Here is a 57,671-nt window from a genome sequence, read left to right as displayed (position 1 = left end):
ACGATCAATAGCATAGCCATGATTTTGACTAGTGATGTCTACTTTACCTGTTCTTAAATCCTTAACAGGATGATTAGCACCACGATGACCGAACTTCATTTTGAAAGAAGTGGCACCTTGTGATAAAGCAAAAAGTTGATGTCCTAAGCATATTCCGAAGAATGGTATTTTACCTAAGATACCTTTGATCATTTCGATAGCAACTTCAACTTCATCTGGGTCTCCAGGACCGTTAGATAACATCACTCCATCTGGTGACATGCCTAAAATTTCTTCTGCTGTTGTATTGTATGGTACAACTGTTACATTACAACCACGTGTATTTAGTTCACGAACAATGTTTTGTTTCTTACCAAAGTCGAGTAAAACCACACTTAAATCTGAACCTGTTGATACGTATGGTGTTTTAGTAGAGACTGTTTGAACTTCATCTCTTGGTAATTCAGCAGTTTTTAAATGTTCTACAAGCGCTTGAATGTCATCTTTATTATCTGTAAATCCAGCTCTCAATACACCGTGTTGGCGAATCTTACGTGTGATACTTCTTGTATCCACGCCAGAAATACCTGGAATATGATATTGAACAAGTACTTCGTGTAATGTTTTTTGGTGTCTAAAGTTACTAGGATGTGTGCTTGCCTCTTTCACTACTACACCATTCAATGTCGGTGTCAATGATTCAAAGTCATCACGGTTAATACCATAATTCCCAATTAATGGGTAAGTAAATGTAATGATTTGACCTGTATATGAGGGGTCAGAAATAGTTTCCTGATACCCCGTCATTGCAGTATTAAATACGATTTCGCCTATTGAAAGATCATCTGAACCTAAGCGATATCCTTCATAATAAGAGCCATCTTCCAGTACAAGATAACGTTTTTCAAGCATCTATTTTTCCTCCTCAAATACTACTTCGCCTTTAACCATTGTTAAAATCGGGTTACCATAAACTTTTTCACCGATAAATGGTGTATTGTCCGCTTTAGATAAGAAGTCTTCACTTCTGATTTCTTTATCATTATTTAAATCTATAATTGTTAAATCAGCATAACTATCTTTATGCAATTTACCATAGTTTAAATTAAAGATTGTTGCAGGTTTAATAGTGAAATAATCCACTAACTGTTGAAGTGACCAATTACCTCTTCTTACAAAGTGAGTGTATAATAATGGGAAAGCTGTCTCACTACCCACGATACCAAACGGTGCTTGAGTCATTGGTTGATCTTTTTCTTCTTTTGCATGTGGCGCATGGTCAGTTGCGATACAATCAATCGTTCCATCTAATAAACCTTCTAATAATGCTTCTCTATCTTCTTTACTTCTTAATGGTGGGTTCATTTTATAGTTTGCATCATCGCCTGGTACATCATTTTCAGTTAAAAGTAAGTGATGTGGAGTTACTTCTGCAGTGACGTGAATGCCAGCTTTCTTAGCATCTCTAATCACACGTACACTTTCTTTAGTAGAAACGTGACATACATGATAATGACATCCTGTAGCTTCAGCTAATAAGACATCTCTAGCGATCTGCACTGATTCAGCAATGTTTGGTATACCTGGAATACCAAGTTCTTCACTACGTTTACCTTTATGCATTGCGCCACCATAAATCAAGCTATTATCTTCGCAATGTGCTACGATTGGTTTTTTAACGCGTGCTGCTTGTTTCATAGCCGCATACATCATACTAGCTTGTTGAACACCTACACCGTCATCTGTAAATGCGAATACCCCTTCTAGTGCTAACTCTTTGAAATCAACAAGTTCTTTTCCAGCTTGTCTTTTAGTAATAGATGCATAAGGTAACACACGTACTTTAGCTGTTTCTGAAATTCTTTGCCTTAATTCTCTAACATGTTCAACTGAATCTGGAACTGGTCTTGTATTAGGCATTGGGCATACAGTAGTGAATCCCCCTCTTGCAGCTGCTTTTGTACCAGTTTCAATTGTTTCTTTATGTTCCCCACCTGGCTCACGTAAATGCACGTGAACGTCAACAAATCCTGGTGCGATTAAATTTCCTTTAGCATCGATAACTTCAATATTAGGAGATGAAGAATTGATTTTACTACTAATTGTTTTAATACGTTTACCATCAATTAAAATCTCAGTATCTTTTAAAATTCCGTTTCTTAAGATTTTTCCATTTTTGATTAATTTCATTTTAAAATAACCCCTTCCTATTTTAAAAGCGCGCTTATAACTGCCATTCTTAAATACATCCCATTTTCCATTTGTTTGAAAATACGTGATTTGGGTGCTTCTACTAAATCACTTTTAATTTCGACTCCTCGATTGACTGGAGCAGGATGCATGACAATGGCTTCATCTTTTAATTTATCATATCTTGACTGAGTTAACCCATATTGTTGATGATATTCCTCTGCCGCAAAATTAGCTTCACCAGCAATGCCGTGTCTTTCGTGTTGAACTCTTAACAACATCACAATATCGACTTGATCAATCACATCATCTATATTAACGTATGGCGCCTCTAATGTCTCATCTACCCATTCTTCAGGACTAGAGAACATGACATTTGCACCTAATGCTCTTAAACTATGATAATTACTTCTGGCTACTCGAGAGTTTTTAATGTCACCGCAAATTAACACATTCAACCCATCAAATGACCCGTACTCTTCGTAAATAGTCATTATATCTAGCAAACTTTGCGTAGGATGTTGACCACTTCCATCTCCTGCGTTTGCTATAGGTATATTAATGTTTTCTAATTCCTCGTAATAAGCATTTTGAGAGTGACGAATGACTAATAAATTAACTCCAATACTTTCTAATGTTTTACAAGTATCATATAACGACTCGCCTTTTTTAACTGAAGAGGTACTCGTTTCAAAACTCACTTGTTTTAATCCTAATTTGAGTTCAGCTACTTCAAAACTACACTTTGTTCTTGTTGAATTTTCAAAGAATAAGTTCGTTACATACGTATCATTAAACTGCGGTAAAGCTCTTTCACCTGATTTATACTGGCTTGCAGTTGTAACTAAATCATATATTTCATCCGTTGATAGATGTTCCATAGATAATAAATTTTTCATATAGCGACCTCCTAATGGATTAAATTTTAATTTTCTTCTTTTTTATCTTTTGGCAAAATTAAATTTAAAATAATTCCAGAAAGTGCGGATAATGCCATACCTTCAATTTGTAAATTAATTCCAATACCTTTTAAATTGATAAGTAAATTACCAATACCTACTACAAGTATTACTGATGCAATGACTAAGTTACGGTTACTTGAAAAATCTACATTGCTTTCAACTATCATACGCAATCCACTAGCAGCAATAATACCAAATAATAGTATCGAAACACCGCCCATGACAGGAGTAGGTATCGATGAAATTAACGCAGTAAATTTACCTATGAAAGCTAGAATGATAGCGATAACTGCTGCTCCACCAATGACGTAAATACTATATATTTTAGTAATCGCTAGTACGCCTATATTTTCACCATAGGTTGTACTTGGAGGCCCACCGATAATACTCGCAAACATTGTAGATACCCCATCTCCAATAATTGATTTATCCAATCCTGGATCTTTAAAGAAATTACGGCCTACTATTTTATTGATAACCATTTGATGACCGATGTGTTCACTTACTGTGACGAATACAACGGGTATCATGACTAATACCAATCCTAAATGGAATGATGGTGTGTAATCTTTGAATGGTAAATATATATGTGGAAAATCTAACCATTTGGCGTGGGCAATAGGTCCAAATTTTACTAAGCCCATGAAAATAGAAACAATATAACCAACTACAATACCAATTAATACAGGTATCAGTGATAAAAATCCTTTAAAGAAACCTTGTACTACGATTGTGACTATGAGTGTAATTAGAGCTACAAGTAAATAACTTAAGTTATAACCTTTCATATCTGAAGAATTCTCATACATGGCCATATTAACGGCTGTAGGTGCCAAACTTAATCCGATAACCATAATAACTGGTCCTACTACAACTGGTGGTAGTAAATGCATTAGCCAACCAGTTCCACTTAATCTAATAAGTAAACCTATAATGACGTACATCAACCCACTCATAAACAGAGCCACTAACATGTCTCCTAAGCTATGGGTACTTAGACCAGTAATAATCGGTGTGATAAAGGCGAAACTTGAACCTAAATAAGCAGGTATTTTAGCCTTTGTGATTAATATGTAAATAAGTGTTCCAATACCTGAAGCAAGTAATGCTGCTGATATTGGTAAATGTGTTAAAAATGGTACAAGGACGGTTGAGCCAAACATTGCAAATAAATGTTGCAAACTTAAGAATGCCCATTGTGCTGGTTTAGGTTTGTCTCTAACATCAAGCACTGGCTTCACAGTGCGCTCAAACATTTGTTCATTTTCCATGTCATTCATTTCCTTTCATAAAAAAAATCTCTTTACATCAGCGAATGCAAAGAGACTAATTGAAATGTAGTCGAATAAGGTTTTACACCTCAAAGATTACATTTCTAACGAAGTATTACATTAAGCAATAGTAAAGGTATGATAAATCTTAAAGATTTACATCATCGCTTTATCATTCGTCTATGGCTTAATTTGTTTACTCCACCTTTTTCAGTCTCTCGTACTGCTTTAAAAGGGATATTATTTTATTATGACTGCGTTCTGATGATCAATTTCATTTAAATAAACTGAAACGGATTCATCACGCGCAGTTGGTATGTTTTTTCCAACAAAGTCTGCTCGGATAGGAAGTTCACGATGGCCTCTATCAACAAGTGTTGCAAGTCCAATTTTAACAGGTCGTGAGTGTAGCAATATAGCGTCTAATGAAGCTCTTACTGTACGACCAGTATATAAAACATCGTCAACGATAATCACCACTTTATCAGTAATGTCAACATCGATATCAAATGCTTTGATGTCTGATTGCTGGGTGACATTATCAATATCATCACGGAAATGTGTAATATCAATTGTGCCGGTTGGTACATTGCACTGCTCAATAGAATGAATCTTTTCTTGTATACGATTCGCTAAAAATGCACCTCGTGTCTTAATTCCTAAAAGCACTAAATTGTCAGTGCCTTTGTTATATTCCAAAATCTCATGTGCAATTCGAGTGATTGTACGCTGTATCGCGGCTTCATCTAAAATGATTCGTTCAGACATCGTTTCACCTCTTATAATAGAAAAACCTCATATCTTTAATAAAGACATGAGGTTAAGGCACACTTCAAGAAAATTAATTATACTCAGGTAATTAACTTTCAGGTATATATTTACAGTATTTCATTTTTGAGAACGCGCATACATTCTTAAGCGAAATACAATGATATGCATGATTATTCCTATTATTCATGTCTTCGAAGCCTCTCTGGACTCGCAATTAAAGACGAAGTTTTTTATATTTAAACTGTTATTAGTCTAAAACTTTTTAATAAATAAGTCAATGATTTCTTTAAACTAAAAGTTAACAAAATCGCTCGTAATGTTTAACTTTGTAATGTGTTTTTTTAAGCATCTCTACGTCGAATATCTTCTAATAAATCTTTAAAATCATTAGGCAAATTAGTACTTCTTTCAATATACTCATGTGTTACTGGATGTTCAAAACCAATCACACCCGCATGCAATGCTTGACCACCAATATCTAATGTTCTCTTAGGTCCATATTTAGGGTCACCCACAAGCGGGTAGCCAATATATTTCATATGCACACGAATTTGGTGAGTTCGTCCAGTTTCCAATTCACATTCTATCAAAGTATAGTCTTTAAAATGCTCTATTACATTGAAATGCGTTACAGCTTCTTTACCATCATCAACTACAGCCATTGCTTGACGGTCATTTTTATTACGACCAATTGGAGCATCTACCGTACCATAATCATGCGGAATATTACCGTGAACTAACGCAGTGTATTTACGTTTAACACTTTTAGCCATTAGTTGTTCGACAAGACCTCGATGAGCGATGTCATTTTTAGCAACCATTAATAAACCAGAAGTATCTTTATCAATACGGTGAACAATACCAGGACGTATTTCACCGTTAATACCAGATAAATTTTTGATTTGATACATTAAGCCGTTCACAAGTGTGCCCGTGTAATGACCTGGAGATGGATGTACTACCATACCTTTAGGTTTATAAACAATCGCCACATCATCATCCTCATAATAGATATCTAAATCTAAATCTTCTGGTTGAATGTCTGCTTCTACAACTTCCTTTTCAGTGACAATGATATGATCATTTAATTTAACTTTATAATTTGATTTAATCACTTTATCATTAACTTTAACTAAATCTTCTTTAATCCAATCTTGAAGTTGGCTACGAGACCAAGCATCATTCGACTCAGATAGAAATTTATCTATTCTTTGACCAACTTGTGTTTCATCTGTGATCTTAAATTCATGTGTTTCCAAAAGTATACCTCCTTAGTTCTTTTTAGTTGTATCCTTTAATAATGCGATAATTACGAAGATAACACCTATAGTTAAACTTGAATCTGCAATATTAAAGATTGGGAAATCATAACCAAAGATGTTTGTATCTATAAAATCGACAACTTCACCATTAAATACACGATCAATAAAGTTACCTAACGCACCAGCAAAGAGTAAGGTAATTGCAACTTGCATAAATAAATTATATTTAGCTTCTTTAATATAAAACAGCACGAGAACTACTAAAATAACTAATGTGATAATATAGAAAAATCCCATTTTACCACTTAAAATTCCCCAAGCAGCTCCATTATTTCTATGTGAAGTAATATTAAGAAAATGAGGAATTACTTCGTAGGAATCGCCAATTTTCATGGATGAAGCAATTATCCACTTTGAAATTTGGTCAAAAATTATAATTAAAAATGCTAAAAGAAGTGAGATTCCAATATAATATTTCTTTTTCATTCATGTGCCTCCATTCAGTTCAACGTCACTTTTGACAACACTTAACATTATATCCTACTCCAAGACATAAAAAAAGATTGCTGAGTATAAATCTAATTATTAGAAATGTTGAGCAATAATATCATACAAAAAGTTGAGACTTAATCGTGTCTCAACTTAATTTTAGTAAATATTTAGCTTACTCAATTATTCATCTTTTATTCGATTAAACCTGAAGTACAAGCCATCTGGTCCTTTTAAATTTAAATGCGTAGATTCAGGATAGTGAAAATCTATTAACGCTAAACCATATGTGTTTTCATTATCAACACGCTTGGTCCCTGATAACCACTGATTCATTGCTAAATGATTGTAATAATGATTTGAGGACAAAAATAATGAGAAATCGTCTATATAAGCTGACTCTTCTAAACCGAAATAATTAAGATAATATGATTTAATTTCTGAGATTCTAATAGTTTTAAGATGCAAATGACCTAATTTCGCTTCATTAGGTACACCTTGCCATTTTTCATTAGAAACTTCTTTTAACAATCGAGGTACGTTAATTGGTCTAATATCCAATTTCACTCTATTATCTTCATCGTATTTCCACATTTCAAAGTCATAATCGACGTAAAATTTAAGCGCATTACCTTCAGGATCTTCAACAAAGAGTGATGTTCCAACACTTTGTTCTCCTCCATTAACCGGTATCTCAAAATCACTTAATTGTACTAATAAATCAGCTAGAGAGGATAGTTCTGGCAACTTAATTCCTATATGAAATAAGCCAGCTTCAGACATGAGTGGCTCTCTACCATTTTGAATTTCATTAAAAGTTATATATTGATTGTTTGCTCCAACCTTATATTGAACAGCCTTCATAGATTCATTAACAAAATTAAATCCTAAAACTTCTTCATAAAAGGCTCTTATAACTTCTATATCACGTACATTTATTATTATTCCATTAACGAAATGTGCATCTTTACTATGAAACATCATTCTACCCTCTCAACAATGACTTGTACTCTGAATGGTTGTCTATATATAAGATTTCATTACTATAATTTTAACATTATGACTAAATATATTTAAGAATTCAAATTTCTAATTTATGATGTGAATTTAAAGAGATTTTTAAATATATCAACATTTTCTCATTTAAGTCTTATAAATCTTACTTTAATTTTTCTAATCAATTTGTTTCTTAAAGTATAAAAGACCTAAGAAGACTTCTTTATAATAAAATCTCCTCAGGTCTATGATTAATGGTTACCAATCATTTAGAAATTAAACTAATGTTTTCACTACTTCTTGGCAACGTGGACATAGATGATCAAGTTCTCCAACAGAACCTAATTCATCGCTATAGTTCCAACATCTTTCACACTTTTCGCCTTCTGCGTGTTCGATGCGAATATCACCATATTTATATGTTTCACCATTTTCAACTGAATCAACAACTTCAACTTGAGAAACGATGAATAATTGTTGTAAATCATTAAATTCTTGTAAGAATTCAGCAGCTTTAAATGATTCATTATTGCCAATAACCACTTTAGCTTCTAATGATTTACCAATGACTTTTTCATTACGAGCTTGTTCTAAAGCACGGTTTACGTCGTCGCGTAGATCCATAAGAGTATTCCATTTATCTAATAATTCTCTATCTACTTCAACAACTTCTGGCATATCTGCTAAATGAATACTTTCCTCTTTAACGTGAGGTGTATGTGACCATACTTCTTCTGCAGTATGCACTAGGATTGGTGCTAATAATTTTGTCATATCTACTAAGATTTGATAAAGCACTGTTTGCATGCTGCGACGTTTATGAGAGTCTTTCTCCTCAATGTAAAGAATATCTTTACCATAGTCTAAATAGAAGTTACTTAATTCTACATTGATAAAGTTTTGAACTTCTTGATAGATGTTAAGGTAATCAAAATTCTCATAGTTGTTGATAGTACTAGCTGTGAATTCACGTAAACGATTAAGTAAATAACGATCTACGTCGAGTAATTCATTTTCAGGGATACGATCTGTCTCAGGGTTATAATCATTAATATTACCTAACATGAATCTGAGTGTATTTCTTATTTTACGATAAACATCAGAAGTTTGTTTTAAAATTTCATCTGAAATACGGACGTCTGCTAAATAATCAGTACTACTTACCCATAGACGTGCGATATCTGCACCTTTTTGCTTAACAACTTGGTCCGGAACGATGACGTTACCAAGCGATTTACTCATTTTTTTACCTTCACCATCCATAACGAAACCGTGTGAAAGTAGGAATTTATAAGGTGCTTGTCCACGAGTTGCTACAGCAGTAGTTATTGAAGAGTTAAACCAACCACGATACTGGTCACTTCCTTCAAAGTAAAGATCTGCAGGGAAACTTAACTCTGGTCTTGTTTCTAATACACCACGGTGAGATGAACCTGAATCGAACCATACATCCATGATGTCTGTTTCTTTAGTAAATTCACCATTAGGACTTCCAGGATGTGTAAATCCTTCTGGTAATAAATCTTTCGCTTCACGTTCAAACCACACATTTGATCCATGTTCTGCGAATAAATCAGCGATATGATTAACTGTTTCTTTCGTCATGATGATGTCACCATTTTCAGCATAAAATACTGGTAATGGAACACCCCATACACGTTGACGAGAAATAACCCATTCGCCACGATCACGAATCATATTGTAGATACGTGTTTTACCCCAATCTACTTTAAAGTTAGTCTCTTCAATCGCATCTAAGATATCTTGTCTTACTTTGTTAATTGAAGCAAACCATTGAGGTGTCGCTCTAAAGATAACTGGTTTTTTTGTACGCCAATCATGTGGGTAGCTATGTGTAATAAAGTCTAATTTAAGAAGTGCGTCCTTTTCAGTTAATAAGTCAGTGACAGCTTTATTTGCTTTGTCATAGAACATACCTTCAAATTGGCCGCCCTCTTCAGTAAATACACCCTTGTCATTTAGAGGACTGATGACAGGTAAGTCATATTTTTGTCCAACGATGTAGTCATCTTCCCCGTGTCCAGGAGCAGTATGAACACATCCAGTACCTGCATCTGTTGTGACGTGATCTCCATTAATCACTAGTGACGTACGATCTAAGAATGGATGTTGCGCTTCAACATATTCTAACTCTTTACCTGTAAATTCTTTTTCAAGTTGAATTGTATCTTTATCCCAACCTAAAGCATCAGCTACAGTCTCAGATAAGGCTTGAGCAACAATAAATTTCTGTCCTTCTACATTGTATTGGCCATACTTAAGTTCTGGATGAACAGTGATAGCTACGTTTGAAGGAATTGTCCAAGGTGTTGTAGTCCAGATAATAAACTTAGCATCTGAATCAACAACTCCTTTATCGTCTTTAACGTTAAATGCTACATAAATAGAGGCAGAACGTTTATCATGATATTCAATTTCCGCTTCAGCTAATGAAGATTCACTTGAAGGTGACCAATAAACTGGTTTCTTACCTTTATAAATTAAACCTTTGTCTGCCATTTCACCAAATAAACGAATTTGTGCTGCTTCATATTCAGGGGTAAGTGTAATATAAGGATTATCAAAGTCACCGCGAACACCTAGACGTTTGAAATCCTTCTTCTGAATATCTACTTGCTTAAGTGCAAATTCTTTACACTTTTCTCTAAATTCAGCAATTGACATTTTTTTACGGTCTACGCCTTTTTTAGTTAAAGCCTGTTCAATTGGTAAACCATGCGTATCCCAGCCTGGAACATATGGTGCATAGAATCCTTGCATTGTTTTATAACGGACGATAAAATCCTTAATAATTTTATTAAGTGCATGTCCCATATGTAAACTACCATTTGCATATGGTGGGCCATCATGCAAGATATAAGATTGATTACCTTTATTTTTTTCTAATGCTTTTTTATATTGATCTTCTGCATCCCATTTTTCTTGAATTTGAGGCTCTTTATTAGGTAAACCGCCTCTCATAGGAAAGTCAGTTTTGGGCATTAATAAAGTATCTTTGAAATTCATTCTGTTCACTCCTTCTAATGATAAAAAGAACTCTAAGTTCAATTAAAAGGGACGGCTAAACCGCGGTACCACCCTATTTAACTCAACTTAGAGTTCTCTCATAAACATATTAAAATAAAAGCCAGTGATATAAGAAACAAACGATATGTTAGGCTCTCACCATTCCTAACTCGCTGGAATATGTTTAGTGTTTCTTACGCGTCTGTCTTTTTATATCATATCAATAAATTGTCATTAAGAAAATGTATTTTTAACATAAATACATTTACAAATTTAAAATTCTTCAATTGCGTCTCCATCTATTAATCATTTATCAATAGAATGCTTATAAATTACTATGAGTTGTAGAAGTCTCTGATTGATTATTAGACGTACGTGAAGATTCAGAAGTAGAAGTTGTTCCACTATTATTCTCTGCTTGAGATTGGCTTTCCTTCATAGCGCGTTCTTCTGGTGTAAGATCATTATCATTTAAGTGATGAATATCTTCTAAAGTCACTTGTTCAGCATCTAAATCATAATTTAATAAGTAATCCCAATCTTCACTTTTAAGTAAATCTAATTGAGCTTCTACCAGCATACGGAAACGAGATCTAAACACTTTAGATTGACGTTTCATATCTTCAGTTTGGAAGGATAAACGACGTGCTTTTTCAATCGCATCATTTACAATTTTATCAGCTTGAACTTGAGCTTTAGCAAGTGTAGCTTCGGCATCTTTATTAGCAGCTAATTTTGTTTCTTCTCCAACTTTTTGAGCTTGAATTAAAGCATCACTTACAGACTGATGCACGTCTTGATAAGATTTGATATTAGTGTCTCTATCTTCAACTACTTTTTCAAGTTGCTTTTTATCTTCTTTAAGTCGTTCAATCTCAGTGCTTAATTGATCTAAATAATTAGCAACCTCAGTGGGTTCTAAACCATTCTTCACTCGACTAAACTCTTTATTTTTAATCTCACTTGGTGTGAAAGGCATGATATATCCTCCTTAATTCATCACTATTTAAATAATGTCTGATAGGTAATGTGTAGTTTATCTTTTTTAGTTCTTCCTCCAATTTGAGTGATTTGAGCTCTGCCAAATCCTTGGATAGAAAGTAAGTCATTTTGTTCTAATTGAAAGTCAGGTGTATCAATTATAGTATGATTCACTTTGACTCTTTTCTTTTCTATTAATTGCTTTGCTATATTACGAGATTTATGGATCATATCTTTTAATACAACATCCAATCTCATTGCACTAACAGTCGTGCTGTGAATTTTCCAATTCTCTTTTGATTGTATCATATCTTTTATAGGAATAGAATTAAGTTTAACTGTGGCACCTTTAATCCTATTTAATTCAAACATAATATAAGATTCCAAACGCTCTGTCAAAACAAACTGTATATCATCCGCGACTATAATATCTCCCAATTGTTCTCTCTCAATACCTAAAGACATTAAGGTGCCTAACACATGTTGATGTTGAATTGAAACGAATTTCTCAGGATAATCGATTCGTAAGAGTGACAGTTCAAAATCTTCCACTTGTGCTTCATAATATGTTGGAGCTATGATAGCACGTTTTCTCTCAGCGTAGGGACCCCCATAAAAGTTGACTTTTAACATTTCATAACTCCCCACGATGACTTCTAAGATGTATTGGCCTCTCGGATCTAAAAAAGCAGTGAGCACAGGCGCATAGTGATTTTCAGCTTGATTACACTTATCTATTAATTGATCTATCAATTCTTGCTCTTCTCTTCTAAAATGTTGATATATATCGATGTGAGACACTCCTAACATTTTATTTTAACAACATTCAATTAAGGTAACTTCAATTTCACATGACAAAAACGAGGTCAAAGTTTAATAAATACTTTGCCTCGCTTAAAATACTCATATAAAATTCAAACTAGTTCATTTTTATGATAAATGTGTAAGTATGATGTTAAAAATTGAAACTAAACCTCTTTGAAATAATACTAATACTATAATAGCTGCTATAGAAGAAATATCTATGATGCCAATGGGAGGAATGATTTTCCTAAATGGTTCTAAAAAAGGTTCATAAATTTTACCAAGAAATTCCCCCACTTTAGATTCTCTAATGCTTGGAACCCAAGACGTGAAGAAATAAATAATCATTCCTATATAATAAATTTGAACCAAAAATAATATAAATCGGAATATAGTACTAAGTAGACCGATATCCATAATTAGACTCCTTATTCGTAATGTTGCTCCATGTTTTCGATATGATCAGTTATGCTTCCAGCAACTTCTACGTTATCAGGTGTACATAAGAATATATCAGTTCCTACACGCTGAATATCTCCACCAATCGCATATACTGTTCCACTTAAGAAGTCAATAATACGTTTAGCAGAAACTTTATCAATGCGTTGTAAGTTTACTAAAGTAGCACGTCTATTTTTCAATTCATCCGCAATATCTTGTGTATCAGAAAACACACGTGGTTCAAATAAGCACATTTTAGAGCTTTCTTGTGTCGCATAATTTTGAGATGATTGGTTCATAGTTACAACATTACGAGAATTACTCTTTGAATTATTATTCATACGATAATTCCTTTCTTCAGAAGTTGCACCTTTTCTTGTTGTGCTCTTTTGAGGCACAGATTTGATTGCATTTTGTTTGTTTACATTGTTTTGTGATTGCGTTGATGGTACATTGTTTTCATTTCGTGATTCAACATCACGTTCTTGTGCACGCTCACGTGTCTGAGATGTTTCACGTTCTTCTGGTGCTTCAACTTCTTCTTCATCTTCTACTACAAAAAATCCATTAAATAAATCCTTTAAAGCCAAGGGGCTCACTCCTCTTCTCCTACAAGTTTAGTCCCAATTCTGACAAAGGTTGCACCTTCTTCAACTGCTATCTGATAGTCATTACTCATTCCCATAGATAATTCTGTGCAAGGTGCATGTTCTAAATTGAATTGTTGAATTTCTTCTTTTTTATGTCTTAAATCATTGAAAATTGATTTTATGTACACACTATTATCAGTTAGAGGTGCCATTGTCATTAAACCAATTACTTTGATGTTTTCATAAGCTTTCAGTTCTTTTAAAAATTCATTAACTTCGTCTAATGCTATACCATGTTTAGATTCTTCCCCAGAAACATTAACTTGTAAAAAACAAGATACAACATGGTCTGCTCTCTTATTAATCTCCTTAGCTAAACTCAGGCGATCTAAAGCGTGAAAATAGTCAACTTCGTTAATTACTTCTTTAACTTTTCTAGATTGCAAAGAACCAATAAAGTGAAATACAACATCATCAGGTAATGCTGCTTTTTTCTCTTTGAAGCCTTCTAATCTATTTTCGCCAAAGTGCCTAATACCTGCTTCATAAGCTTCTTTAGCTCGCTCTATTGTAACATACTTTGTCACTGCAATCACGTGAGGGTGTGCTGAATTAGAACTTTTTTCTAAATGTTCACTTATTTCTTGTTCAATTTGTTTTAAATTTTGTTTTACACTCACTAACGTTCCTCCTCACTTTACTTGCGTCCTATAAATGCTAACATACGTCCAGTCTGACCTTTTTCAATTCTATAAGAGAAAAATAAGTCTAAATTTTCAGAAGTAGCATACTCAGTAATATAGATATTATCTGATGGGACGCCTACTTCTTCAAGTAATAAAGCATTGGCTTTTTTTAAATCAATACCATGTTTGTCTGCTGCACGCGAGTCAATATATTTAGATGAGTCAATTGTTAATGTTTCAAATTTACCTTTGATATCATCATTGATTTCATAGGAATTAGATGTTGCTGGTCCAATAACCACTTGTAAATCATTTAAATCAAAGTCAATTTTTCTAACCATTTCTTTTACGATCTCACCATAAGTACCACGCCATCCAGCATGGGCAAGGCCCACATAACCATGCTTCTCACTATAAAAGTAAACAGGAACACAATCAGCATAACACATGGTTAATAATATATTGGAATCATAAGTAAAAATGCCATCTAACCCATATAAGTCATCAGTTAATTCTTCAATGTTCATACCTCGATGTTCTTTAGTAATTTCTGTGACTTTATTTCCATGTGTCTGAATTGGGAAAACCCAATTATTTCTATTGAAGCCTATTTCATTTGCAAGAATTTCCTGATGTTGAGTAATATTAGCTTGATTATCATCCACGTATCTAGCCATGTTAAAAGCGTGTTTTGGATAATGACTCAGTCCATTCTCTCTAGTTGTGAAACCAAGCTTAATACTATGAGTAGGTTTTACATCATAATCTAAATAATATTCTTTCTTTATAAACTTTTCAGTCATTATGTTTCACCACCATTTGAGAATGTTTAAAAGTAATTATTATAATTCATGACAATTAAGTATATTATAAAACTATTATATATCATACTTTCTACCATTTAAACTACAAGTTACAAGAATAAATAATTTAAATATATACTTAATATTGGTGTCATGAAAATTAATAAGTAATATTATGTAATTCATAAACTGTAATTTAAAAAGCCATCAGTACAAACTCTGATGGCTTTTTATCTAAATTATCATATATAATTAGCGTCTTGTTCTTCTAGAACGTCTTTCTTCTCTATTTCTAATAAAGCTAGGAATGTCGTCATCTTTTGTAGAGTGACTTCTTTCGCTTACGCCTTCTGAAGATTGAGAGCTAGTTGAAGTGTTTGTAGCAAATGAGTCTTCTTTAGGAGTAGCATGACTTTGGTTAGAAGAATTACTATTAACACTTGAACCGAAACCAGTACTTGTAGCTTTACGACCTTGAGATGACGGTTTATCTTCGAAACCTGTAGCAATCACTGTAACAACAATTTCGTCTTGAAGTTCAGGATTAATTACTGTACCGAAGATCATGTTTACATCTTCATCAGCCGCATCTTGAACAATATCAGCAGCTTCTTGAGCTTCAAATAGTGAGAGTGATTCTCCACCAGTAATGTTCATAAGTACGCCTTGAGCACCAACAATTGAAGTTTCTAATAATGGTGATGAAATAGCTTTTTTAGCAGCTTCAACTGCTCTATTTTCACCAGAAGATACACCGATACCCATTAATGCTGAACCTTGGTTAGACATAATAGTTTTAACGTCGGCAAAGTCTAAGTTTACCTCACCTGATACAGCGATTAAATCTGAGATACCTTGTACACCTTGACGTAACACATTATCTGCTTCCTTGAATGCTTCCATCATAGGCGTAGATTTGTCTACGATATCTAATAAACGATCATTAGGAATAACAATTAATGTATCAACTGCAGCTTTCATTGCTTCAACGCCAGCGGCAGCTTGAGTTTGACGTTTACGTCCCTCAAAACCGAATGGGCGAGTTACAACGCCTACTGTTAAAGCGCCCATTTCTTTAGCGATTTTAGCAACTACTGGAGCAGCTCCTGTACCAGTACCGCCACCCATACCAGCAGTAACGAATACCATATCTGCACCTTGGATAGCATCTTCGATTTGTTCACGAGATTCTTCAGCAGCTTTTTTACCAATTTCAGGATTTGCACCTGCACCAAGACCTCGCGTTAACTTTTCACCAATTTGGATTTTTGATTCCGCTTTAGATAAGTTAAGCGCTTGTCCATCTGTATTGATAGCGATAAACTCAACGTTATTCATGCCGTGGTCAATCATACGATTAACAGCGTTGTTACCGCCGCCACCTACACCGATGACTTTCAATGTAGCTAAATGATTAAATCCTTGTTCAAATTCTAACATTTAAATTTCCTCCTAGTCTTAATGGCCAATAATCATTCAAATAGAGATTTCATTAGTTTTTTAAATTTACCTTCTTCTTTGTCCTTACCTTCTGATTGATGATAATCATCTTCGTGATGTTCTCTGCGGTCTTCATATGTTTCCTCACGAGGTGATTCAGGTTCTTCCTCATGATTCTCTTTTTTGTTTGATTTACGTTTAAACCAATCAAAACCGCTCGATTTAGATTCGTTATCTTTATCTTCAGATTCGATAACTTCCTCTTCAAATCCTTCATTATCTTGATAACTAATTGTAACATAATCTAATAACTCGTCAAAAGCGATACTACTAGAAATTGTCGAAATAGCAGAAGAGAACTCAGGTTTTCTAATACCCATTTGAGATGGAGTATGAATTCTTACTTTCTCACTTACCATGTCTTGTAGTAATTCTTTTACACCAAGTAAGTTAGCAGAACCACCTGTTACAATAAATCCGCCATTCACTTTAGTAAGTCCAAGTTCTTGTAACACATCAAACACTTCAAAGAATATATCCTCTACACGTTGTTCGATAAAATCGCTTAAATCTTTTTGAGTATATTGAACATGTTCTTCACTATCAATTTGATCTACTGAGAATACATCTTGCTCTGAAGCTGAATCATAGAAAGCATGTCCATATTGATGCTTAATCTTCTCAGCAGTATCATATGTAGTATTTAAGCCTTGCGCAATATCATCTGTAATATCACGACCAGCCATTTCAATTGAATCAGCGTCTACTAACTCGCCACGCTCATAAAAAGCAATTTGAGTTAAATCTTCGCCAATATCAATGACACAAGCGCCTAATTCTTTTTCTGTAGCGGTTAAAATTGAACCATAATTGTATGCATCAGAGTAAACATCTAATACATCTACGCCACATGCTTCAACACATTTAATCATATTAATTAAAATAGATTTCTGTATAGCTATAACGCCTGCATCAACTTTCAATGAATGTCTAGCAATTAATTCTTTAGGGTCAGAAACTTCATTGTCTTTATCAACTACGAATCGAATAGGAAAGACATTAATCACTTCTGTTTCTGTTACATCATTCTTATCACGAATTCCGTCTAAAACTGATTCAATGTGTGTTCCATTAATTTCAGTATCTTCATAAAATTCAATTTCATTTGATTCATCGTATACTTCGGTACCAATGATAGGTAACTTTAAGAATACTTCTTTTATATCTACACCAGAGGCAATTGAAGCCTTCTTAATTGTATCTTTGATTGCTTGTCTCGCAATATCAAAATCATCAATAAGACCATTCTTGATACCGCTAGTATAGGTTTGTCCTGTACCTATCACATTTATTCCATTGTGAAATTTTTCGCCTACTATCGTTTTTACACTTGATGAACCTATATCTATACTTACATAGTAATGTTCCTCCATAGATAGGCACCTCCTGACAAATTACTATTAAAATACACTATGTTTAGTTTACAATACGTTGAATAGCTTGTGAACTATAAACACATAGTATTAACGAAATTTTTTAATTATTATCTTTTGATTGATTATTAATTTTATTTAAAACACTTTGAAGTTCTTCTTTAGCTTCACTTTCTTGTTGTGTAGATTTTGTTACATTCTGGTCGGATTCAGACTCAGCACCTGTTGCTCCACTATAAGGTATGAATGAAGCACCCACTGATAAATCAATATACCCATCAGTCTTGAGATTACCTGAATCATCTCTACTTAAAGATTGTGACATCTGCGGGTAATACTTCATTTTATCGGCTATTGTAGTAATATCTCCGACAACTTGCATGTCATCTTTAGTGAAGATTTCAATTCTATTTTGTTTGTTCTTCTCTGGAGCATAACTAACTTCAGCAATTAAACTTCTTACTTCAGGTGACATTTCAGATAAAGCTTGAATGATTCGTGTTTTTTTATTTCCTTTAAAACCATCGATAATTGGTCCGTCATGTGAAACATCATCACTGTAATCTTTTAATTCTTTGCCATCTTCTATAATTGGAACGTAACTGTCTTTACTTTTTTCTAAACCAACAACTTGGTACTCAGTTACTTTTACATTTATAGTGTTAGGCAATTGTTTATGAATTTCAACATCCTTGATCAAGGGATTCTTCTTCAAATTTTTAATTGCTTTCCTCTTACTAAATGTGTACATTCTTGAATGAGATGTAACATTTAACTCTTTATTGATTTTACTTTTACTAACATTATTATTACCTTTAATATTCACATTAGAAATCTTGCTTAAAGGGGTGAACATATAAAGTAAGAATATAACAATCAATAATACTAATACAGTAATAATGATATACTGTATTCTTTTTTGTCTTTTTCGGCGTAACGCTCTTTTTTCTTCTAATGTTAAAGGTTTCTGTTGTTCATTTTTATCTTTTTCTGAGTTGTGATCACTATTATTATTAATAAAAGGCATCTTATTTATAAAACCTTTTTTATAACTTTTCCTTTCATGAACGTCTTTATTCGCCTTACCACTCTCATCTTTACTAGATTCAGAAGCATCACTTTTACTATCTGATTGAGAATGTTCTTCTATATCTTCGATGTCTTCATTTGTATTGTCTTCATTAATCTCTGTTTGAGAGTCTTTATGATGTTGTATTGCTTCATCACCGTGGTTTAGACTATCTTTATCATGTTCATTTTCGGATTGAATCTTTTTATCTTCATTAGTACTTTCCATCTCTGGAGAATCATTATCGGGAACATCATTTTCTTGTGTTTCCTCATTCGAATATTCATCGTTATTAACTCTGTCACCGAAACGTTTTCTTTTTCTATTACGAAAATCTTTATTTCTTCTAAAAAGACTCACATCATCTTTATCATTATTGTCTTTCTTAGATGTAGTAAAATCTTCAATGCGCGAAACTTTATCATTTTTGTTTTTATTATTTTCATCCATGAGCATTCACACTCCTTAATAAGATGGCAAGTGTGCTCGGAATCTCTCGATAAATTTCTCACCACGTTCTTCAAATGTTTTATATTGATCCCAACTTGCACAAGCTGGTGAAAGTAACACCACATCATTAGGTTCGATAATGTCTTGAATTTTATCAACTGCATCTTCAACGTTCGTTGCTTTAATTACATATTTACCTTGGCTATTACCTAGTTTAGCAAATTTTTCTTGTGTTTCTCCAAAAACAATCATTACACGGACATTATTCATATACGGTATAAGTTCATCAAAGTCGTTACCTCTATCTAAACCGCCACATAACCAAATAATAGGTTGTGTGAATGAATTTAAAGCGAATTGTGTAGCTAAAGTATTAGTTGCTTTGGAATCATTATAGTATTTATTCGTACGGTGAGTACCAATGTATTGCAGTCTATGATCAATTCCTGAGAAAGTTGTCAGACTATCTACGATGGCTTTAACTGGTACGCCTGCCAAAATAGCAGCTAATACTGCAGCCAAAATGTTTTCTAAGTTGTGTTCGCCTGGTAAAACTAAATCTTTAACATTTATGATACGAACGCCATTAAATACGATAAATCCGTCTTTAATATATATTCCATTAACTTCTTGTTGTGTTGAAAAATAAAGTGTTTTTGATTTTAAATTCTCTGTTTCAATTAAATGTCTTTGATGATAGTTACAAATGAGATAATCATCTTCAGTTTGATTTTTATAAATTTGTTTTTTCGCATTTTGATAATTTTCTAAAGACTCATGATAATCTAGATGTGCTGAATATATGTTTGTAATGATTGCTATGTGAGGTTTGTATTCATCAATACCTAATAATTGGAAAGATGAAAGTTCTGTAATCAAATATTCATCAGCTTTAACTTCTTGAGCTACTTTAGAAGCAACATAACCTATGTTTCCTGATAGACGACCTGTTAAGACACTTTTTTTAAACATATCCCCTATTAGAGATGTCACAGTCGTCTTACCATTTGTGCCAGTCACACCTATAATAGGTGCCTCAGAAATAAGGTAACTTAATTCGACCTCGGTTAAGATTTTTAAACCTCTGCGAACTGCCTCATCAATAATTGAAACAGTATAAGGGATACCCGGATTTTTGACGATAATAGGATTATTATCAAGTAGCGAAAGAGGATGTTCACCACTTATTACCTCTATCCCCATTGATTCAAGATCTTTTGCATGTGCGTCTTGGGAAAGGTCCTTTCCATCATTCACTTTGACGTTTGCACCCAATTTAGCTAATAATTTTGCTGCTTCATAACCACTTTTAGCTAAGCCAACTACTAGAACATTTTTATTTTCTAATCCTGTGTAATTCAGCATTCTAATGCACTCCAATCCATAAGCCTATTAATCCTGAAATTAAACCTACTGTCCAGAATACAGTTACTACTTTCCATTCTCCCCATCCACTTAATTCAAAATGATGGTGAATAGGACTCATTTTAAATATACGTTTCTTAGTTAATTTATAAGACGCTACTTGCATCATAACTGATAATGTTTCAATAACGAAAACTAATCCTACAAAGAAAAGCGACAATTCCTGATTTAACATAATTGAGATTGTAGCGAATATTCCTCCTAATGCAAGACTACCTGTGTCACCCATAAATACTTTTGCTGGGTTTAGGTTATAAGGTAAAAAGCCTATTAATGCAAACACCATAATGACACAGAACGTACCGATTGCTGGGGAATCTAATATAAAGCTCATTATTGCATATATAGCAAATCCAATGATAGATAACCCTGTAGCTAAGCCATCCAGTCCATCAGTTAAGTTTACCGCATTTGAGAAACCAACCTGCCAAAAGATTATGAATATTACATACGCGAAGGAGAGTGGTAAATCAAAATGAGTAAACGGAATATGTAAATTTGTAGTGAAATTAACTAAATGAAAAACATCACCTAGCACAAAGAATATAACTGCAATTAAAATTTGAGCTAAGAATTTTTGTTTACTCGTTAAACCTTGGTTGTTTTTCTTAACTACTATAATATAATCATCAATAAATCCAATTAGTCCAAATCCAATAGTGACTAATAATAATAAAATAATAGGATTTGATTTATCGACAAATATGATTGCAATAATAGATGTAATAATAATACTTATTAAAAACGTGAGTCCACCCATAGTTGGTGTTCCCGTTTTTTTCATGTGGCTTTGAGGCCCTTCTTCTCTAATGCTTTGGCCAAATTTCATTCTTTTTAACGTAGGAATGAGCACTGGTACTAATATAAATGTTATGAGTAGTGCGATGATCGCATATATAAATAACATATGAATCTCCTTTTCTTCACTTTCTAATATATTCGTTTAATTGTAAATAACCTTTAATAGTTTATCAGTTTTCGGTTTATTTTCATATAAATCTTTAAACATAAACAAATGAGGTTGGGACCATCTCTTAGTTAATCCCTAAAATGATCATCCCAACCTCTGTTGTCTGCTTAGTTCAATCAGCTGTCATCGCTGGAACTTGAATTATTTTTTGAATTGCTATTGGAGTCTTTTTTAGAGTCAGAACTTGAACTATCCTTTGATTCTGATTTAGAAGATGAGCTTGAATCTTGTTTAGAGTTTTTATCTTTAGACTTACTTTCATCTTTCGAATTTTTACTAGCTTCTGTTGCATTTGAATCATCTTCACTATCATCAGTTTTATCAGCAGATAGTGTCACTTCTACTTTATCTTTGTTTTTCAACGCTTGGCCTTTAGTAATACTTTGGTTAGTTACAAAACCATTACCTTTAGTGGAAACTTTAATATGTGTTAAGTCTTCAAATGCGAGTACATCTTCTTTTGTCCAACCTGTCATATCCGGCATAGTGATATCACCATCTGTAAGTAACATTACTTTACTATGAGGTAAAATCTTAGTCCCTGCTTTGACAGATTGAGATTTAATTTGCTTACCACTACCTATAGTAACTGGTTTGAGCGACTGAGCATTCATACTATCTTCTGCTTTTTGTGTTTCTTGACCTTCAACGTTAGGTACCTTACTGTAATCAGCTTTAGATGCAGAATCACTTGATTTACCTACATTGAGATACTTGAGTGTGTTTTCCATAATAGGTTTAAATGCTTTACTTACACCCATCTCGTAAGCTTCTTCATCATTTTTCTGAGCTAAACTCATACCCGCGTAAACGATGACTTTAGGATTTTTCTTCGGCGCGTCACCTATAAAGCTTACAAAGTAAGGATTTTCACCTTTAACATATCCGCCACCATTTGAATCTGCTACTTGAGCGGTACCAGTTTTACCTTCGATGTCGTAACCTTTAACGCGATAATTCATCGCATGACTTTGTTTACTATTAACAACTTTGTCTAACTCTTTTTCAACTTTATCAGCAGTATCTTTTGAAATTGGTTTTCCTGCGTACTCTTTTTTACCACTATAGAAGTTTTTCTTAGTGACAGGATTATCAATACTATTTACAAACCAAGGTTTTAACATATTACCTTTATTGAAAAATGCTGATTGTGCTTGAATCATCTGTACAGGTGTAACAGTCGTAGATTGTCCAAACGCAGATGTTTTTTGTTGTAACTCATTAGCCCAAGCTACGTGGCCTGATGCTTCTCCATCAAACATTCCATCTGTTTTCTTACCAAAGCCAAAACGTTCATACCATGACTTCATCTTATCTGCACCAACTAAATCTTGTAAATGCATCATTAATGTGTTAGATGAATAGGTGAAGCCTAGAGTCATAGGTATATTGCCCCAACCTTCTTTATTCCAATCTGAGATCTCAGAACCCATAATGTCTCTGTGTCCAGATTTATATTTTTCATTAGGTTTAAATTTACCTTCTTGGATAGCAGCAGCTAATCCATAAGACTTAAACGTAGAACCTGGTTCATACGTATTTTGGTATAAATCGTTAGCCCATTTTTTACCAAAATCCTTACCTGTTTCAGGGTTAAAGGTAGGTCGTTGACTATAAGCGAGTATTTCACCTGTTTTAGCGTCCATTACAACTGCAAATAAATCTTTAGGCGCATATTTCTCTACCATGCCATCTAAAGCTTCTTCAACAAAGACTTGAATATTAGAATCAAGCGTTAAATGAACATCGTCTCCTCGTTTAGGAGTTTGTTCTTTTTTAGTATTAGGAGCAATATAACCCCAAATATCTTGGATATATTTAAGCGTACCTTGCGTTCCATTTAAGTAGCTATTAAAGATTTTTTCAACACCTAAAGCACCATTAAGTTGTCCTGTGTCAGGGTCTTTTTGAGCCATACCAATTAAATGAGAGGCAAAGTTTCCATTAGGATAGAAACGTTCGGTCTCAGGATATAATGAAACCCCAGGTAAATTCATTTTTTCAATTTTTTCTTTATCTTGATAAGTTAAGTTGGTTCCTTTTTGACCAAACTCAACTTGGAAAGCTTTCTTTTGATTGAGTCGTTTTTCAATATCAGAAGCTTTCATATCTATAACTTTAGATAATTGTTTAGCTGTTTTCTTCTTATCTACTACGTGACGTGGCTTTTTACTATTTTGACTTGCCTTTTTATCGACAACTGCAACAACTTTATACCTTTCAACATCTTCTGCAAGAACCTTCCCATTGCGATCATAAATTTTACCACGCTCTGGTTGCTCAGAATTTTTTACTAAGTATTTTTCATTTGCCTTCATCACAAGATTCTGACCATTTGAATGACCAGTTACCATAATATATGAGAACCTTAAAACCAATATAAAAAAGAGCAGTCCGAATAAACCAACTAGAAGGACTGCCCCTATTTTATTTTTTTTAATTTTAATTTTTCGCTTCGCCATTACTACGCACTACCTTTACATTATCGTTCTGTAGGCTCATACCTTGTTTTTTAGCCTTATCGTAAATGCGTTCATATGAAGAATTTTTCTTGATTTCAGATTTTAATGCGCTGTTTTCACTAGATTGTTTTTCTATTTTTTGATCTAAATCTGCAATTTTCCCCCGCGTATCATACGCATCCATTTTTAAAGATAGCATATAAATACTAATCATGGCAATTACTGTAATAAGCGTTATGTATAAAACTTTTTCAAATCTAGTTAATTGGACGACTACTTTTCTTTTAACAGTCTGTTTTTCTGGACGAGATTGCGGTTGTCTTTGTGGAATACTGGTTTGAGTTGCTTCATCATAAGGTTGATAAATTTTTTCTACAGCCATTTCAATTACTCCTTATTTTAAAATTTCTGCAACACGTAGTTTTGCACTACGCGCACGATTGTTTTCGTCTAAATCTTCTTCAGTAGCAGTTATCGGTTTGCGATTTACACGTTTTAATTTCGGCGAGTAACCTTCAGGAATAATTGGTATCCCTCTCGGAACTTCTGGTCCTTTCTCATATTCTTGGAAAATTTGCTTACATAAGCGGTCCTCCAAAGAATGGAACGTGATGACCGAAATCCTTCCATTAACATTTACACTCTCAATTGCTTGTTCAATTGAATCTTCAAACGCGGATAATTCATCGTTTACAGCTATTCGAATTGCTTGAAAAACTCTTTTAGCAGGATGTCCCCCTTTACGTCTCGCCTTGGCAGGTATACCTTCTTTGATGATGTCAACGAGTTGTAAAGTCGTTTCTATTGGATGTTGTTCTCGATTAGCTTCTATTCTTCTTGCAATTTGTTTTGAAAACTTTTCTTCACCGTAACGATAAAAAATCTTTACCAATGCTTCATAAGACCATTCATTCACTACCTCATAAGCAGATAATGATTGAGTTTGATCCATCCGCATGTCTAATTTCGCATCATGATGATAACTAAATCCTCTTTCAGGGACATCCAATTGCGGACTCGAAACACCGAGGTCGTAATAGATGCCGTCTACTTTTTCAATGTTTAAATCTTTTAAAATATTCGTTAATTCTCGAAAGTTGTTATGAACAAAAGTGACTTTATGTAAGTGTTCTTTCAAAACAACTTTTGCATTTTCTAAGGCTGTTAAATCTTGATCAATCGCAATAAGTCTACCTTCATCATTTAATTGATTAAGTAAATAAAGGGCGTGACCTGCACCACCAAGCGTACAGTCAACATACACACCATCTTCTTTAATATTTAAATAATCAATGGTTTCGTTTAACATGACGCTGACGTGATGAAACACTTGAATACCTCCATTTAAAAATCAAAATCTATCAAATCTTCAGCAATATCTTCGAAACTATCTTCTGATTCTTCATAGAAGTCATTCCAAGTTTCTCTGTCCCAAATCTCAATACGATTAGACACACCTATTACTGTACATTCTTTGGTTAAATTAGCGTATTTCCTCAAATTCTGAGGTATGTTAATACGCCCTTGCTTATCTAATTCTACTTCTACAGCACCAGAGAAGAACATACGCATAAATTTACGTGCGTCTTTTTTAGTCATAGGTAAGGTTTTCATCTTCTCTTCAATTTGTTGCCATTCTTCAAGTGTGTAACCAAATAAGCATTTATCAAGGCCTCTAGTGATAATAAAACGTTCATTTAAGTCATAACGAAACTTGGACGGTACTATCATACGTCCTTTTGTATCTAATTGATGATCGTATTCTCCCATGAACATTTTTTATCACCTCACCTTATTTATAATTTACCACATCTCCCCACTATCCTCCACTAATTAAGCAAAATTAGTTCAATTTATTTGCTCAAACACAAAAAAACCCGTTTTATCAAAAAGATAAAACGGGTTCAAACGCCTTTATATCAAGGTTTTATAATTATATGATCAAAAGTGTAATGAAGTGGTGGGTAGGTGGAGGGATGGAACACATTTTTCCCAAAATCATTCATTATTTGTAATGGATTCCAAATTCTTTCTTGTAATCCACCCATTGGATGGAGCACTTCATTAATTTCTCTAAATTGGCGCATACTAATATCATTCTCTCTTTCTACATTTAATAAGTAGCGTTTTAACAAGTAATGATATTGTTCTTGGTGAATTTCATTATTCTTCTCTATCAATAATTCATTATCATGATTTCCTGCAACTTGAGATTTCAATCTTTCAGTTAGTTGTTGCTGTTTTACTTTCATTTGCTCTACTTCATCTATCAATTCTTGAGAGGCTTTTTCACGTACAAATTTCTGTCTATCTTGTTCTACTCCATATGAAATGATAGTTTCAGTTTTCAGATTATATTGTTTCAATAATTTTTTAGTTCTATCATACATATAGCTTATTCTAAGTCTAGGTAAAACAATGGGCATTTCAACATTAAGTAAATTAAACACTTCTTTTAATTCTGCCCAGTACTTTATTTCGCTTGGTCCACCAATAAATGCAACAGTATTAAATAACCACTCTTCCATAACTGGACGAGTAACAACATTATTTGATATTCTCTCGGGCTCGTTTTCAATAATGTTAAATAAATCTTCTTTTGAATATGACTTCTCCGATTTACTAGTAATAAATCTGCCATCTTTATATTTTAATAACTGTCTCATATTTTCATCATGAATAAATAAATGAGTATTAGTGTCTGTCTGAATCATTGGATTTAATCCTTGTGCTTCAATTTTGGATTGTGTATCTCGAAAAGCTTGATCCAATTTTTCACTTTTATCTAGTATATCTTTGAAAATAGGCTTTTCCATTTTCCTTAACTCTGTGAATTGAGCATCTAGGAGTAATACCCCATATTCTTTGAAAATTTCATGTAGAAGTCCTTTGAAGATATCAGTCCAATTTTCGTAGCGTAAGATGATGCTACGACATAACTGATACACTTCATTGCTATGGGAAGTCTCTGTTAATTCTTTAAAAAATTGATTAAGCGACTCCAACAAAGCTTCTTTATCAGGAGTAAAACGAGTAACACTAGTTTCAGGTGGAGTCATCGTATGATATTTAATCTTATCGAGCGTTGCCTTCTTATGATTAAATACAAAAGTATGATTAACTTCATCAAAATCATGGTCTTCTCCAGCAATCCAAAAAACGGGAATAATTTTTTCATTATATTGATTTGTCAGTTGATTACTTAGAGTAATAATTGAAAAAATTTTATGAAAAGTGTAGAGAGGTCCTCCAAACAATCCCGCTTGCTGTCCTCCAATTACTACTTTAGCTCCCTCAGCTAAATCTTTAATATTCATAATTTGTGATTCTGACAAATCTAAATCACTCATATAAGATTTTATAACAGAAGAAAGTTGCTCTTCTCTACCATTATTTGGAGTATTAAGTCTTTTAGAGAAACTATCGCTTAAACTTGCATCATATTCATAAAACCTCGCAATTTGAGAATCGCCATTTTTTATTTTAGAGATAAACTGATCATCTTCATTTAACTTTATTACATTGCACTTCATGTTTTAACTCCTTCAGTATCACTATTACTCATATAGTATAAAGACTATACTCATTTATGACAATTTTACGGCTTAAATTTATTTATATATTCATTTTAAAACTGGAATTTTCTATAATTTTAAATAAATGAAAGTTAACATTAAAATAAGGTATAATAGAGAAAAGAAATTAAAGGGGAGAGAAAATATGAGCGAGGTAAAACATCTAGAGATAAATTATAAAACTGATGAGCTCTTTGAAGATTTTAGAGAGTTCGGCAATAAAGATCTCTATATGGTTGAAGAATTAAAAGGTCAAATGATAGATGCAAGTTCAGATTCACCTTTTTATGGCATTTTTGTAGGAGATAAATTAGCGGCAAGAATGGCTTTACTCGACAAAGGCGAAGTTGAAGAAACTTATTTCCCAGATTGTGATGATTACATTTTATTATGGAAATTAGAAGTTCTTGAAAAATATCAAGGTCGTGGCTATGCTAAAAAGCTTATAGATTTTGCTAAAGAAAATAATAAACCTATCAAAGCCATTGCTAGAAAAAACTCAAAAGACTATTTCTTAAAACATGGTTTTGAGGATGTCGAAGCTAAAAACCCTGAAGGTCACGATGTATTAATTTGGAAACCTTAACATAATATAAAAAGCCATTAAATGTATGCTAAATACATTTAATGGCTTTTTTCTATTCAACAATATTAATTAGTTCTGACAAATTACTAATCTCGTAATGAGGTTGTATATTAGAGTTATTTTCTTTTTCACGGTAATTAAACCAACATGTTTGAATATTAGCATTGAGGCCACCCATAACATCAGAGGTCAACGAATCTCCAACTATAATTGTTTCCTCTCTATTAATGTTTCCAATCTCATTAAAGATGTAATCAAAGAATTCTCGCATAGGTTTCTGGTAACCAGTCTGCTCTGAAATAAATATTCCATTAAATATATCATTAAAATTTGTCTGAGCAATACGACGCTGTTGCGTGATTGTCACACCATTCGTAACAATATATAATGAATGTTTATCTTTCAGCTGGTTAATAGTTTCAATCGTTTGATCGAAAAATTTAAGCGGCGCTTTAGCTAATTCATCTCTAAATATCTCATCCGCTTCTTTACCATCTACTTCTATGTAATAATCATTGAAATAATTAATAAATCGATGAGATAAAACTTGTTCTTTCGTCAATTCATTTTGTTGAAAAGCTTCCCAGTGTGCTTGATTGACCTTTCTAAAATGTTGGAAATCTTGTTTAGTCGGAAAATGACCGTAATGTTTTGCCATATTATAAAATGCCTTTTCCTCTGCATCGTAAAAATCAACTATTGTATCATCGAAATCTAATAAGATATGTTTATATGTCACAATTTATCCCCGTTTCAAATTTTAATGAACAAACTTCTTATTCTTTTTAATAATAACAAATAATCTGCAAATAAAAAAAGACCAGAGCGCTTGCCCTGGTCCATCTAATCATATATTAGAATCCGAATACTTTACCTAATAAACCGATTCCGTTTTCTGCGATACCCACGATGCTTGTACCTAATTTTGCCCAGTCATGGTCTTGTCCTGCTTTTACTGTGTTTGCGATTGCTTCTGCTAATTTTTGCATTATAATCTCTCCTTTTAGTAGTTTATTAAAAAATGAGTAAGTTGATTAAATTAGAATCCGAATACTTTACCTAATAAGCTGATTCCATTTTCAGCGATACCTACGATGCTTGTACCTAATTTTGCCCAATCTTGGTCTTGTCCTGCTTTTACTGCGTTTGCGATTGCTTCTGCTAATTTAGTCATTATAGTCTCTCCTTTAGTTTATTTTATTTATAATTAAGTTCTTATTTATCGAAAATTAACCACCGAATACTTTAGTTAATGCACTTACACCGTTTTCTACGATATCAACGATGCTTGTACCTAATTTTGTCCAATCATGGTCTTGTCCTGCTTTTACTGTGTTTGCGATTGCTTCTGCTAATTTTTGCATTATAATCTCTCCTTTATTATTAAAACGATATTAATAATCTGAATTATGCACCAATAAATTTAGAAATAACTTTTACACCATTGTCAACGATGTCAACAATGCTAGTTCCTAATTTTGTCCAATCTTGGTTGATTCCAGCATCGACTGTGTTTCTAATTGCGTCGAATAATTTTTCCATTACAAACACTCCTTCAGTAAAATGTGATAATGCGTGAGTTAATTAATTTAAAACGATGAATGAACTTGTGTTGTTTGTTTATCTATCGTTTTGTTACTTATACTATAAAGCGGATTTAGCACAATTTGTTTATATTTTCTTAAGTCGGTATTTAAAGGTCTAAACTGTGAAATGAAAACGTTTACACAACAGTTTGGAATTCCTTAGTGTATTGTTTACAATTCAATTGTTAAAAATTCCTTGCATCTTTACAATAAATTAACATTCTAGTATAAAAAGCACTACTATAGTGAAAAATATAAACATTTTTTATAAGAGAACTATTGCTAAAACTCCCCCATTTAGATATAATAATTCTTGTGTTAAAAAATGTCCTGGTAGCTCAGCTGGATAGAGCAATGGCCTTCTAAGCCATCGGTCGGGGGTTCGAATCCCTCCCAGGACGCTAATAATATACTTTCAAGACGATGAGGGATACTAAAAATGTAGTATCCCTCATTTTTCGTTAATAAAGATCCTTAACGTAAATCGGATAATTTAATTAGATTGATTACAAAAGATGCGTAGTTTAATTTCGCTATCTTTTAATTACTTAAATATCGCTCTTCTAAAAAGAAAATGCATAACAATCATTAAATCCGTTAAAATTTTCCATTATTTGTGCCTAACTGTATTTAAACAATGCTAAAGTGTCGTAATCTAAAAAAATACCTACCCATTTACGGGCAGGTATCATTTTATAATGCTTATCTGTTTAAATATTTATCATAACTGTATCTATTATTTTATTTTCTCTATTTCTAAAATTTAGTTCAGCCTGTGAGCCGGTATCATTAATAATAAGTTCAGCAAATGTTTCTTCTATATTACTGCGTGATTGTGAGATGCTACCTGGATTAATAACATGTACTCCAGCAATATACTCATATTTAGCAACATGAGTATGTCCATAAAATGCAAATTGGCAAGATAGAGATTTTGCTTTTTCAGCAAGTTTCATACGCGTACGATTGACATCGTAAAAATGTCCATGTGTGTAAAAAGCTTTCATACCCTCTTCTTCAATTATCTCTTCTTCAGGAAATTCAGGATAAAAATCACAATTGCCTTTAACACGATGATATAGACTTAATTCCGTATCATTATATTGAAACTCCGAATCACCTAGATGTAGAAAGGCATCAGCATTTTGATGCTTTTCAAACACGTGATACAAAATCCCTGATTCATTATGATTATCACTAATAATAATCCACTTACTCATTTTGACCACCTTCTAGATACGCTTTCAACAGTTGAATCGCATTTCCTCTGTGACTTATCTCACTTTTCTCTTCGTCAGTAAGTTCTGCCATTGTTCTCTTTTTATCAGGCACAAAGAAGATTGGATCATAACCAAATCCATGAGTCCCTTGTCTTGCATGAGTAATTTCACCAGAAACTGTGCCTTTAAATGTTTTAGTTTCTTCACCTGGTGCACTCATACTAATCACACAAACAAATTGTGCTCGTCGATCAGATTCATTCTCTAAATTAGCCAATAGCTTATCAATATTAGCATCATCACTTTTATCTAGTCCTGCATATCTTGCTGAATAGACACCTGGTTCACCTTTAAGTGCGAACACTTCAAGTCCACTATCATCAGCAATCACACGCTTATTTAACACCTTGGCTGCAGCTTCTGATTTTAATTTAGCATTCTCTTCAAATGTAGTACCTGTTTCCTCAACATCGAAATTTGGTAAAAGTTCAGAAATACCTATGACATTATCTTCTTTGAAAATAACTTTAAAGTCATTAATTTTACCTTTGTTATTCGATGCAATGACAATATCTGACATAACTATACTTACTCCCTTCTCTTACTCACCTACTGTAATTTGTTCAACTTGTACATTCATTTTAAGCCATTCGGCAATAATATTTTTGATATGTGTGGTATCACCAGTCGCAAAGAATCGATGTTTTGGATGTTCTGTATAACTCGCATGTTCATTACTAAACGTTAATAACGCACTTACTTCACGTGCAGTTTCTAATCCTGAAGAAATTACAGTTTTTTCACCATCAAAATAATCATAAATAGGTTTGTATAATAGAGGATAATGCGTACAACCTAAAATTACAGTATCAGCATCACTGTTTCTCCATTGTTTTAATGTCTGATGAATAACAATACTTGTGATAGTTGGGTCATTATATCTCATTTGTTCAACTAACGGTACAAAACCTGGACATGCCACACCATAAACATTGACGTTAGGATTAATCTTTTTAATATGAGTACGATAAGCTTCTGATTTAATTGTACCTTCAGTTCCTAATACTAAAACATTTTGATTTTTAGTCGTCATAATCGCAGTTCGTGCACCTGGTTCAATAACTCCAATAACAGGAATAGGCAACAATGTTTGTAAATGCTCTAATGCAACAGCTGTTGCTGTATTACAAGCAATGACTAACATTTTTATATCAAATTCCATTAATTTTTGAGCAATTTCTGTAGTAAACTGTTTAACTTCATCCCCAGGTCTAGGTCCATAAGGGCATCGTCCAATATCACCAAGATAATATATCGTCTCATTTGGTAATTGTCTCATGATTTCTTTGGCTACCGTTAAACCTCCCACACCTGAGTCGATAACACCTATAGGTTTATTCATATATCTTCATCCTTATTTTTTCAGTTAACCTTTATTTTATCACAATGGACTTATACTGTTTATTATTACGAATCTAGTTTTACTTTCTATTTTGAAAATGATTTCTAAGAAGCATACTAATTTAAAAAGACACTCATATTGATGGGAAATTTTTTTTAAACAAAAAACGACTAAGACTTTAACGTCTTAGTCGTAATATAATCGATATTAATCTACTTTATGGTCAGAACCGAAGAATGATTTAAACATATGGAATGATGTTTCTCTGTTTAAAGCTGCGATAGAAGTTGTCAATGGAATACCTTTAGGACAAGCATTCACACAGTTTTGAGAGTTACCACATTCTTGTAAACCACCAGTGCTCATTAAAGCATCTAAACGTTCATCTTTAGTCATTGAACCAGTTGGATGTAAGTCGAATAAACGCACTTGAGAAATCGCTTGAGCCCCAACGAATTTGTTATTAGGCGTTACATTTGGACATACTTCCAAGCAAACACCACATGTCATACATTTAGATAATTCGTAAGCTGTTTGACGTTTTTTCTCTGGCATACGTGGTCCAGGACCTAAATCGTACGTACCATCAATTGGAATCCAAGCTTTCATTCGTTTTAAGTTGTCGAACATTCTTGAACGGTCAACTTGTAAGTCACGAATAACTGGGAACGTACTCATAGGTTCTAAACGGATAGGTTGTTCTAATTGGTCAACGATTGCTGAACAAGATTGTCTTGCGCGACCATTGATAACCATTGAACAAGCTCCGCATACTTCTTCAAGACAGTTCATATCCCAAGTGACTGGAGTCGTCTTCTCACCTTTAGCATTAACAGGGTTACGTCTAATCTCCATTAAACATGCGATAACATTTAAATTCTCTTTGTAAGGAATTTCAAAAGTTTCCTCATATGGTTTAGATTCGTTATTGTCCTGTCTTTTAATGATTAATTTAACTGTTTTTTGATTAGATTGTTGATTCTGTTCTTTTGTTTGTTGATTACCTTGAGTTTCTGGAGTTTCTTTTACTGATTGTTCAGCCATTATTTTTTACCTCCCTTAGACTTACTAGTGTAATCACGTTTACGTGGTGGAATTAAACTTACATCAACTGGCTCGTAAGTAAATTCTGGTTTTTCAGTTCTACCTCTATAATGAGCCATTGTAGTTTTTAACCATTCATCATCATTACGATCTGGGAATTCAGGTTTGTAGTGTGCACCACGAGATTCATTACGGTTGTAAGCCCCAATAGTAATAACACGTGCTAATACTAGCATATTCCATAATTGACGAGTGAAGAATACGGCTTGGTTACTCCAAGTTTGTGTATCTTCCATATCGATATCTTCATAACGTTTCATCAATTCTTGGATTTTCTTATCTGTTTCTAATAATTTATCATTTTCACGTACAACTGTTACGTTAGCTGTCATAATTTCACCTAACTCACGGTGAAGTTTATAAGCATTTTCAGTACCACGCATATTTAACAGCTTGTCAAAACGTTCTTGTTCTTCTTTAACGCGTTTTTCATAAATACTGTCGTCTAACTCTGAATAAGAAGTTTCGATGTTTTGAACATATTTAACTGCGTTAGGACCTGCAACAGTACCACCATAAATTGCAGATAATAAAGAATTAGCTCCTAAACGGTTACCGCCATGTTGAGAGAAATCACACTCACCAGCAGCGAATAGACCTTTGATATTTGTCATTTGATCATAGTCTACATATAGTCCACCCATTGAGTAGTGTACAGCTGGGAAGATTTTCATTGGTACTTTACGAGGATCATCACCTGTGAATTTTTCATAGATCTCAATGATACCACCTAATTTAACGTCTAATTCATGTGGATCTTTATGAGATAAATCGAGATATACCATGTTCTCGCCGTTGATACCTAATTTTTGGTTAATACATACATCAAAAATTTCACGCGTTGCGATATCACGTGGTACTAAGTTACCATAATCTGGGTATTTCTCTTCTAAGAAGTACCAAGGTTTACCATCTTTATATGTCCAAATACGTCCACCTTCCCCACGAGCTGATTCACTCATAAGACGTAATTTGTCATCTCCAGGAATAGCTGTTGGATGGATTTGAATAAACTCACCATTAGCATAAATTGCACCTTCTTGATAAACAATTGATGCTGCAGATCCTGTATTAATCATTGAGTTTGTTGTTTTACCGAAGATGATACCAGGACCACCTGTAGCCATGATAACTGCATCTGATCCAAATGATTGAATTTCTGATGTTGTCATATTCTGAGCAACGATACCTCTTGCTGCATCTTCATCATCTTTAACGATACCTAGGAATTCCCAGCCTTCGTATTTAGTTACTAATCCATCTACTTCATAAGAACGAACTTGTTCATCTAAAGCGTATAATAATTGTTGTCCTGTTGTAGCACCGGCAAATGCAGTTCTGTGATATAACGTACCACCAAAACGTCTGAAATCTAATAAACCTTCATTTGTTCTACTAAACATTACGCCCATACGGTCTAATAAGTGTATAATTTTTGGTGCTGCTTCAGCCATCGCTTTTACTGGTGGTTGGTTAGCTAAGAAGTCTCCCCCATATACTGTGTCGTCAAAGTGAATCCACGGAGAATCTCCTTCACCTTTAGTATTAACCGCACCATTAATGCCCCCCTGGGCACAAACAGAGTGCGAACGTTTTACAGGTACTAATGAGAATAAATCTACATGTGCACCTTGTTCTGCCGCTTTAATTGTTGACATCAGACCGGCAAGTCCTCCACCGACAACAATAACTTTTTTCTCTGCCATAGAAATGTCACTCCCCTGATATTAAAAATCTAAGACTTAAGTTGAAATCATCGTTGTTACATAAATGCGATAATAGCTGATACACCGATATAAGAAACCACTAAGAATACAATTAAAGAAATCCAAGTGAATACGCGTTGAGATTTTTTAGATTGTAAAAAGCCCCACGTAACACAGAATGACCATAAACCATTTGCAAAGTGGAATACTACCGCAATGATACAAATGATATAGAAAATTGCCCATAATGGATTTTTTAACGTTTCATGCATCATGTCGTAATCTACTGCTTTACCGAAAAATGCTTTCTGTAAGCGTGTTTGCCATAAGTGCATCGCAATGAAAATGAAAGCTAAAATACCACTTACACGTTGGAAGAAAAACATCCAGTTTCTAAATAAAGAATAATGACCGATGTTTTCTTTTGCAGTAAATGCGATATGTAGTCCAAAAAGTCCATGGTATAGCAATGGAATATAAATAAGTAAAAATTCTACCACAATTAAGAATGGTAATGATTCCATGAAACCAGATGCTTTATTGAAAGCCTCTGCGCCTTGTGTTGCTTGATGGTTTACCAATAAGTGAACAATTAAGAATGCACCAATTGGGATAATACCTAATAACGAATGTAGTCGTCTAAGGTAAAATTCGTTTTTTGATTGAGCCAAAAGGAGTCCCCCCTGTGAAACAAATATTTAAATTTGCTAATTCCCAGAAAATTGTATGCAATATGCCCTGAAATTCCATATAAAAGACTAGCTTACATTTACTTCTTTATTTGGTACTTGTACGTGTAAACACTTTAATTAAATGAGAAATAAATCCACACAAGTATGGCTTAAAAAAGTAAAAGGCTAGTGATTATAAAGAATTCTTTAATAAAGATGTGACGACTCATAGTTGAAGTTACCAACACTTAATTGATAACATTTCTCATTTAGAAAACGCTTCCACACAACCTTAAAAAAATTAGCTTTTGTTAACCATATTGTAACATTTTTTATACTACTTTTGGGCATGAGAATAATTCTCATGCCCATTTTTTTGAAATTTATTTATTTTGTAGTGCTTTTTGTAGGTTTTTAGCAACTTTTTCAGGTAGGCCTGCACCTTTTAAATCATCTAAATTGGCTTCCTTCATTTTCTTAATTGACCCAAAAGTTCTTAAAAGTGTAGTTTTTCTCTTGGCGCCAATACCATCTATATCGTCTAAGACTGATTTAAGTCCTGTTTTTTGTCGAGTTTGTCTATGGAACGTTATCGCAAAACGATGTACCTCATCTTGAATTCTATGGAGTAAGTAAAAGGCTTGGCTGTTTTTCTTCAACGGTACAATTTCAGCACTTGCTCCATAGAGTAATTCAGATGTTTGGTGTTTGTCGTTCTTTTGAAGTCCTGCAACTGGAATGTCTAAGCCTAATTCATTTTCAAGGACATCCATCACACCGTTCATATGACCTTTACCACCATCAACAATAATTAAATCTGGTAAGGGTAAGCCCTCATTTAAAACGCGCGTATAACGCCGACGTACTACTTCTCTCATCGATTTATAATCATCAGGCCCTTCTACGGTTTTAATTTTATATTTACGGTATCCTTTTTTATCTGGTTTACCATCTACAAAGGTCACCATTGCAGAAACAGGATCCACACCTTGAATATTGGAATTATCAAAAGCTTCTATTCTAATAGGAGTTTGAATTCCCATGCGTTCTCCTAACTCTTCTATAGCTTTAATAGTTCTAGATTCATCTCTTGCAATTAACTCGAATTTATTTTCAAGTTGCACTTCAGCATTGTGATTAGCTAAATCAACCATTTCTTTCTTAGCCCCACGAGAAGGTTGAACAATCTTTGTATCTACAACTGAATGAATCATATCTTTATCAAGGTTCTTTGGAACATGAACTTCCTTAGGTAAGATATGTTGATTTAAGCTATAGAATTGTCCTATGAAAGTATAAAACTCTTCTTCCTCTGATTGTTGTATCGGTATCATTGTTGCATCTCGTTTTATCATATTTCCTTGTCTAATGAAGAAAACTTGTACACACATCCACCCCTTAGAAACGTTATATCCAAAGACATCTCTAATTGTATTATCAGTAGACATAATTTTTTGTTTTTTCGTTAAGTTATGAATATGTTGAATCATATCACGATACTCTTTCGCTTGTTCAAAGTCTAAATCTTCACTAGCTTTTGTCATTCTGCTCTCTAAATTATGAATAATCGTTTTATCTTCACCATTTAGAAAATCCGTAATTTCTTTAGTCATTTGTGCATATTTATCTAAATCAACATCATAAACACACGGCCCCATACATTGGCCTATATGATAGTATAAGCACAGTTTATCAGGCATATTATCACATTTTCTAAAAGGATAAATACGATCTAACAATTTCTTTGTTTCTTGAGCAGAATACGCATTAGGATAAGGACCGAAGTATTTTCCAGTTCCTTTTTTCACAGTGCGTGTAACAATCAGTCTTGGATGCTTTTCTTTTGTGATTTTAATAAAAGGGTAACTTTTGTCGTCTTTAAGTAAAATATTGTAACGCGGTTGATATTGTTTAATTAAATTTAATTCTAGTAATAAAGATTCAGTCTCACTTGAAGTCACAATGAATTCAAAGTTTCGTATCTCACTAACAAGGCGGGTCGTCTTAGCATCATGTGCACCAGTAAAGTAAGAACGTAGACGATTTCTTAATTTTTTTGCTTTACCTACATAAATCACTTGGTCATTTCTATCTTTCATTAAATAGCAACCAGGTTCTAACGGCACTACATTCAATTTTTCCTTAATTTTCTTTTGATAGTCCTCCAATTTTTTCCTCCTTTCTTTTAATTTTTATAAATACTATTTATAAACTAAATAAAGCTGGAGCATTTACATAATGAAATGCCCCAGTCTTAAGTCATATAATTCTTATAGATGTTTATCTAATACTTCTGCTAAGTTTTCTTTTGGTTGGAAACCTACAACTTTATCAACTGGTTGACCATCTTTAAACACGATTAAAGTTGGAATACTCATTACTTCGTATTTTGCAGCAGTTGATGGGTTTTCATCAACATCTAATTTTAAAATATCAGCTTTACCGTCATAATCTCCGGCTAACTCCTCTAGTACTGGAGCGATCATTTTACAAGGTCCGCACCAAGTAGCCCAGAAGTCTACTAATTTAACGCCAGATTCAATTTTAGTATCGAAATCAGAGTCAGTTACTTTTACGATTGCCATAAATGCCAATCCTCCTTAATTTTTAAATGATGAGCAAATTATAACAGACTTTAATAACAACTGCATTGCTATTGCTCAATTAAAGTATGATTATCTCATTTGCTTCATCACATCATTTTATTAACTAATAATACTGGGTTTATTGTACGTTATTTTCTCAAAAAATCAAATGCAGTGCTTGAATTAATCAATCATTAATCATTTGAGTTCTGCAACCGTTACGCCAAATCCACCTTCACTAGGCATACCACCTCTAAATTTGCTGACACTTTTATGTTTTTTTAAATGCTGTTGAACACCTTTTTGAAGCGCGCCTGTGCCTTTACCATGAATAATGTAAACTTGCTCATAATTACTTAAAACTGCTTGATCTAGATATTGATCTAATTCTATTAGTGCTTCCTCATAACGATATCCTCTTAAATCAAGTTCAGTCTTAATCGTTTGTCTATTTTGACGTGTAACCATTTTAGCTGGTTTTTCTTTTTTCTTCTTCGTTTTCTCTAAATCTTCAATAGGTAATTTCATTTTAATGATACCCATTTGCACAACTGCTTCATCTTCACCAACAAGTTCAAGCACCTCACCTTTTTGACCATATGAGAGCACTTTCACTTCATCACCAGCGTTAATTTTATCGTATTTTTTCTTCTGAACACTTTGTTTAATTGACTTCGCTTCATATTGGTCATCTAATTGTTTTTTCTTATCAATTAATTCATGTTCTTTAACTTCTGCACCTTTGTTGTCACGTAAATCTCTTAATTCTTTAAGAATTGTATCCGCTTCTTTAGTCGCAGATTTAACACGTTGATTCGCTTTTTCTTTCGCTTCATTCATCAATGATTGTTCATAGTTTTGATATTGTTGATATTGCTTCGCAAGGGCATCGTGAGTTTCTTGAGCTTCACGAACAAGTCGATCTAGTTCAATACGTTGTTCATCTACACGCTTAGAATTTCTTTCTAAAGATTCTATCATTGAGTTAATTTCTTGTTCATCTGTACCAATCATTGTTTTAGCTTTATTAATGATATTGAGGCCAAGTCCCAACTTTTTAGAAATATCGAATGCGTTTGAACGCCCAGGTACGCCCATGAGCAATTTATAGGTTGGGCTTAACGTATCAACATTGAACTCCACACTAGCATTCATGACACCTTCGCGATTATAACTATATGCTTTTAACTCTGGGTAATGGGTTGTTGCCATAACAAGTGATCCTAGGTTGCGAACGTAATCTAGGATACTCATTGCTAACGCTGCACCTTCACTAGGATCAGTCCCTGCGCCCAATTCATCAAATAATATTAAGCTATTTTTATCTGCTTCATGTAAGATTTCAACAATATTCTTCATATGAGATGAGAAAGTTGATAAAGACTGTTCAATTGATTGTTCATCGCCTATATCGCAGTATACATTTTCGAAAATACTTAATTGACTGCCATCAAGCGTTGGTATTAATAAACCAGATTGTGCCATGACAATAATAAGTCCAAGTGTCTTTAAAGTAACAGTCTTACCGCCTGTATTTGGCCCTGTAATAATCACCGTTTCAACATCATCGATAAATTCAATCGTATTTGAAACGACAGTTTCTTTATCTAATAATGGATGAAACGCGTTGGGAAGATAAACCGTTCTCTCTTTCTTAAAAGTAGGTTTCGTTCCCTTAATCGAACGTGCATAACGTGCTTTAGCAATTAAGAAATCAATTTGCCCCATCACTGATTCAGCTATAAGTATGGAATCGACTTCTACAGCTACTTGACCGGTCAACTCAGTAAGAATACGTTCGCGTTCCACAGCCTCATCGTTACGCAAACGACTGATTTGATTATTCATCTCTACAACTGAACTGGGTTCAATATAAAGAGTTTGTCCAGATGCTGATTGATCATGCACAATACCATTAAAATCTTGACGATATTCCGCTTTAACTGGAATTACGTTACGGTCATTTCTAACTGTGACAATGGCATCAGATAACTTCTTTTGATTGCTCTGACTTTTAACAATACGATCTAAATTCTGACGTATTCGTTGATTAGTACTAGAAATTTTGCTTCTAATACCTTGTAGTGCATAACTTGCATGGTCATATAAATCATAAGTATCACATTTATCTTTGATTTCTTGAAATAAATCAGTTAGTACCGGAAGCTGACTCATCTTTTCATCTAATATCGGGTACTTTACTTCTTCATCTTCTTCTAAGAGTTGGTTGTAAAACGTCTTAAATTGATTTTGAACTTGAATGAGTCGTTTAATTACATTCAATTCAGTCACATTTAGAACGCCACCTATATTCGCTCTATGAATAAGTGGTGATACCTTAGCTAAACCACTTAAACTTGGTAATCGATGTTTATTGTATATTTGAGAAATTTCATCAGTTTCATTGATTTGAAATTCAACAGTTTCAAATTCAGTTGCTGGTGTCATTGCATCTACTTTTTCACGACCTAAATCACTTATTGTTTCATCCGCAACAAAGGATTTAATCTTGTCGAATTCCAAAACATCTAATGTCTTTTGTCTCATGCAATCCCTCTATTTCTTTAATTTAATATTATTTTCAACGAGTGATTTAAACTCTTCTCGTGATAACGCATTGATCACTCTATCTTTTGTTACAAAACCTTTTTGAGCCGTAGCCACACCGTACTTCATAAACTCTAAATGATTCGTATGGTGTGCATCTGTATTAATTGTTAACTTAACGTTAGGATATTTACGTACAGTCTCAGCATTTAAATCTAAACGTTTAGGATTCGCGTTAATTTCTAATATCGTATTTGTTTCTTCAGCTAATTTCATTAATTTTTCTATATTAGGTTTATAACCAGGTCGTCGTCCAATGATTCGACCCGTCGGATGCGCAATATGACGCACGTATGGATTTTTACAAGCTACTTCTAAACGTTTCATAATCTCATCTTCAGATTGATTGAAACTTTGATGGATAGCAGCTATCACATAATCAAGTTGTGCTAAGACTTCGTCATCATAATCAAGTGAACCATCTGGTAATATATCCATTTCTGTACCAGAATAAATATCAATTTCATCATATTCTTCATTTAACTTTTTGATTTCTTCATTTTGTCTTAAGAGACGCTCTACCTGTAAACCATTTGCAACTTTCAAACTTTGTGAGTGGTCTGTGATTACCATGAATTGATAACCTTTAGCAATATTTGCTTCTACCATTTCTCTAATTGAAAAAGCACCATCACTATACGTTGTATGCATATGAATATCACCATTAATATCCTCTAAAGAAATGATATCACTTAAATCTTTATCAAATTCACTGCCATCTTCTCGCATTGCAGGTGCAATCCAATTTACGTCAAAATGGTGATAAATCTCTTCTTCACTTTGAAATTGCAGTAATGTACCATCAGCTTTTTCTATACCATATTCACTTACTTTTTCGTTACGTTCTTTAGCTAATTGTCGAATACGGATGTTATGGTCTTTAGAACCGGTAAAGTGTTGAAGCGTATGGTAGAAGGCTTTAGGCTCAATTAATCTAAAGTCTACACCTATCGTCTCATCATCATAAGATAACTCTAAAGATACTTTAGTATCCCCAACTGCTACTTCTTTTACTTTGTTAGGAATATCAAGCAATTGCTGTTGAACTTCTAGAGGTTGTTCCGTACTAATAATGAAGTCTAAATCTTTACTCATTTCTTTATAACGTCTAAAACTTCCAGCAGAAGAATAATTATCTACATGTTTAAGCTTTTTAATGAAATCAATAATTTCATTATTCAGACCTCTCATTTGATCAATCGGATAACTGTCTTTTTTGGCTCCTAGTGCTTTAACTGCTTCTAAAATATTCTGTTCAGTCTTCTTTGCGAAGCCACTTAGTTTACTGACTTCACCTTCTTCACAAGCTTTCTGTAAACTTTCTTTATCAATAATATGAAGTTCTTTATAAAGTTTAGCGATTTTCTTACTACCTAGACCTTGAATTTTTAATAAAGGGACTAATCCTTCAGGTACTTCCTCTTGGAGGGCTTGTAAGGTGCTAGACTCACCTTGATTTCTAAATTCGTTGATAACTTCGCCCACACCTTTACCGATACCCTTAAGCTCGGTAACATCCTCAATTTCATCTAAAGGACGCTCATCTATTTCCAAACTTTGAGCTGCTTTTCGATAGGCAGATACTTTAAACGTGTTTTCCCCTTTTAACTCCATATATGTTGCTATTTTTTCTAACAATTGAATTACATCTTTTTTAGTCATATACATCTCTCCATAAAAAGAAGACCAGGACACAACATTAAAGTTAGCTCTAGTCCTGACCTTATATAATTAGTTTATAAATTTAAAATAACCTGTGATACGTATGGTAAATTTAAAATTATCCTTTTACATATTAACGATTGTGCTATTTGATTTTGAATTAATGGCTCGGGATATAATGAAATAAAATATAGTCCAATTTGAATCACAATTAAGCTCATTATTAAACCTAGAATAATTCCTATAATTCGACTAACTAATTGATGTTTCTGATACGCTACTATATTATCAAATGTAACAATAATTAGATACAAAATAAGCTTAGCTAGCGTAGCTAAAATAATGAATGCAACAATATTTTCAAATCGTTGTTGCAATTGATTAAAATGAATTGCATAAGCTGTGTCATATGCTACCGTTTTAGGAAATGGTACAAACACAATCAGCCTTTGCGCTATAGGCTTATAAAACTGAGATGCAATCCATAATGATACGATTGAAGAAATAAAATGTAGTGTCGACAACCACGTCCCCCTACGGAAACCAATCATCATAAAGTAGAAAATCAATATAATGACAACTAAATCAACAACCATCTAATCTTCACTTTGTTTAAATTGATTGATTTCTTGTTGTAATCGACGATTTTCTTCTTCTAGTAAAACTTTCTCATGCATAATATTTACCGCTGTTAAAATCGATTTACGAGTAGTATCTAAGCCTGCGGATTTTTGACCTAATTCTTGCATTTTCTCATCTACAAGATGTGCAACATAACGAATATGCTCAGGACTGTCATCGCCAATGATTGTGAAATGTTGATCGTTGATCGTAACATTTATTCTATTTTTAAATTCACTCATGTTTAATTGCTCCTGACCTAATATTTAAATGATTTTAACTTTCTATAATTTAAAACTTCAAGATTTTTTCTTAATCTTGAAAATAAATAGCTATATGATTTAACTTCAATTTTTACTTATCAACACACATTATACATGAGAGTAAAAAATTATGTAAGTAGCTATTATCAAACAATTTAAGACATCATATCATGTTAAATCATTTAATAGTTATATTGTTATATTCATCAATGAGATAGAAAATGAAATTTGATAGAATATATGAGTACGAAATTAAAAGTGAGGTTACTTATTATGGGAAATGTCGTTCATAAATTAACTCAAAGTGAAATAGATCAATTATTATCACAAATTCAATTTGAAACAACTCAATTGCCACAAGGCATGAGAGCACGAACTAAATACCAAAACACTACAATTAATATATATCATTCAGGAAAGGTCATGTTCCAAGGAAAGAATGCAGAATTAGTAGCTCAACGCATGTTACCAAATCAAGCTATATCTTCATCTTCTCAATCAAAAACATCTACCTCTAAACAGTCGTCAATTCAATATAACAAATATAATTGCATAGGTAGTGATGAAGCAGGTAGCGGTGATTACTTTGGTCCTTTAACCGTCTGTGCAGCATACGTCTCAGAGAAAAATGCACAAGTTTTAAAAACCTTAGGCGTGGATGATTCAAAAAAATTAACAGATGACAAAATTGTTGAACTAGCTGAACAGCTCATTACTTTTATCCCTCACTCACTACTAACTTTAAATAATGTGAAGTATAATGAGCGTCAAAAGATGGGCTGGTCACAAGTAAAAATGAAAGCCGTTTTACATAATGAAGCAATCAAAAATGTTGTTCAAAAAATTGACGTGGATCACTTAGATTATATCGTGATTGACCAATTTGCTAAACGGGAAGTATACCAGCATTATGCACTTTCCGAACTACCATTTCCTAAAAAAACTCAATTTGAAACTAAGGGTGAATCAAAATCACTAGCTATTGCAGCAGCTAGTATTATCTCGCGATATGCTTTCGTAAAACATATGAACCAAATAACACAACAAATTAAAATGGAAGTTCCAAAAGGTGCAAGTAATAAAGTTGATTTATTCGCGGCTAAAATCATTCAAAAATTTGGCTTAAGCCAACTTGATGCTATATCTAAAAAACATTTTAAAAATCGAGATAAAGCACTAGCTTTAATCGAGAAAAAATATACTTAAATATACAAAGACCTATCCTCATTAAAAATTTCATTTTAAGGATAGGTCTTTTTTTAGTTAATTATCTTATTGTAGCACCTTGCTGTTGTAAGGCTTCTAAAATTTTGTCGTGTACTGCTGTTACACGTTCGTCTGTAAGAGTATTTTCAGTATCTAAATAATTCAATCTAATAGCTACTGATTTTTTACCTTCTTCTAAGTGTTCACCTTCGTATACATCAAATACTAACGTATCATTTAAAATGTCTTCCCCATTATTATGAATAGTAGATATTAAATCTGAAGCAGGAACTTCATGATTCACTTCTAACGCTATATCTCTTGATACACCTGGGAATCTAGGTATTGGTTCATAATTAATATAACCAACAGATACTCTCATAATAGCGTCATAATTTAATTCAAATACATATGTGCGTTTTAAATCATTTTCTGCAGCAAGTGTTGGATGTAACTCACCAATAAAACCAATATCTTCTCCATTTAACGAAACTATAGCTGTTCTACCTGGGTGTAAACCTTGGATTTGACCTGCTCTATAATCAAATTTAATATTTAGTTTTTCAGCTACGCGATCAACAACACCCTTAGCTAAATAGAAATCTACTGACTCTTTTTTACTTTGCCAAGCATGATTAACATATTGTCCCGTTAAAATACCGCTTAAATATTCGACTTCATCTGGTAACTCTCCTTCCCCATTACCGAAGAAGACACGACCAATTTCATACAATTTAACATCTGAGTTTTTACGCGCAACATTGTATGCCACAGCTTCAATAAGATGCGGTAAAAGACTTTGTCTTAACGTAGAATGCGCTTCACTCATTGGCATCAATAATTCGATAGTAGGACGATCTTGTAAAGCAAAGTCCTTAGCGTGATCTTTAGATATTAATGAATAAGTGATAGCTTGATCAAGCCCAGCACCTTCAAGAGTTTCTTTTACAGTACGTGTTTTATATTGACGATCTGTTAGTGATCCACTTGTTACATCTTCAAATACAGGAAGCGTTGAAGGAATTTCGTCATAACCATATATACGTGCAACCTCTTCAATTAAATCTTCTTTAATTGAAATATCTTTACGACGAGATGGCACATTAACTGTTAATTGTCCATTTTGATTTTGGGTATCAAACCCGAGTTGTTCAAAGATGTTAACGATATCATCGTCACTTAAGTTAAATCCAATTGTTTGGTTTACCTTTTCAGCAGTAATATTGATTGGAGTAACCATTGCTCCTAAATCACCTGCTGCTACTCTATCTTTTAACACTGTACCTGAAGCATATCTTTCTAGTAAATAACAAGCTCTATCTACTGCTTCATCAACAAATTCAGTTGCAATACCTTTTTCAAAACGGCTTGATGATTCACTTCTTAGGTTTAAACGACGAGAAGTATGACGAATAGATACTGGATCAAAGATTGCACCTTCGATAACAACATTGCGTGTTTGATCAGTAACTTCTGAGAAGTCTCCTCCCATAACACCACCTAGAGCTATCGGCTCATTGCCGTTTGTAATAACGATATCTGAATCTAATAAGTCGCGCTCGGCGTTATCTAAAGTCGTCATTTTTTCATTTGAATTTGCTTGTCTTACTTCAATCTTTTGTGAACCAATTTGATTTTGGTCAAACATGTGAAGTGGCTGACCATACTCTAATAGAACATAGTTAGAAATATCTACCACATTATTAATAGGGCGAATTCCCGCCTTCATCAAGCGTGCTTGCATCCATACTGGTGATGGCGCAATCGTTACATCATGAACGATTCTTGCACTGTAATAAGGTACTTTATCTTCATTTTGAACTGTAACAGATAATTCATCACTGGCTGATTTATCACTTTCTTGACTTGAAGTTTGAGGTTTTGTCATTTCAGTTTGGTATAAAGCAGCTACTTCATAAGCTGTGCCCACCATACTTAATGCGTCTGCACGGTTAGGAGTTAAGTCAAATTCCATCACCTGATCATTAAGATATAATGCTTCAAGCGCATCTGTACCTGGAGTCACTTCTGTTGGAAATACATAAATACCTGATTCGAACGCTTTAGGCGTAACGTGACTTGAAATACCTATTTCTTGTAACGAACAAATCATACCTTCTGAGCGTTCACCACGTAGCTTCGCACGTTTAATTTTAACGCCACCAGGTAGACGACCTCCAACTTTCGCAACAATGACATGCTGACCTTCATCAACATTTGGAGCACCACATACGATTTGAACCGGCTCATCCTCGCCTAAATCAACTTGACAAATATTCAATTTATCGGCGTCTGGATGCGGTGCTTTTGACACAACATGACCAACCACTAAATTTTTAATATCTTTCGTATAATCGATAATGTCATCAACTTCAATACCTGTGCGTGTAATTCTTTCAGCTAAATCTTGAACAGGTTGATCAACATTGACATAATCTTTTAACCACTCATTTGAAATCAACATTATTGGTCACCTCTATCTTCTACTGCTTTAAATTGATCTAAGAATCTAACATCATTTGTATAGAAATGACGAATATCTTCAATACCATATTTCAACATTGCGATTCGATCTGGCCCCATTCCAAATGCGAATCCTGAATATTCATTAGAATCAAAGCCCGCCATTTCAAGAACGTTTGGATGTACCATTCCAGCGCCTAAAATTTCAATCCAACCTGTATGTTTGCAGACATTGCAACCTTCTCCTTTACATTTGAAACAAGAGACATCAACTTCGACTGATGGTTCTGTAAAAGGGAAATAACTTGGACGTAGACGAATTTCTCGTTCAGCACCGAATAATTTCTTGGCTAATAACTCTAAAGTACCTTTCAAATCACTCATTTTAATATTTTTATCAACGACTAATCCTTCAATTTGTGTAAATTGATGACTATGTGTCGCATCATCCGAGTCACGACGGTACACCTTACCCGGACAAATAATTTTAACTGGACCCTGTCCACCACGTTTCTCCATTGTTCGTGCTTGAACTGGTGACGTGTGCGTACGCATTAATATTTCTTCAGTAATATAGAAACTATCCTGCATATCTCGTGCAGGGTGAGACTTAGGTAAATTTAAAGCTTCAAAATTATAATAATCTTGTTCAACTTCATACCCATCTACAATCTCATAACCTAAACCGAGGAACAAATCCTCAATCTCTTCAACTGTTCGAGTAAGAGGATGCTTTGAACCCATCTCAATATGGCGACTAGGTAATGTCACATCAATCGTTTCCTCAGCAAGCTGTTGGTTTAATTTCTCTTCTTTTAATAACTTTTGTCTTTCATCTAATTCATTCTGAATTGTTTGACGCAATTCATTTACTTTTTGACCATATGCAGGTTTCTCTTCATTAGGTAAATCTTTCATATTTTTCATTAAACCACTTACTGAACCTTTTTTACCTAAATATTTAACCTTTACATCTTGCAATGCACGTTCATTATCTGCTTCATTAATATCAACGAGAGCTTGTTGTTTTAATTCCGCCATCGTATCATTTTGAGTCATGACCGAACTCCTCCTTTTAATGCCACTATTTTTTTTTGAAAATGAAAACTCAAATACTTCAACATCAAAAAAGCTTTCACCCCATATCGAACTGGGACGAAAGCTTTCCGTGGTACCACCCAAATTTATGCCTAAGCATACACTTGTATATCTATTGATAACGGAATGACAATTCCGACTTAAATTTCTTTAAGTAACCAAAAAGATGAACAAAATTATTTCAAGTTGGAATAACTTTCAGTCACGGTTATTCTCCCTTTTCAACTTTCTAAATAATTTACGTCTTTTTATCGGTTGATCATTTAATTGTTTCAGTGATGTTTAAACGCTAATGAATACTTCATTTTTTAATAAATTCATCAACTATTATAGCCGAAATTTGAACAAGGGGTCAACCTTTCAACTGGTAGAGTAATATACTACCTGCAATAGCAACATTTAAACTCTCAGCTTTACCATAAATGGGTATGATAAGATTTTGTGTTGTTTGTTGTAATAATTCTTGGTTCACACCTTCACCTTCGTTGCCTAATAATAAAGCAAATCGTGATTGAGCCTCTATCTCTTTAAAGCTTACTGCATTTTCGAGTGCTGTTCCATACACTGGGCCATCAAATTCATTAATGTAAGTTGTTAAATCCTTAATAACAATAGGAATATGGAATATACTACCCTGACTCGCTCTCATTACCTTATCTTGATATGGGTCTGCAGTCCCCTTTTCCATTACAATTAAATCTATGCCAGCAGCATCTGCAGTGCGAATTAATGTACCTAAATTACCTGGATCTTGAATTCGATCAATTAATAATACTTGTTGCGCTTCGGTATCATTATAATGTGGCTTTTCAATCACCGCAAAGAAACCTTGTGGAGTTACAGTACCAGAAAGAGCTTCAGCCACTTTCATATTAATTTCATATGTTTCATTCGCGTAATCAATTAGGTCCTCATCTGTTCTGTCAGGTTCTATTACAAATAATTGCTTTATTTCAATACCACTTTGATACGCTTCTTCGATAAGGTGTATTCCTTCTATTAAAGCTAGACCTGTCTTATCACGATCACGTTTCTTTTTTAACTTATTTGCATTTTTTATTTTATTATTTTGAGCAGACGTAATTTGTTCCATGATCATTTCTCCAACTCTTAAGTTAATGTATTCATATTGTAATCTAATATCAATTGATTTCAAAGTCCACTATAATTTTTAAATTTAATTACTACTATAAAAAAGAAGCAAGCGAAGGTTTGAAATTGACATAATTTGTTTCAATTATGTTTAGACAACAAACTCTCGACTTGCTTTAGTTTGTATCGAAATCAAGTATTTTTAATTTCAATTAATCACACTTACTTCTTTTAATTACAGTACACATTATTTAAAGTATTGGTATCCAATATCATATTTCTTAACTACGTTTTCAAGAATTGGGCTTGATGCATCTGCTGATTGGTGACGAACATTTTTATGTGCTTTTTTAAACACATCTGATTGTAACCAATCAATAAAAGCTTGTTCAGATTCCCATATTGTTAAAATTTTTACTTCATCATAATCTGGTTGTTCTTTAGTATTTGTTACAAACATCCCTTTAAAGCCTTCAAGTGTTTCAATACCATGTCTTGTGTAGAACCTTTCTATTATATCTTGAGCTGTTCCTTTATCTAATTTTAATTTATTTTCAGCCATAAATTTCATGATGTTTTCCTCTTTTCTGTTAATTTATTTTGACTAGCTTCGCCACAACAACAATTCTTCCTGATGTTTGGTTATAAGCGTCCTCGCAAGTAGACAAAGTAACTATCTTGTCTTGATTACTAATTTGAACTTTTGTTTGTATCTCCGATTTTTTCTTTGTATTATCTATAAAATGTTGAAATTCAGATGGTGTTTTAAAATCTGTTTGTATATAGTTATCTTTCGTAGTAGTGCGATATGCACTAAAGACTTGTAATAGATATTTTCCATATTTCGTGTCGTATTGAATATCTTGATGCTGATCAAAGTAACTTTGTTTTAAATACTTTTCTAGTACATCAAACATTGTATTATCACCCATGTGGTGACCATAAATAATAGTATTCGAATTAGGAGTTTTTACAGAATTTCGATAATCCATAAAAATACTTCCCTTACGTGTCTTTTCATGATCAAAATCTTCTCTTAAATAGTCATGATTGGTTTTACCTTGTAATACTGGATAATTTAATGATGTTCCTTTAAGTTGTATCCACCCAACAATATCTTTATTAATAGATTCTAATTTAGAAAATTGTGGACGTACCTCATTTTCGTTAGACAGGGACTCTGACTTAAATTGTTGTTGTAAATTTTTATACCTTTTAGCTGACGCTTTGTCTTCAAGATATGTTTTAAACAACTGATAACTAAAGATAAGGATGACTGCTATTAATACAATTTGAATAAGTCTAACGAATTTAATCATTTGAATCCCTCACCCTTTTTCTACAAACAATCATGCCACATTCACTGTCATTTATAATTTTAGCGTCAATTTGATACATTTCTTTTAAAATTGTTTCATTAATCACTTCTTGAGGCGCACCTTGCGCAATAACTCCTTTATCATTTAGGCAAATCACTTCATCACTATATTCTATTGCTTGATTAATATCATGAAGTACCATTATAAAAGTAATATGATAATGATCTTTTAAAGTACGAATAGTATCTAAAACTTGATATTGGTAATGAATATCTAAATATGTGGTTGGCTCATCCAATAAGATGTAACGAGGTTCTTGCACTAATGCAGTTGCTAAAAATACTCTTTGTGCTTCACCTCCAGATAATGACGCCAATTTTTTATTCTGAAGATTTACTAAATTCAGTTGTTGAAGAATGTTTTGAACAATTGTTTCTTTTTTTACATCCATTTTCAACCAACTTTCATGACTATATCGTCCAAGTTCTATGTATTGTCTTACAGTGAATCCTTCCGGAATATTCATCTTTTGATGCACTGTAGCAAGTTTACGTGCAAATGCTCTCTTACTAAATGTTTTCAAATCTAACTCATCTAAATATATAACACCTTCTGAAGGCTTCAAATTTCGAGAAAGTAACTTTAACAGAGTGGATTTTCCACATCCATTCGGTCCGATAATAGAAGTAATTGCATTAGAGCTAAATGTTAATGACAGATTTTTTATAATTTCCGAATCATTCTTATATTGAAAATGAAGCCCCTTAACTCGCATCATTAACAGCTCCCTTACAAATAAGATAGATTAAAATTGGACCACCTATAAGCATCATAATGACATTCGCTGGTATTTCGAGTGGTGGATGTAACGTTCTACCTAATAAATCAGTTGTAACAACAAACCATCCTCCTAAAATTATAGATAGTGGTATCACTTCTTTATAATTACTACCAATTAACTTACGTACAATATGTGGAATAATTAAGCCTACAAAAGCTAGTGGACCTACAATTGCAGAAGAAGCACTCGCTAGAAACACAGCTACACCCCCAATGATTAGTCTATATTTAGTAATGTGAAAGCCTAAATTATTAGCTTGTTTATCCTCTAAAGCTAATAAATTCACTTTAGACGTTAAAAGCATTGTGATTACTAAACCTATACTCGCTGATATTCCGATAATCTTAACATCATTCCATGTTTTCATAGTTAGTCCTTGAGGTATTTTCAGAAATGGATTCTGTGCAAATAAATCAAGTACTCCGGTTAGCATTGCATACATTGCTACACCGATTAATATCATACGTGTAGGTTGAAATTTGAATTTCACACTTAAGAGAAATAATAATAGAAAAGGTATCATTCCTCCTAGAAAACTAAGTAAAGGTATGACAAAAAATAATTGGGGTGTCACCAATATTAGAATCATACGCATGACAAGTGCTCCTGATGAAACACCGAGTAGTTGCGCCTCGGCTAAAGGGTTTTGCAAAACTGCTTGCAATAATGCCCCAGATACCGAAAGCATTGCACCAACACATAAAGCGATAATGATTCTAGGTAATCTTAAATCAATGATTGTGTCTACATTAGAAACATGACCAGTAGTAAATTGGGTTAATATATCTTTAAGAGAAATAGGTATCGTACCAACAATAAATGACACATATACAGTCACACATAGGAGGATAATTGAAATTAGAAAGAGTAATTTAGAGTAGTGTTGTAACATTATTTCCCCCATCACTTTTTATAAAATAGATTATATAACTGTGTCATAGCATCATCAGCGTCCACGTTTGCAGTGATACCAAATGGTACTTCCTCTAAATCATAAACTTGATTCGTTTTAACTGCTTTGAAATGCTTCCAAATATCATTTTGTTTAAATTCTTTTTGGAACATTTTCTTAACTTCATCTGGCATCCCGTGAGGAAGTCTTAATATAATATCGGGATTAACATTAACTAAATGTTCCGTGTTAGAAGAAATATACTGTTTAGAATGGTCTTGTATGACATTCTCTCCACCAGCGATTTTTACGAGATCTCCAATATATGATTTATCAGTGGCAACTAAATAACTGCCAGGTATCCCCATAAGTATCAGTACCTTAGGATGTTTCTTTTGTTTTGCAACTTTACTTTCAATATTCTCTTTCACAGAATTAAGGTGATGATTTAGTTCTTTAGCCTTCTTCTCCCTATTAAACTGTTTACCAAGTTCAGTAATAGATTTTTCCATGCCATCTAAACTATCATAATCATAGAAGTAACCTTTCATGTTTAATTGTTTATAAAAGGGCTTCATTTCATCTTTAATAGTAGATACACTCAAAACATGTGTAGGATTCACTTTTTTAACTGCCTCTACACTTGGTTCCATCGGTTGGCCGACTTCCGGAACATTTTTATATCGATCTGGTAACTTTTTATAAGATGTGGGCTTACCTACAATAGGTAAATCTAACTTATCTAATGTCATCGTTAAAGCGACGGTAGTAGGTACGATACGAATATCCTTCGATTCAGCTTTATCTTTCTTTTTATTGCTATCATCCGCCTCGCAACCACTGAGTAAAACGATAAATAATATGATAGTAAAAATTATTCGGGTTTTTCTCATTTTTTCGACTCACTCTTTCTTTTAACAAAATATGTTGCGATTAAAGCTAAAATTGCCAATAAAATAACAGAGCCAAGAAGATAGTATGTATTTCTATGATTAGGGAGTACATCCTCATTATGGTCTTTTTTTGCAACTTTCTTCTTATCAGCATCTCTATTGAAGCTTGGATTAGGTTTATCTTTTTCCTTTTTAAAAGGATTAAGTTGAGGCAATTGGCTATACCTAGAATTAGTATTTGTATTTAAACTAGCTGGAGTATTTGAATTAGTCCGATTTAATGAATCTGAGCTCGGTTTATCTGTACTTGGTTTAATTGATAGATTGCTATTTGAATTAGAAAATTTATTTTGTTCTTCTCTATTGATAATCTGATTTGACGACATATCTTGTTGAGTTGATTGTTTTGACTCTTTTAGATGACTATTCTCATTTTTTATTTCATTAAATTGTCCTTCTTCTGTTTTTAAATTTTTTCTTAGGCTCTCTTTATCATCAAACTGATTAGACTTGTTATTCTGAGCGTCTTTGTGGTTAACCTTTTCATCATTCTTTTCGCTATGTTTCATAACGATACAAGTGGTATACGTATGGTCGTAATGTATCGATGGTATTTTAATGTGGATACGAGATTTTACTTCTTCTTTTATGTTAATAAGGGGTATTTGAATGGTTACCGTATCTTGTTCTTTATCCTCATTTACAATACTCACTTTTAATTCTTTATCATGTTGGTAGAATTTATAACTTTCCCACCATTCTCTGTTTAATAAAGTCATTACAAAATATGTTTGATTACCGTCATTAACAATATAACCAGGATGTTTTACATACTCATCCATATGTGAAACATCCCTATTATTCTGTTTACGAACGTAAAATTCTATCGTTTGTTCTATCTTATTTCTAATTTGTTGATGATCACTATGGCGTTTCGCATGATTTTTATCTTTTTCAAAGCTTTCTTTAATATAATAATCGGCTGATGATAGATTTTTATCATCAGCCTTTACTTGATAAGTATCATTATTTAAAGATATTCCTAAAGTAAACGCTATAACGAATAATTTCATCATTAAGCGACTACAATATTTCATTATTCATTACCTTTTTTTAATTTGAATGACAAAACTGAAATTGTAATTAATACAAATAGAGAAGCTATAGGAATTAAATATGTATATGTAGGGATTCCACCACTAGTTTGAGGATTTTCAGCAGTTGATTTATCTTGGACAATATTTGGTGATCCAGTCGCTCCACCATCTTTACCATCAAATTTAAAAGTAATATTGTAATGATGATCATATTTGAATGGCTTACCATTTACTGGCTCATTGATGTAAACTGCAATTGTTCCGTTTACTTTACCAGAAGCTTTGTTTACCACAAATTCAGATGTTCTCATGTCTTTACTAGCATCTTTGCTAATAATTTTCTCTTTGCTACCCTCAATAGTCATTCCAGTAATCCAATGACTATGATTAACTGTGATTTGAAGTACTTTCTTCCCATCTTTTTCAATTAATTTTGCAGGCTTCTCAAAATAGTCATTTGCCATCGAAGTATCATTTGTATTATATTTTAAAACTTCAAAATTAATAGACTTACCTTCGGCTGCGTAACTTACATTAGGTCCCCAATTCACTAAAAATATTATTAAAACTAAAACAAAACTTAACGTTTTATAAGTCACTTTCATTTATACAACCTCCATAAGAGTGATAAAACTTGATAAATTACTCACCCTAATTCTTGTAAAAATAATAAATGAAAATAGTTATCAACGTCAATATAAAATTGATAATATTTTTAATTAGTTGTTTAAAGTTATAAAAATATGCTAATATATTGTTTGACCATTATCATTGGATAATGTTTTATTTCACTCTAATTCTATAACTTCTCAAAAGACAACTGAGACAACTACTTATCAAAGGAGAGAATAAGTTATGAACAAACCTAACAATTTTTCAAATGACAAACCCACTCAGAAAAATCACTATTCAATTAGAAAATTCACGGTTGGTACTGCTTCTATTATTGTAGGTTCATTCCTTTTCTTCGGACAGGCACATGCTGAAGAAGGCACGGAAGGTAATACTTGGCAAAGAGAAGCTGTAGGTACCGTTAACACAGCTGGTCAACCGAGCACTACAAGTCAAGACCAAAATAATCAAGCTGGTACAGGTACTCCTGCTGCTACACAAACAGGTCAAGATGGAGCTAAAACAAACACTGCCGACCACCAAGGTCAAGGCACTGCAGAAGCTACAGGAACTCAAACTAATCAAGCCGATGCTACACAAACAAACCCTAGTCCAAATACTACCGGACAAGATAACCAAGCTACTAGTACTCCACAAGGAACTCAAACTGCTGGCACAGGTCAAACTGCGCCAACTACAGCTACTGGAGATACTCAAGCTAAACCTCATGCTGAAACAGCAGATCAAGGTAATGGAGCTACTGTGACTCCTAGTCCTCAAAATGATGCAACTTCCCCAGCAGCTTCAACAAAACCAGAGGCAACGACTGGTCAAGATGCTACATCTAAACCAGGTACTACTGAAAACAATAGTACAGGTCAAGGTGCTCAAGCTGGTACTGTAGGTGCTGGAACACCTACTCCATCTCAACCTGAAACACAACCTAATACAGACACTACAGGTTCAGCTAAACCAAGTACTAGTACTACTGATCAAGAGAAACCTAATACAGAAGATCATGGAGAACAAACAGGTACTTCAGCTGGTAATGCTCAAAATGCTGCAGGTACTCCTGGCGAAACTAAACCTAATCAAGCTACACCTGCTCCAAACAATCAAGATACTCAACCAGGTAATACTAATAATGATGCTGCCACAACTCCACAACCTGGAACTACAGGACAAGATACTCAAGGTACTCAATCTAAACCTGGTACAACTGAAACAGGGACAGCTCAAAATACAGGGACTACAGATACACAAGCTAAACCTGAGGCTGGCAATCAAAATGCAGGAACTACTGTGACTCCACCTGCTGATAAAGATAATCAAGCTGGACAAGGTACTGCAGGCACTGCAGGTACTCCTGCACCTGAAACTAATAACGGTGCGACTGGTACTCCTGGAACTACTGCACCTGAAAATAACAACCAAGCTGGACAAGGCACTACTGGTACTACAGGTACTCCTGCTCCTGATACTAATAACGGTGCAACTGGTACTCCTGGTCAAACAACGCCAAATGGTCAAGATAATCAAGAAAAACCAAGTACTCCTGGTAATGAAAATCAAGAAAAACCAGATACTAATAATGCTGAACAAGCTAAACCTACTACTCCGGAACAAAATGGCCAATTAGGTGCTGGTGTTAAACCTGGTACAGCTAATCCTGATCAAAATACTGAAGTTAAACCTAATGAAAACGGTAATACTAAACCTGGTACAGCTAATCCTGATCAAAATACTGAAGTTAAACCTGATGACAATGGTAATCCTAAACCTGGTACAAATACTCCAGATCAAAACAATCAAGCTGGACAAGGCACTACTGGTGCTACAGGAACTCCTGCTCCTGATACTAATAACGGTTCAACTGGTACTCCTGGTGAAACAACACCAAGTGGTCAAGATAATCAAGAAAAACCAGATACTAATAATAATGGACAAGCTAAACCTACTACTCCGGAACAAAATGGACAATTAGGTGCTGGTGTTAAACCTGGTACAGTTACTCCTGATCAAAACAACGAGCCTACAGGTGCTCAAACTGGTGGAGACACTGGCGGAAA

Annotated in this window: 55 protein-coding genes and 1 tRNA gene (1 of these 56 cut by a window edge); 4 read left to right on the top strand and 52 right to left on the bottom strand. The window is 33.5% G+C overall.

Annotated elements, in window-relative coordinates; translation table 11 throughout:
- The 25 genes from HMPREF2642_RS08320 to bshC form a co-directional block, all read right to left on the bottom strand.
- Positions 1 to 891: the 5' portion of a carbamoyl phosphate synthase small subunit gene (locus tag HMPREF2642_RS08320; protein ID WP_002435087.1), read on the bottom strand. 210 nt of this gene lie to the left of the window's left edge; 891 of the gene's 1,101 nt are visible here — the first part of the coding sequence; the start codon lies at positions 889 to 891; its stop codon lies beyond the left edge, outside the window.
- Positions 892 to 2,169: a dihydroorotase gene (locus HMPREF2642_RS08315; RefSeq protein ID WP_002435237.1), complete on the bottom strand. Its 1,278-nt coding sequence runs from the start codon at positions 2,167 to 2,169 to the stop codon at positions 892 to 894. It abuts the gene before it with no gap.
- A 17-nt stretch (positions 2,170 to 2,186) separates the two neighbouring features.
- The gene (locus HMPREF2642_RS08310; RefSeq protein WP_002435230.1) at positions 2,187 to 3,068 is read right to left on the bottom strand and encodes an aspartate carbamoyltransferase catalytic subunit; all 882 of its coding nucleotides are present in this window, start codon (positions 3,066 to 3,068) and stop codon (positions 2,187 to 2,189) included.
- A 26-nt stretch (positions 3,069 to 3,094) separates the two neighbouring features.
- The gene (locus tag HMPREF2642_RS08305; RefSeq protein WP_002435254.1) at positions 3,095 to 4,402 is read right to left on the bottom strand and encodes a uracil-xanthine permease family protein; all 1,308 of its coding nucleotides are present in this window, start codon (positions 4,400 to 4,402) and stop codon (positions 3,095 to 3,097) included.
- Positions 4,403 to 4,642: 240 nt separating this feature from the next.
- Positions 4,643 to 5,170, bottom strand: a complete 528-nt coding sequence (gene pyrR, locus HMPREF2642_RS08300; RefSeq protein ID WP_002435073.1) for a bifunctional pyr operon transcriptional regulator/uracil phosphoribosyltransferase PyrR — start codon at positions 5,168 to 5,170, stop codon at positions 4,643 to 4,645.
- A 344-nt stretch (positions 5,171 to 5,514) separates the two neighbouring features.
- Positions 5,515 to 6,432, bottom strand: a complete 918-nt coding sequence (locus tag HMPREF2642_RS08295; RefSeq protein WP_030065298.1) for an RluA family pseudouridine synthase — start codon at positions 6,430 to 6,432, stop codon at positions 5,515 to 5,517.
- A 12-nt stretch (positions 6,433 to 6,444) separates the two neighbouring features.
- Entirely contained in the window at positions 6,445 to 6,921 is a 477-nt protein-coding gene (gene lspA / locus HMPREF2642_RS08290; RefSeq protein WP_023350426.1) for a signal peptidase II, read from the bottom strand.
- Positions 6,922 to 7,107: 186 nt separating this feature from the next.
- Complete coding sequence (locus tag HMPREF2642_RS08285) at positions 7,108 to 7,905, bottom strand: VOC family protein (RefSeq protein WP_030065296.1); 798 nt, start codon at positions 7,903 to 7,905, stop codon at positions 7,108 to 7,110.
- Between the two features lie 291 nt (positions 7,906 to 8,196).
- The gene (gene ileS / locus HMPREF2642_RS08280) at positions 8,197 to 10,947 is read right to left on the bottom strand and encodes an isoleucine--tRNA ligase (protein WP_070597777.1); all 2,751 of its coding nucleotides are present in this window, start codon (positions 10,945 to 10,947) and stop codon (positions 8,197 to 8,199) included.
- A 325-nt stretch (positions 10,948 to 11,272) separates the two neighbouring features.
- Positions 11,273 to 11,926 carry a DivIVA domain-containing protein gene (locus HMPREF2642_RS08275; RefSeq protein ID WP_030065292.1) on the bottom strand — a complete coding sequence of 218 codons (654 nt, stop codon included), beginning with the start codon at positions 11,924 to 11,926 and terminating at the stop codon, positions 11,273 to 11,275.
- Positions 11,927 to 11,949: 23 nt separating this feature from the next.
- Positions 11,950 to 12,738, bottom strand: coding sequence for a YlmH family RNA-binding protein (locus HMPREF2642_RS08270; RefSeq protein WP_030065290.1), 789 nt, complete (start codon positions 12,736 to 12,738; stop codon positions 11,950 to 11,952).
- A gap of 120 nt (positions 12,739 to 12,858) precedes the next feature.
- Positions 12,859 to 13,149 (bottom strand): YggT family protein, encoded by a 291-nt coding sequence (locus tag HMPREF2642_RS08265; protein WP_023350429.1) that lies wholly within the window; start codon positions 13,147 to 13,149, stop codon positions 12,859 to 12,861.
- Between the two features lie 11 nt (positions 13,150 to 13,160).
- Entirely contained in the window at positions 13,161 to 13,772 is a 612-nt protein-coding gene (locus HMPREF2642_RS08260; protein ID WP_030065288.1) for a cell division protein SepF, read from the bottom strand.
- On the bottom strand, positions 13,769 to 14,443 hold the full coding sequence (locus tag HMPREF2642_RS08255) for a YggS family pyridoxal phosphate-dependent enzyme (protein ID WP_070597776.1): 675 nt from the start codon (positions 14,441 to 14,443) through the stop codon (positions 13,769 to 13,771). The genes HMPREF2642_RS08260 and HMPREF2642_RS08255 overlap by 4 nt, the downstream gene beginning before the upstream one ends.
- A gap of 17 nt (positions 14,444 to 14,460) precedes the next feature.
- Positions 14,461 to 15,252 carry a peptidoglycan editing factor PgeF gene (gene pgeF, locus HMPREF2642_RS08250; protein ID WP_030065286.1) on the bottom strand — a complete coding sequence of 264 codons (792 nt, stop codon included), beginning with the start codon at positions 15,250 to 15,252 and terminating at the stop codon, positions 14,461 to 14,463.
- 252 nt (positions 15,253 to 15,504) lie between these two features.
- A complete protein-coding gene (gene ftsZ, locus HMPREF2642_RS08245) occupies positions 15,505 to 16,692 on the bottom strand; it encodes a cell division protein FtsZ (RefSeq protein WP_030065284.1) in 1,188 nt (395 codons plus the stop codon).
- Between the two features lie 32 nt (positions 16,693 to 16,724).
- Positions 16,725 to 18,125 carry a cell division protein FtsA gene (gene ftsA / locus HMPREF2642_RS08240; RefSeq protein WP_002435260.1) on the bottom strand — a complete coding sequence of 467 codons (1,401 nt, stop codon included), beginning with the start codon at positions 18,123 to 18,125 and terminating at the stop codon, positions 16,725 to 16,727.
- 103 nt (positions 18,126 to 18,228) lie between these two features.
- Positions 18,229 to 19,644, bottom strand: a complete 1,416-nt coding sequence (locus HMPREF2642_RS08235) for a cell division protein FtsQ/DivIB (RefSeq protein ID WP_070597775.1) — start codon at positions 19,642 to 19,644, stop codon at positions 18,229 to 18,231.
- Positions 19,645 to 19,659: 15 nt separating this feature from the next.
- Positions 19,660 to 21,009, bottom strand: coding sequence for a UDP-N-acetylmuramoyl-L-alanine--D-glutamate ligase (murD, locus tag HMPREF2642_RS08230; RefSeq protein ID WP_002435137.1), 1,350 nt, complete (start codon positions 21,007 to 21,009; stop codon positions 19,660 to 19,662).
- Position 21,010: 1 nt separating this feature from the next.
- The gene (mraY, locus tag HMPREF2642_RS08225; protein WP_023350433.1) at positions 21,011 to 21,976 is read right to left on the bottom strand and encodes a phospho-N-acetylmuramoyl-pentapeptide-transferase; all 966 of its coding nucleotides are present in this window, start codon (positions 21,974 to 21,976) and stop codon (positions 21,011 to 21,013) included.
- 179 nt (positions 21,977 to 22,155) lie between these two features.
- Positions 22,156 to 24,501, bottom strand: a complete 2,346-nt coding sequence (locus tag HMPREF2642_RS08220; protein WP_023350434.1) for a penicillin-binding protein — start codon at positions 24,499 to 24,501, stop codon at positions 22,156 to 22,158.
- Positions 24,482 to 24,883, bottom strand: a complete 402-nt coding sequence (gene ftsL, locus HMPREF2642_RS08215) for a cell division protein FtsL (RefSeq protein WP_023350435.1) — start codon at positions 24,881 to 24,883, stop codon at positions 24,482 to 24,484. Before ftsL ends, HMPREF2642_RS08220 begins: the two co-directional genes overlap by 20 nt.
- Positions 24,884 to 24,895: 12 nt before the next feature.
- Entirely contained in the window at positions 24,896 to 25,831 is a 936-nt protein-coding gene (rsmH, locus tag HMPREF2642_RS08210; RefSeq protein ID WP_002435203.1) for a 16S rRNA (cytosine(1402)-N(4))-methyltransferase RsmH, read from the bottom strand.
- Positions 25,832 to 25,845: 14 nt separating this feature from the next.
- Positions 25,846 to 26,277 carry a division/cell wall cluster transcriptional repressor MraZ gene (gene mraZ, locus HMPREF2642_RS08205; RefSeq protein ID WP_002435248.1) on the bottom strand — a complete coding sequence of 144 codons (432 nt, stop codon included), beginning with the start codon at positions 26,275 to 26,277 and terminating at the stop codon, positions 25,846 to 25,848.
- Between the two features lie 143 nt (positions 26,278 to 26,420).
- Positions 26,421 to 28,034 (bottom strand): bacillithiol biosynthesis cysteine-adding enzyme BshC, encoded by a 1,614-nt coding sequence (gene bshC, locus HMPREF2642_RS08200; protein WP_030065277.1) that lies wholly within the window; start codon positions 28,032 to 28,034, stop codon positions 26,421 to 26,423.
- 187 nt (positions 28,035 to 28,221) lie between these two features.
- Between bshC and HMPREF2642_RS08195 the strand changes: the two genes are divergently transcribed.
- The gene (locus HMPREF2642_RS08195; protein WP_030065275.1) at positions 28,222 to 28,662 is read left to right on the top strand and encodes an N-acetyltransferase; all 441 of its coding nucleotides are present in this window, start codon (positions 28,222 to 28,224) and stop codon (positions 28,660 to 28,662) included.
- A gap of 52 nt (positions 28,663 to 28,714) precedes the next feature.
- Here HMPREF2642_RS08195 and HMPREF2642_RS08190 read toward each other — a convergent pair whose 3' ends face one another.
- From HMPREF2642_RS08190 to HMPREF2642_RS08170, 5 genes are all read right to left on the bottom strand, one after another.
- The gene (locus HMPREF2642_RS08190) at positions 28,715 to 29,401 is read right to left on the bottom strand and encodes a YjjG family noncanonical pyrimidine nucleotidase (protein WP_030065273.1); all 687 of its coding nucleotides are present in this window, start codon (positions 29,399 to 29,401) and stop codon (positions 28,715 to 28,717) included.
- Positions 29,402 to 29,516: 115 nt separating this feature from the next.
- The gene (locus HMPREF2642_RS08185; protein ID WP_016898755.1) at positions 29,517 to 29,651 is read right to left on the bottom strand and encodes a beta-class phenol-soluble modulin; all 135 of its coding nucleotides are present in this window, start codon (positions 29,649 to 29,651) and stop codon (positions 29,517 to 29,519) included.
- Between the two features lie 50 nt (positions 29,652 to 29,701).
- Positions 29,702 to 29,836 carry a beta-class phenol-soluble modulin gene (locus tag HMPREF2642_RS08180; RefSeq protein WP_002435169.1) on the bottom strand — a complete coding sequence of 45 codons (135 nt, stop codon included), beginning with the start codon at positions 29,834 to 29,836 and terminating at the stop codon, positions 29,702 to 29,704.
- 55 nt (positions 29,837 to 29,891) lie between these two features.
- Positions 29,892 to 30,026 (bottom strand): beta-class phenol-soluble modulin, encoded by a 135-nt coding sequence (locus HMPREF2642_RS08175; protein WP_002435168.1) that lies wholly within the window; start codon positions 30,024 to 30,026, stop codon positions 29,892 to 29,894.
- 43 nt (positions 30,027 to 30,069) lie between these two features.
- Positions 30,070 to 30,204: a beta-class phenol-soluble modulin gene (locus HMPREF2642_RS08170; RefSeq protein WP_002435197.1), complete on the bottom strand. Its 135-nt coding sequence runs from the start codon at positions 30,202 to 30,204 to the stop codon at positions 30,070 to 30,072.
- A 371-nt stretch (positions 30,205 to 30,575) separates the two neighbouring features.
- Here HMPREF2642_RS08170 and HMPREF2642_RS08165 point away from each other — a divergent pair.
- A tRNA-Arg gene (locus HMPREF2642_RS08165) sits at positions 30,576 to 30,649 on the top strand.
- A 309-nt stretch (positions 30,650 to 30,958) separates the two neighbouring features.
- Here HMPREF2642_RS08165 and HMPREF2642_RS08160 read toward each other — a convergent pair.
- From HMPREF2642_RS08160 to zapA, 12 genes are all read right to left on the bottom strand, one after another.
- Entirely contained in the window at positions 30,959 to 31,468 is a 510-nt protein-coding gene (locus tag HMPREF2642_RS08160) for a YfcE family phosphodiesterase (RefSeq protein WP_030065271.1), read from the bottom strand.
- The gene (locus HMPREF2642_RS08155) at positions 31,461 to 32,048 is read right to left on the bottom strand and encodes an XTP/dITP diphosphatase (RefSeq protein ID WP_030065269.1); all 588 of its coding nucleotides are present in this window, start codon (positions 32,046 to 32,048) and stop codon (positions 31,461 to 31,463) included. Before HMPREF2642_RS08155 ends, HMPREF2642_RS08160 begins: the two co-directional genes overlap by 8 nt.
- A gap of 21 nt (positions 32,049 to 32,069) precedes the next feature.
- Positions 32,070 to 32,870: a glutamate racemase gene (gene racE, locus HMPREF2642_RS08150; RefSeq protein WP_002435221.1), complete on the bottom strand. Its 801-nt coding sequence runs from the start codon at positions 32,868 to 32,870 to the stop codon at positions 32,070 to 32,072.
- A gap of 207 nt (positions 32,871 to 33,077) precedes the next feature.
- On the bottom strand, positions 33,078 to 33,914 hold the full coding sequence (gene sdhB / locus HMPREF2642_RS08145; protein WP_002435188.1) for a succinate dehydrogenase iron-sulfur subunit: 837 nt from the start codon (positions 33,912 to 33,914) through the stop codon (positions 33,078 to 33,080).
- The gene (sdhA, locus tag HMPREF2642_RS08140; RefSeq protein WP_002435075.1) at positions 33,914 to 35,680 is read right to left on the bottom strand and encodes a succinate dehydrogenase flavoprotein subunit; all 1,767 of its coding nucleotides are present in this window, start codon (positions 35,678 to 35,680) and stop codon (positions 33,914 to 33,916) included. Before sdhA ends, sdhB begins: the two co-directional genes overlap by 1 nt.
- Positions 35,681 to 35,736: 56 nt before the next feature.
- Positions 35,737 to 36,351, bottom strand: a complete 615-nt coding sequence (locus HMPREF2642_RS08135) for a succinate dehydrogenase cytochrome b558 subunit (RefSeq protein WP_002435177.1) — start codon at positions 36,349 to 36,351, stop codon at positions 35,737 to 35,739.
- 383 nt (positions 36,352 to 36,734) lie between these two features.
- Positions 36,735 to 38,519: an excinuclease ABC subunit UvrC gene (gene uvrC, locus HMPREF2642_RS08130; protein ID WP_030065266.1), complete on the bottom strand. Its 1,785-nt coding sequence runs from the start codon at positions 38,517 to 38,519 to the stop codon at positions 36,735 to 36,737.
- Positions 38,520 to 38,621: 102 nt separating this feature from the next.
- Positions 38,622 to 38,936 carry a thioredoxin gene (gene trxA, locus HMPREF2642_RS08125; protein WP_002435174.1) on the bottom strand — a complete coding sequence of 105 codons (315 nt, stop codon included), beginning with the start codon at positions 38,934 to 38,936 and terminating at the stop codon, positions 38,622 to 38,624.
- Positions 38,937 to 39,134: 198 nt separating this feature from the next.
- Positions 39,135 to 41,483 carry an endonuclease MutS2 gene (locus HMPREF2642_RS08120; protein ID WP_030065264.1) on the bottom strand — a complete coding sequence of 783 codons (2,349 nt, stop codon included), beginning with the start codon at positions 41,481 to 41,483 and terminating at the stop codon, positions 39,135 to 39,137.
- Between the two features lie 9 nt (positions 41,484 to 41,492).
- Positions 41,493 to 43,205: a DNA polymerase/3'-5' exonuclease PolX gene (gene polX, locus HMPREF2642_RS08115; protein WP_030065261.1), complete on the bottom strand. Its 1,713-nt coding sequence runs from the start codon at positions 43,203 to 43,205 to the stop codon at positions 41,493 to 41,495.
- 74 nt (positions 43,206 to 43,279) lie between these two features.
- The gene (locus tag HMPREF2642_RS08110; RefSeq protein WP_030065259.1) at positions 43,280 to 43,801 is read right to left on the bottom strand and encodes a CvpA family protein; all 522 of its coding nucleotides are present in this window, start codon (positions 43,799 to 43,801) and stop codon (positions 43,280 to 43,282) included.
- On the bottom strand, positions 43,802 to 44,068 hold the full coding sequence (gene zapA / locus HMPREF2642_RS08105; RefSeq protein WP_002435154.1) for a cell division protein ZapA: 267 nt from the start codon (positions 44,066 to 44,068) through the stop codon (positions 43,802 to 43,804). It lies immediately after the preceding gene.
- A gap of 294 nt (positions 44,069 to 44,362) precedes the next feature.
- Between zapA and rnhC the strand changes: the two genes are divergently transcribed.
- Entirely contained in the window at positions 44,363 to 45,295 is a 933-nt protein-coding gene (rnhC, locus tag HMPREF2642_RS08100) for a ribonuclease HIII (protein WP_030065257.1), read from the top strand.
- 61 nt (positions 45,296 to 45,356) lie between these two features.
- On the opposite strand, the gene pheT is transcribed toward rnhC, so the two are convergent.
- From pheT to isdC, 10 genes are all read right to left on the bottom strand, one after another.
- Positions 45,357 to 47,759: a phenylalanine--tRNA ligase subunit beta gene (gene pheT, locus HMPREF2642_RS08095; RefSeq protein WP_030065255.1), complete on the bottom strand. Its 2,403-nt coding sequence runs from the start codon at positions 47,757 to 47,759 to the stop codon at positions 45,357 to 45,359.
- Positions 47,759 to 48,817, bottom strand: a complete 1,059-nt coding sequence (gene pheS / locus HMPREF2642_RS08090; RefSeq protein WP_002435139.1) for a phenylalanine--tRNA ligase subunit alpha — start codon at positions 48,815 to 48,817, stop codon at positions 47,759 to 47,761. Before pheS ends, pheT begins: the two co-directional genes overlap by 1 nt.
- Positions 48,818 to 49,208: 391 nt before the next feature.
- Positions 49,209 to 49,949 (bottom strand): TrmH family RNA methyltransferase, encoded by a 741-nt coding sequence (locus HMPREF2642_RS08085; RefSeq protein ID WP_049428485.1) that lies wholly within the window; start codon positions 49,947 to 49,949, stop codon positions 49,209 to 49,211.
- A gap of 246 nt (positions 49,950 to 50,195) precedes the next feature.
- The gene (locus HMPREF2642_RS08080) at positions 50,196 to 50,519 is read right to left on the bottom strand and encodes an antibiotic biosynthesis monooxygenase (protein ID WP_030065251.1); all 324 of its coding nucleotides are present in this window, start codon (positions 50,517 to 50,519) and stop codon (positions 50,196 to 50,198) included.
- Between the two features lie 19 nt (positions 50,520 to 50,538).
- Entirely contained in the window at positions 50,539 to 51,267 is a 729-nt protein-coding gene (gene srtB, locus HMPREF2642_RS08075; protein ID WP_070597774.1) for a class B sortase, read from the bottom strand.
- Positions 51,260 to 52,042: an ABC transporter ATP-binding protein gene (locus HMPREF2642_RS08070; protein WP_030065247.1), complete on the bottom strand. Its 783-nt coding sequence runs from the start codon at positions 52,040 to 52,042 to the stop codon at positions 51,260 to 51,262. Before HMPREF2642_RS08070 ends, srtB begins: the two co-directional genes overlap by 8 nt.
- On the bottom strand, positions 52,032 to 53,000 hold the full coding sequence (locus HMPREF2642_RS08065; protein WP_037582579.1) for a FecCD family ABC transporter permease: 969 nt from the start codon (positions 52,998 to 53,000) through the stop codon (positions 52,032 to 52,034). The genes HMPREF2642_RS08070 and HMPREF2642_RS08065 overlap by 11 nt, the downstream gene beginning before the upstream one ends.
- 11 nt (positions 53,001 to 53,011) lie before the next feature.
- Positions 53,012 to 53,893, bottom strand: coding sequence for a heme ABC transporter substrate-binding protein IsdE (gene isdE, locus HMPREF2642_RS08060; RefSeq protein ID WP_030065243.1), 882 nt, complete (start codon positions 53,891 to 53,893; stop codon positions 53,012 to 53,014).
- Positions 53,890 to 54,969, bottom strand: a complete 1,080-nt coding sequence (locus HMPREF2642_RS08055) for an NEAT domain-containing protein (RefSeq protein ID WP_070597876.1) — start codon at positions 54,967 to 54,969, stop codon at positions 53,890 to 53,892. Before HMPREF2642_RS08055 ends, isdE begins: the two co-directional genes overlap by 4 nt.
- Before the next feature lie 20 nt (positions 54,970 to 54,989).
- Positions 54,990 to 55,595 (bottom strand): heme uptake protein IsdC, encoded by a 606-nt coding sequence (gene isdC / locus HMPREF2642_RS08050; protein ID WP_023350450.1) that lies wholly within the window; start codon positions 55,593 to 55,595, stop codon positions 54,990 to 54,992.
- 250 nt (positions 55,596 to 55,845) lie between these two features.
- Between isdC and HMPREF2642_RS08045 the strand changes: the two genes are divergently transcribed.
- The coding region (locus HMPREF2642_RS08045; RefSeq protein ID WP_256276644.1) for a YSIRK-type signal peptide-containing protein at positions 55,846 to 57,671 on the top strand (1,826 nt) is incomplete at its 3' end.

The organism is Staphylococcus sp. HMSC055A09 (genome assembly GCF_001809655.1).
Lineage (GTDB): Bacteria > Bacillota > Bacilli > Staphylococcales > Staphylococcaceae > Staphylococcus > Staphylococcus capitis.
The sequence above is the reverse complement of the archived record's forward strand: the minus strand, read 5'-3'. Positions and strand labels throughout refer to the sequence as shown.

What these genes read in the sequence shown, in the direction of transcription:
- HMPREF2642_RS08315 (WP_002435237.1), bottom strand. Translation starts at nt 2,169, where the DNA reads ATGAAATTAATCAAAAATGGAAAAATCTTAAGAAACGGAATTTTAAAA.
- HMPREF2642_RS08310 (WP_002435230.1), bottom strand. Translation starts at nt 3,068, where the DNA reads ATGAAAAATTTATTATCTATGGAACATCTATCAACGGATGAAATATAT.
- HMPREF2642_RS08305 (WP_002435254.1), bottom strand. Translation starts at nt 4,402, where the DNA reads ATGGAAAATGAACAAATGTTTGAGCGCACTGTGAAGCCAGTGCTTGAT.
- pyrR (WP_002435073.1), bottom strand. Translation starts at nt 5,170, where the DNA reads ATGTCTGAACGAATCATTTTAGATGAAGCCGCGATACAGCGTACAATC.
- lspA (WP_023350426.1), bottom strand. Translation starts at nt 6,921, where the DNA reads ATGAAAAAGAAATATTATATTGGAATCTCACTTCTTTTAGCATTTTTA.
- HMPREF2642_RS08285 (WP_030065296.1), bottom strand. Translation starts at nt 7,905, where the DNA reads ATGTTTCATAGTAAAGATGCACATTTCGTTAATGGAATAATAATAAAT.
- ileS (WP_070597777.1), bottom strand. Translation starts at nt 10,947, where the DNA reads ATGAATTTCAAAGATACTTTATTAATGCCCAAAACTGACTTTCCTATG.
- HMPREF2642_RS08275 (WP_030065292.1), bottom strand. Translation starts at nt 11,926, where the DNA reads ATGCCTTTCACACCAAGTGAGATTAAAAATAAAGAGTTTAGTCGAGTG.
- HMPREF2642_RS08270 (WP_030065290.1), bottom strand. Translation starts at nt 12,738, where the DNA reads ATGTTAGGAGTGTCTCACATCGATATATATCAACATTTTAGAAGAGAA.
- HMPREF2642_RS08265 (WP_023350429.1), bottom strand. Translation starts at nt 13,149, where the DNA reads ATGGATATCGGTCTACTTAGTACTATATTCCGATTTATATTATTTTTG.
- pgeF (WP_030065286.1), bottom strand. Translation starts at nt 15,252, where the DNA reads ATGACTGAAAAGTTTATAAAGAAAGAATATTATTTAGATTATGATGTA.
- ftsZ (WP_030065284.1), bottom strand. Translation starts at nt 16,692, where the DNA reads ATGTTAGAATTTGAACAAGGATTTAATCATTTAGCTACATTGAAAGTC.
- ftsA (WP_002435260.1), bottom strand. Translation starts at nt 18,125, where the DNA reads ATGGAGGAACATTACTATGTAAGTATAGATATAGGTTCATCAAGTGTA.
- HMPREF2642_RS08235 (WP_070597775.1), bottom strand. Translation starts at nt 19,644, where the DNA reads ATGGATGAAAATAATAAAAACAAAAATGATAAAGTTTCGCGCATTGAA.
- murD (WP_002435137.1), bottom strand. Translation starts at nt 21,009, where the DNA reads ATGCTGAATTACACAGGATTAGAAAATAAAAATGTTCTAGTAGTTGGC.
- mraY (WP_023350433.1), bottom strand. Translation starts at nt 21,976, where the DNA reads ATGTTATTTATATATGCGATCATCGCACTACTCATAACATTTATATTA.
- HMPREF2642_RS08220 (WP_023350434.1), bottom strand. Translation starts at nt 24,501, where the DNA reads ATGGCGAAGCGAAAAATTAAAATTAAAAAAAATAAAATAGGGGCAGTC.
- ftsL (WP_023350435.1), bottom strand. Translation starts at nt 24,883, where the DNA reads ATGGCTGTAGAAAAAATTTATCAACCTTATGATGAAGCAACTCAAACC.
- mraZ (WP_002435248.1), bottom strand. Translation starts at nt 26,277, where the DNA reads ATGTTCATGGGAGAATACGATCATCAATTAGATACAAAAGGACGTATG.
- bshC (WP_030065277.1), bottom strand. Translation starts at nt 28,034, where the DNA reads ATGAAGTGCAATGTAATAAAGTTAAATGAAGATGATCAGTTTATCTCT.
- HMPREF2642_RS08195 (WP_030065275.1), top strand. Translation starts at nt 28,222, where the DNA reads ATGAGCGAGGTAAAACATCTAGAGATAAATTATAAAACTGATGAGCTC.
- HMPREF2642_RS08185 (WP_016898755.1), bottom strand. Translation starts at nt 29,651, where the DNA reads ATGCAAAAATTAGCAGAAGCAATCGCAAACACAGTAAAAGCAGGACAA.
- HMPREF2642_RS08180 (WP_002435169.1), bottom strand. Translation starts at nt 29,836, where the DNA reads ATGACTAAATTAGCAGAAGCAATCGCAAACGCAGTAAAAGCAGGACAA.
- HMPREF2642_RS08175 (WP_002435168.1), bottom strand. Translation starts at nt 30,026, where the DNA reads ATGCAAAAATTAGCAGAAGCAATCGCAAACACAGTAAAAGCAGGACAA.
- HMPREF2642_RS08170 (WP_002435197.1), bottom strand. Translation starts at nt 30,204, where the DNA reads ATGGAAAAATTATTCGACGCAATTAGAAACACAGTCGATGCTGGAATC.
- HMPREF2642_RS08160 (WP_030065271.1), bottom strand. Translation starts at nt 31,468, where the DNA reads ATGAGTAAGTGGATTATTATTAGTGATAATCATAATGAATCAGGGATT.
- HMPREF2642_RS08155 (WP_030065269.1), bottom strand. Translation starts at nt 32,048, where the DNA reads ATGTCAGATATTGTCATTGCATCGAATAACAAAGGTAAAATTAATGAC.
- racE (WP_002435221.1), bottom strand. Translation starts at nt 32,870, where the DNA reads ATGAATAAACCTATAGGTGTTATCGACTCAGGTGTGGGAGGTTTAACG.
- sdhB (WP_002435188.1), bottom strand. Translation starts at nt 33,914, where the DNA reads ATGGCTGAACAATCAGTAAAAGAAACTCCAGAAACTCAAGGTAATCAA.
- sdhA (WP_002435075.1), bottom strand. Translation starts at nt 35,680, where the DNA reads ATGGCAGAGAAAAAAGTTATTGTTGTCGGTGGAGGACTTGCCGGTCTG.
- trxA (WP_002435174.1), bottom strand. Translation starts at nt 38,936, where the DNA reads ATGGCAATCGTAAAAGTAACTGACTCTGATTTCGATACTAAAATTGAA.
- HMPREF2642_RS08120 (WP_030065264.1), bottom strand. Translation starts at nt 41,483, where the DNA reads ATGAGACAAAAGACATTAGATGTTTTGGAATTCGACAAGATTAAATCC.
- polX (WP_030065261.1), bottom strand. Translation starts at nt 43,205, where the DNA reads ATGACTAAAAAAGATGTAATTCAATTGTTAGAAAAAATAGCAACATAT.
- HMPREF2642_RS08110 (WP_030065259.1), bottom strand. Translation starts at nt 43,801, where the DNA reads ATGGTTGTTGATTTAGTTGTCATTATATTGATTTTCTACTTTATGATG.
- zapA (WP_002435154.1), bottom strand. Translation starts at nt 44,068, where the DNA reads ATGAGTGAATTTAAAAATAGAATAAATGTTACGATCAACGATCAACAT.
- rnhC (WP_030065257.1), top strand. Translation starts at nt 44,363, where the DNA reads ATGGGAAATGTCGTTCATAAATTAACTCAAAGTGAAATAGATCAATTA.
- pheT (WP_030065255.1), bottom strand. Translation starts at nt 47,759, where the DNA reads ATGTTGATTTCAAATGAGTGGTTAAAAGATTATGTCAATGTTGATCAA.
- pheS (WP_002435139.1), bottom strand. Translation starts at nt 48,817, where the DNA reads ATGACTCAAAATGATACGATGGCGGAATTAAAACAACAAGCTCTCGTT.
- HMPREF2642_RS08085 (WP_049428485.1), bottom strand. Translation starts at nt 49,949, where the DNA reads ATGGAACAAATTACGTCTGCTCAAAATAATAAAATAAAAAATGCAAAT.
- HMPREF2642_RS08080 (WP_030065251.1), bottom strand. Translation starts at nt 50,519, where the DNA reads ATGAAATTTATGGCTGAAAATAAATTAAAATTAGATAAAGGAACAGCT.
- srtB (WP_070597774.1), bottom strand. Translation starts at nt 51,267, where the DNA reads ATGATTAAATTCGTTAGACTTATTCAAATTGTATTAATAGCAGTCATC.
- HMPREF2642_RS08070 (WP_030065247.1), bottom strand. Translation starts at nt 52,042, where the DNA reads ATGCGAGTTAAGGGGCTTCATTTTCAATATAAGAATGATTCGGAAATT.
- HMPREF2642_RS08065 (WP_037582579.1), bottom strand. Translation starts at nt 53,000, where the DNA reads ATGTTACAACACTACTCTAAATTACTCTTTCTAATTTCAATTATCCTC.
- isdE (WP_030065243.1), bottom strand. Translation starts at nt 53,893, where the DNA reads ATGAGAAAAACCCGAATAATTTTTACTATCATATTATTTATCGTTTTA.
- HMPREF2642_RS08055 (WP_070597876.1), bottom strand. Translation starts at nt 54,969, where the DNA reads ATGATGAAATTATTCGTTATAGCGTTTACTTTAGGAATATCTTTAAAT.
- isdC (WP_023350450.1), bottom strand. Translation starts at nt 55,595, where the DNA reads ATGAAAGTGACTTATAAAACGTTAAGTTTTGTTTTAGTTTTAATAATA.